This is a genomic window from Halopseudomonas yangmingensis, from assembly GCF_900114825.1.
Classification (GTDB): domain Bacteria; phylum Pseudomonadota; class Gammaproteobacteria; order Pseudomonadales; family Pseudomonadaceae; genus Halopseudomonas; species Halopseudomonas yangmingensis.
Window position 1 is genome coordinate 114349 of the sequence record NZ_FOUI01000005.1, and the last position, 57671, is coordinate 172019.

Sequence of the window (57671 nt, forward strand, 5' to 3'; positions counted from 1 at the left end):
GCGTGCTGGACAATCCGGATCCGCGTCAGCCCTGAGGAATACAGCATGAAGATCGGCGTCATCGGTGGTGGTCAACTCGGACGCATGCTGGCCCTGGCCGGCACCCCGCTGGGGCAGCAGTTCGCCTTCCTCGATCCGGCCCCGGATGCCTGCGCCCAAGCCCTGGGTGAACACATCCGCGCCGACTACGACGACCACGAGCACCTGCGCCGACTGGCCGACGAGGTGGATGTGGTGACCTTCGAGTTCGAGAGCGTACCCGCCGAGACCGTGGCCTTCCTGTCGCAGTTCGTGCCGGTCTATCCAAACGCCGAGGCGCTGCGGATTGCCCGGGACCGCTGGTTCGAGAAGTCGCTGTTCCGCGAACTGGGCATCCCCACCCCGGCGTTTGCCGACATCCAGTCGCAGGACAGCCTGGACACAGCGGTCAAGCACATCGGCCTGCCGGCGGTACTGAAAACCCGCACCCTGGGCTATGACGGCAAGGGCCAGAAGGTCCTGCGGCAACCCGAGGATGTGCGCGGCGCCTTTGCCGAGCTGGGCAGCGTACCCTGCATCCTCGAGGGCTTTGTGCCATTCACTGGTGAAGTCTCGCTGATTGCCGTGCGCGCCCGCGATGGCCAGACCCGTTTCTATCCGCTGGTACACAATACCCATATCAACGGCATCCTAAGCCTGTCGGTGGCCAGCAGCGCGCATCCTCTGCAGGCACTGGCCGAGGACTATGTCGGCCGGGTGCTGGACAAGCTGGAGTATGTCGGCGTGCTGGCCTTCGAGTTCTTCGAGGTGGATGGCGGCCTGAAGGCCAACGAGATCGCGCCGCGGGTTCACAACTCCGGGCACTGGACCATCGAAGGCGCCGAGTGCAGCCAGTTCGAGAACCACCTGCGGGCCATTGCCGGCCTGCCGCTGGGCTCCACCGCCCGGGTCGGTGAAAGCGCCATGCTCAACCTGATCGGCAGCGTGCCGCCGGTCGAGCAGGTCACTGCCATCGCCGACTGCCACCTGCATCACTATGGCAAGGCCTTCAAGGCAGGTCGCAAGGTCGGCCATGCGACCCTGCGCTGCCACGATGCCAGCACATTGCGATCACGCATTGCCGAACTGCAGAGCCTGATCAATACTGCCTGAAGTTGATTGCCGGCGTCACAGGATGTGCTGAAGGCCGTTAGGGTTTATCGGAGCATCCATTGATGTCACTTGTCGATCTGTTCAGCCTAAGCGACAGCGAACAGGCCCTGCTGTTGCAGGGTCAGCACAGCCACGGGCTGATGCTGCTGTCGGTGGTTATCGCTGTGCTGGCCTCCGGCTTCGCTTTCCAGCTGGCCAGCCTGGTACGGGTTGCCGGCACCGCGTGGATGCGCCGGTCTGCCCTGCTGTCGGGCTCGCTGACTCTGGGTGGCGGCATCTGGGCCATGCATTTTATCGGCATGCTGGCCTTCGAGCTGCCCGTGCCGGTGTACTACGATCCGCTGATTACCTCGTTGTCCATGCTCCCGGCGGTACTTGCCTCGTGGATCGTCCTGCGCCTGCTGTCACAACAGCAGATCAGCCTGCGCGAAATCGTCATCGGCGGTGTGCTGATGGGCGTCGGTATTGGCGCGATGCACTACAGCGGCATGCTGGCCCTGCGCAGCAGTGCCCAGTTGAAGTTCGACCCCCTATGGTTCCTGCTGTCGCTGCTGGTGGCGCTGGGCATGTCGATGCTGGCACTGTGGCTGCGCTTTGGCCTGAAGCAGCGCTTTGGCCTGAGCCATCTGCTGACAGTCACCCTTGGCGGTATCGGCATGGGGCTGGCGATTGCCTCGATGCACTACACCGGCATGGCCGCTGTCCGCTTTATTGGCAGTGACAGCCTGCCGGTGCCGGCCAGTGTGCCCGACCGCACCGTACTGGCACTGGCGATCGCCATGCTGATGCTGGCCCTTGGATTGGTGGTCGGGGTGATCAACGGCATACTGCGCTACCGTTACCTGCTGGGCAAGATGCAGGCCAGCGAGAACCGCCTGCGGGCCATGGTGGATACCGCCGTCGACGGCATCATCACCATCAACGCCCAAGGCCTGATCGAGTCATTCAACCACTCAGCCGAGCGACTGTTCGGCTGGAGCGCCAGCGAGGTGATCGGCCGCAATATCCGGATGCTGATGCCGGAGCCCTACAGCTCAGGGCATGACCAGTACCTGCAAAACTACCTGAGCACCGGACAGGCACGCATCATCGGCACCGGCCGCGAAGTCACCGCCCTGCGCCGGGATGGCAGCCATGTGCCGATCCGCCTGGCGATCGGCCAGATGCGTATTGATCATCGCCCGCTGTTTGTCGGCTTTGTCACCGATATCAGCGAACGCAAGGCGATCGAGCAGTCGCTGCGTGACAGTGAGCGCCAGTACAGCTCGCTGATCGCCAATATCCCCGGCGTGTCCTTCCGCTGCCTGCCGCAGCGGGACTGGCAGATGCTGTTTATCAGTGACGCGGTGGAGCAACTGACCGGCTGGCCAGCCGCAGGCTTCATGGACGGCAAGAGCTTCGCCGAGGTGATCTATCCGGGGGACGCCGAGGCGGTCTATGGCGAGGTCATGGCACGGCTGGCGAAACGCGAGCAGTACCATATCGAATACCGCATCATCCGCCGCGACGGCAGTCTGCGCTGGGTCTCGGAAAGCGCCAGCGCGATCTACGACGCCTCCGGCAAACCGGAATGGATTGACGGAGTAATACTGGACATCACCGAGCGCCGCGAGATTCTGCAGCAACTGCAGCAGGCCAAGGAACGTGCCGAACAGGCGGCCGCCGCCAAGGGCGCCTTCCTCGCCAATATGAGCCATGAAATCCGCACGCCGATGAATGCCATCATCGGCTTCAGCGAGCTGCTGCTGGATACACCACTGCAACCCACACAATACCGGCACCTGCACACCGTGCACCGCTCGGCCCGCTCACTGCTGGGCCTGCTCAACGACATTCTGGATACCGCCAAGCTGGAGCGCGGTGCCCTGGAGCTGGAGCAGCAACTGTTAGATCTGCACGGCCTGTGCACTGAACTGCTGGAGATCCTGCGGCTGCAGGCCGAGAACAAGGGGTTGCGTATCCACCTTGACTACCAGGCGGCGGAACAGGGGCTGCTCGGCGATCCGCTGCGCCTGCGACAGATTCTGACCAACCTGCTGGGTAATGCGGTGAAGTTCACCGAGCAGGGTGAGGTGCGCCTGCGGGTCAGCGAGGCCGACGGGCAGTTGCGCTTCGATGTCGAGGATACCGGTATCGGCATTCCCGCCGAACGCCTGGAGCGCATCTTTGAGCCCTTTGCCCAGGCCGATGCCTCGATGAGCCGGCGCTTTGGCGGCACCGGGCTGGGTACCACCATTGCCCGCCAGCTCAGTGAACTGATGGGCGGCAGCCTGAAAGTGCGCAGCCAGCCAGGGGTTGGCAGTTGCTTCAGTCTGTGTCTGCCGCAGACCACCCAGGCCTGGCAGGCGCCACTGGGCAGCGCCACCAGCCTCAGCCTTCCCAGCCTGCGGGTGCTGTGTGCCGACGATGTCGAGGAAAACCTCGAACTGCTGCAACTGACCCTGCAGCGTGCCGGACATCAGGTCAGTCTGGCACGCAACGGTCAGCAGGCCTGCGCACTGTTTGCCCGCCAGCCCTTCGAGCTGGTGCTGATGGACGTGCAAATGCCGGATATGGACGGGCTCGACGCCACCCGGGAAATTCGCCGGATCGAAGCCGCGCAGGGGCGCAGCCGCACGCCGGTGATTGCCCTGACCGCCAGCGTGCTTGACCACGACCGCCAGGCCGCACGCGACGCCGGTATGGACAGCTTCGCCAGCAAGCCGCTGGACTGGCCGCAGCTGCAGGAAGAAATCGGTCGATTACTGGGTGTCAGCCAGACCACCCTCGTCAGCCCTGCGCGTGGGATCGACAGCGACTCCACTGCAGTCATCGACTGGGCGGCCGGCGAGCGCCGTTGGGGCGACCGTCAGCGGCTGTTGGCCGCCTTGCAGGGTTTTGTCCGACAAGCGCAACAACAATTGACGGCATACCTCAGTCAGCCGCCGCAGAACCAGCCCGACAACCTTGCCGCCCTGCTGCACCGCCTGCGCGGCAGCGCGCTGAATCTGGATGTGCCACGCCTGATCCGTTGCCTGACCAAGCTGGAACAGCAACTGCAGGTGGCCCCCGATATGCCGGTGTCACTGCAGCCGCTACAGGCCGCCCTGGAGGAACTGCAACAGCAGTTGCCGGCCGACCTGCAGGATTCCCGGCCCACCGCCAGTGCCGCCACTCCGGCACACTGGCAGCAACTGCAACAGGCGCTGCAGCGCGGCGAGCTGGATCAGGCTTTGCAAGCGCAGCTATTGGCAACACTTGAAGCACCACAGCGCCAGCAACTGGCCAGCGCACTGGATGACTTCGATTTCGAGCGGGCACTGGCCCTGATCAATGACTGGCGCAAAACCAGCGGAGAGACCCCCGATGCAGCACGCTGATAGCCGACCGACCCTGTTGCTGGTCGATGATGAGCCGACCAACCTGCACGTGCTGCGGCAGATACTGCAGGAGGACTACCGCCTGCTGTTCGCCCGTGACGGCCAGCGTGCCCTGCAGCTGGCCAGCGAGGAGCAGCCGCAACTGATCCTGCTGGATGTGATGATGCCCGGCCTGACCGGACTGCAGGTTTGCCAGCAGCTCAAGCAGAATCCGCAGACCCGCCCGATTCCGGTGATCTTCGTCAGCGCACTGGGCGATGTCGAGGATGAGAGCCGTGGTTTCGAGGCCGGTTGTGTCGACTACATCAGCAAGCCGGTCAGCCCGACGATAGTGCGTGCGCGGGTGCGTACCCACCTGTCACTGGTACATGTCGAAGAGCTGCGCGAGACCCGCCTGCAGATTGTCCAGCGTCTGGGTCTGGCCGCCGAGTACAAGGACAACGAAACCGGTCTACATGTGATCCGCATGAGCCATTACTCACGGATTCTGGCGCTGGCTGCCGGGCTGTCCGACGCCGCCGCCGAGGAACTGCTGAACGCCGCGCCCATGCATGACATTGGCAAGATCGGCATTCCCGATGCGGTACTGCGCAAGCCCGGTAAACTCGACGAGGCGGAGTGGGCAGTGATGAGCCAGCATGCGGAAATCGGGGCGCGGATCATCGGCGAACACCCCAGCGGACTGCTGCGAATGGCTCGCAGTATCGCCCTCTGTCACCACGAGAAATGGGATGGCAGCGGCTACCCGCACGGCCTGTCAGGTGAGGACATTCCCCTTGAGGCACGGATTGTGGCCATTGCCGACGTCTTCGACGCGCTGACCAGCGAACGTCCGTATAAGGCCGCCTGGTCGGTGGACGACGCCATCGCGCTGATTCAGCGTGAGGCCGGCAAACACTTTGATCCGGCGCTGGTCGCGCTGTTTCTTTCCGAGTTGCCGGCGATTCTCGAGATCAAGGCACGTTGGGCCGAGGAAACGGCCGTACAAACAACGGGCGGTCAGATTGCAGAGTAGTCTTGTCATTGAACTCAAACCCCAAAAGCAAACAGTTTCCGGACATGTCCGCAGATCAGCCAGTGCTTGCCCACCCCGGTCCTTCACCGGAAAATACCCGATGCCAACCACCCCAGAGAACTGTCATGCTCAAGCTGCTGCCACTACTGATGCTGTCGAGTACCCTGGCATTGGCCGAGCCCCGCACCCTCGACTGGCTGGATCTGCTGCCCGATGACGATCTGCAGGCGCTGCTCGATATGCCTGAGATCGAGCATGACTGGGCCGAGGAAGCCCCCGGTACTTTCGAGCAGAGCCTGCGCCAGAGCGACGCCAACCTGCCAGCGGTGATGTACTCGACCCGGGTGATTGCCGAACTGGATGGCCAGCAGGTACGTATTGCCGGCTTTCCGGTACCCTTGCAACAGGATGGCAATGGCCGTTACACCAGTTTCTTTCTGGTGCCCTACGCCGGCGCCTGCATCCATGTACCGCCACCACCGCCGAACCAGATTGTACTGGTCGATTATCCACAGGGTCTGGCAATCGACAGTCTTTACGATGCCTTCTGGGTCAGTGGCCAGTTGCACACCGAGCAAAGCAGCAACGAGCTGGCGGATGCCAGCTATCGTCTGACAGCACAGCGGGTATGGCTCTACGACGGGGACTGACCTGCAGGCTCTCCCCCGCTTGGGTGCTGGCATGACGGCAAGGCTGCAGTATGCTGGCCACTGGATATGATTTTTCAAGGAGTCGTAATGGATATTGTTCTGGGTATGGCCGGATTGTTGGTCGTAGTACTGTTTTCCCTGCGCCGCTGGCTGTTGCGGCGTGAAATTCCCCAGCAGCAGGCCATGGACTTCAACGGCGAGTTGTACCGGGTAGGCAATGCGGCGATTGCCAGACGTCACTGTACGCAGGCACACACCAGCGTGATCGTGATGCCCGGCTTTATGGAAAACTTTCTGTATTTCACCGAGTTCTATTCTGACCCGGATATCGAACTGATACTGCTGACCAGCAGCGACTATCATCTGCCAGTCAACCACCCACGCTTCAGCAAGGCCGACTGGGCAAAACCGGCTGACTACCCTGCAGGCACCATCGCCAGCGATGCACATATGCTCAATCTGGCCCTTCAACACCTGTGCAGTTGCGAGCATATACGGGTGCACGGCCACTCCCGTGGCGGGGCCGTCGTGCTTGAGGCCGCGCGTCAGCGGCCTGACCTGTTCGAGTCCGTCGAAGTGTTACTGGAGGCTCCGGTACTGCCCCAGGCCAAGCCGCGCATGCAGCTTTCAGCTCTGCTGCTGTGGGCTTTGCCGCTCCTGCTGCCACTATGGCAACAGCAACCGATCAACGCGCGTAACCGTCCCCTGTGGGGGTCGCTGGATAACCCGCGAAAGCGTGAACTGATCATGGGCACCCCTTTCAACCCGCGTAATGCAGCGATCATGCTGACCAACCTGCGTGATATGCATAACTGGACACACAATACCGGCACAGATGTTTTCCAGCATGTACGGCGCGGTGCGATTCTGGTGCCGGATGCCGACATGATTCTGGATACGCACAGCATGCGCAGCAGTGCCCAGCAGGCCGAAAATCTGCAACTGATCGACGTTCCCGGTGGTAGCCATTTCGTCATTCCCGATTACCCGGACAGCATTCCACCGGTAAGCCAATGAACTTCCAGTTTGCTGCCATAGGCACAGTGCATTCGTGCTTCCACGAGAAATTTGCCATCCCCCGGCAACCGCAACTGGCACCGGCGGCACGTGGCCATATCGAACTGTATCCCCCCTACAACCAGCCACTGGCGTTGCAGGGCCTGGAACAAAGCAGTCATGTCTGGGTACTCTTTGTCTTCCACCGCGCCGGCAGCGGCCCTGAGCACCTGCGGGTGCGGCCGCCACGCCTGGGTGGCAACCAGCGTATCGGCGTCTTTGCCAGCCGCTCGACTCACCGCCCCAATCCGATTGGCCAATCGGTAGTGCAGCTGGACGGTATCAGCCCCGAGGGTCATCTGCTGATTTCCGGGCTGGACCTGCTCGACGGCACCCCGGTGTTGGATATCAAACCCTATATCCCCTATGCCGACAGCCTGCCACACGCCCATAACGCATTGGCCGAGGCGGCTCCCACGCCAGTACCGGTGGACTGGACAGCCTCTGCCTTGCAACAAGCCAAAGCCGAAGCCCGGCGCCTGCAACAACCGCTGGTGGAACTGATCGAACAGTGTCTGGCGCAGGATCCAAAGCCGGCCTACCAGCAACCTGAGCCCGAACGTGAATACGGCGTGCGCTTCTGGGACATCAATGTGCGCTGGCACTACCCCGATCCCGAACGGATTTGCGTGCTGTCTGTGTTGCCGAACTGATCGCCATCCCAGCCCGTTTGCCAGCGAGCGCATAGCTACCATCGACAAAGCCACGACCGCTATACTCGAGCGACGTCCAAACAGGCCACTCTTGCCATGCTAGAGCCTCAGCATCACCGTCAGTACCGGGATTGCCAGCTGGCAGCCCAATGACAGCCTGGAATCGCTGTTCCGCCGTGCGGATCAGGCCCTGTACCAGGCCAAATCGGCAGGCCGCAACCGGCTGGAGTTGTGGAGTGTCCAGATGGAGAACGACAACGCATGAATTTTTCCCTGGGCCATGTAGTGCTGTTGATGCTCGCCGCCCTGCTGCTGTACTGGATCTGGCGCGGACTTGGGCTGCGTGACCGTGCTCTGGCGCAGGTCCGCCAGCACTGCAACAAGGCTGACGTGCAGCTGCTGGATGAGAGCATTGCCTTGAGTCGCTTGCGTATTGCCCGTGATGGCGCGGGACGTATCAACCTGGTGCGGCGCTATATTTTCGAATTTACCGTTACCGGCGAGCGCCGTTACACCGGCTTTATCGAACTGCATGGCAATCGTCTGCTGCGCATCGAGCTGGCACCCCACCCGTTTCCCGGTGGCCCGCCCGAGGATGACAGCCACAAGGTGGTGCGCCTGCATTGATCAGACTGCCGACCCATTCGTTCCACGTGGAACCCGACGATGCCTCCCGCTGAGCCTCTGCATGATATTCCTGCCTGGCTGATCGCAGGCCCCCTCGGCGCTGGCAAAACCAGCCTGCTGCGAGCCCTGCTGGCCCAGCGACCGGCCGGTGAACAATGGGCCATCCTGATCAACGAGTTTGGTCAGCTGGGCGTGGATGCCGCCCTGCTTGGGCCGCAGGCCGAAGGCGTGCAGCTTGCCGAGATTCCCGGCGGCTGCATCTGCTGTGTTAATGGCCTGCCACTGCAGGTGGGACTGACACGGCTGCTGCGCCGCGCACGTCCGCAGCGGCTGTTTATCGAGCTGTCCGGCCTCGGCCATCCGCAACCACTGCTGAAACAACTGACGCAGCCGCCGTGGGACAAGGTACTCAGGCTGCAGCCACTGCTGATGGTGGTTGATGGGCCGGCTCTGCTGTCCGGCCAACCACTGCCGGAGTCCCAGCAGGATGTACTGCCACAGGCCGGGCTGCTGCTGATCAACAAGGCAGAAACACTCGATCCAGCGCAGCGCCGGCAGCTGCAACAGCGCTTGCCTGCACTGCCAGCGCTGTTCTGCAGCCATTCACAGATAGCCCTGGGGCAACTGCCTGACAGCCCTGCGCAAACCACCTCGCGCAGCCCGACAGCCCTGCCGCTGATACTTCCGGCTGTGCAGACGCAACCAGCAAGCGACTGGCAACAGCTGTCATCTGCCGAGAGTCTGGCCTGGCGCATCGCCGCCGGGCATTGCTTTAGCCAGGCACGCCTGAACGACTGGCTGGGCAGCAGTGGCTGGTTGCGCGCCAAGGCGGTGGTGCATACCGATCAGGGTTGGCAGAGCCTGAATGCATTACCGGGCAGCGGCCTGCCCTGGCAACCGCTGGCAGCACGTGAAGACAGCCGTATTGAGCTGCTCGGGGGTGACCTGCGCGAGCATGCCGAGCAGCTCGATGCCGGCTTGCGGAAGGCCCTGATCAGCCAGTAAGGTAGGCTCTTTTTCGGAGCCTGCCATGCGTCTGCCCCTCTGCATCCTGCTGCTGTGCCTGTTACCGCGCCTGTTGCTGGCCGAGGCCTGCCTGATCGAGTCGACAGATGACGGGGTAGCCATTCGCATGTGCCAGCAGAACCTGAGTATTCCGCCTCAGCTGTTCCGTGACAGCTTCTGCCAACCGCAGATTCACCAGCGTGAATTCAGGGTCGACATGCTAGAGAGTTGCCCTGACGGCGCCTATGGAATTTGTCAGCAGGCCAGCAGTGAAGGTGTTGCCTACCATCAGTCGATTCACTACTACAGTGATCCGGATGACGCACCCTACCTGAAAGTCTGGTGTGAACAGCACAGCCAGGGCAGCTGGCTGGAACCTGAAGCACAGCAGCCTCAATAGGCTGGCGGCGCCTGCTGCAGAAGTGGGTCCAGCGCCAGACGGTCGCCAACCCCGATACCCAACCGACTTATGCTGCCGGCCGGCAACTCCAGCACGAAGCGCAGCGGCTGCTGCGCCTGATAGACCGGACAAGGCATCTTCAGGCAAGGCGGAACCTCGATAAACAGCTGGCGCACCACGCCCTCGGCATCCACATACAGCAGATCCAGACTGATCAGCATATTACGCATCCAGATCGCCGGCCGAGTGCCCTCGGGGAAGTCAAACAGCATGCCGCTATCGGCTGCCAGTGTTTCGCGTCCCATCAAACCCTGGCGGCGACTGTCGGGGTCATTCACCAGTTCGAGATCAAACAGCTGACCGCCAAGCATCAGTTGCATGCGCTCCGGCTGAGCTGCGTGAACACATGACACAAATGCCAGCGTGCACCACAGGGCAACCCCGCTGATCAACCCCCGCACAGATTTCAAGCCTGCTTTTCCGGCCGTTTCCAGCCGGCAATATTGCGCTGGCGGGCACGTCCGACAGCCAGTGCACCAGCCTCGACAGTCTGGGTAATGACCGAGCCGGCAGCGGTTGTCGCTCCCTCACCCACTATCACCGGGGCCACCAGCGCGGTGTTCGAACCGATAAAGGCACCGGCACCAATCTCGGTACGAAACTTGTTCACACCATCATAGTTGCAGGTGATGGTGCCGGCGCCAATATTGGCGCCGGCACCCACATCGGCGTCGCCCACATAGGACAGGTGATTGATCTTGGCTCCGGCACCCACATCGGCTTTCTTGGTTTCGACGAAATTGCCGATCCGGGCTTTCTCCTGCAACCGGGTTCCCGGCCGCAGACGGGCATAGGGGCCGACATCACACTCGGCGCCTATCTGCGCCCCTTCGACATGACTGAACGCATGAATACGTGCGCCCGCACCAATGCTGCAGTTCTTCAACACACAGTTGGGGCCAATACTGGCCCCATCGGCAATGCTTACCTGACCTTCGATGACTACATTGACGTCAATCAGGATATCCCGGCCGACCGTCAGTTCTCCGCGCACATCAAAACGTGACGGATCCAGCAGCGTTACTCCTTGCAGCATGACAGCGTCGGCCATCCGCTGCTGATAGACCCGTTCCAGTACCGCCAACTGCTGGCGGTTGTTGGCACCCATTACCTCTTCCTCGTCACCGGGTTGGGCAACCACCACACTGGTCCCGGAGTTCACTGCCATTGCCACAACATCAGTGAGGTAATACTCACCCTGGGCATTGTCATTCGACAGTGCATTTAACCAATCGCCGGCATACCGGCCAGGAATCGCCATGATGCCGGTATTGCCCTCATGGATTCGTAACTGCTCTGGGGAGGCATCCTTTTGCTCAACAATCGCCCGCACAGCCCCACCCGCATCACGCACAATCCGCCCATAACCAGTCGGATCCCGCATATCCACGGTCAACAGGCCCAGCTTGTCATTCCCTGCTTGTGCACTGAGCCGCTGCAGGGATTCAACACGCAGCAACGGCACATCACCGTAGAGCACCAGTAACTGGTCCGCTGCCTGGATATGCGGCAGCGCCTGGGCCACAGCATGTCCGGTACCAAGCTGTTCACTTTGCAGTACCCAGTTCACATCCGCGGCATCCAGTTGTTCGCGCACCTGCCCGGCACCATGCCCAATGACCACATGTATCTTCTGCGGTGCCAAGGCCCGCGCCGCATCCATTACATGCCCAAGCATCGGCTTGCCAGCCACCGGATGCAGCACTTTGGGCAGCGCGGAACGCATGCGGGTACCTTGTCCGGCGGCAAGAATGACAACATGAAGATTCATCGGAGGTCCTTTCGCAGATAGAGGAAGCTGGGGAGGAATGATAGCAAAGCTGCAAGCGTAATCAGGATGATGTTTGTGCGGTCGGGGTCAAATGGATTGTCTGAATAAACAGAAAGATATCCGGGAACCCGGTCAGCTTACAGCTCGAGGCTTATAGCTTGCCGCTAAAGAAAAAGGCAGCCAAGGCTGCCTTTTTCGCGACTTACCGGTTATTGAGCGCCGGTCCGCCGTATTTCTTGCGAAGTTCCTGCACGGTGCGAAGCTGGGCGGCGGCTTCGGCGAGACGGGCAGAGGCCGAACCGTAGTCGAACTCGGCGCCTTTCTCGTTGAGGGCCTTTTCCGCAGCCTTCTTGGCTTCGATGGCAGCCGCCTCGTCGATGTCACCGGCACGGATAGCCGTGTCGGCAAGCACCTTGACCATGTTCGGCTGAACTTCCAGGTAGCCACCGGAGATGTAATACACCTCTTCAGTACCATCCTGGCGGATCACCCGAACCGGGCCCGGCTTGAGGTCGGTCAGCAGCGGCGTGTGACCGGGCAGAACGCCCAGATCACCCATGTTGCCATGGGCCACGACCATCTCGACCAGACCGGAGAACAGCTCTTCTTCCGCGCTGACGATATCGCAGTGCACTGTCATAGCCATAATCTTGCCTCGGTTTTGCGCCCGCCTGCGCGGGCGCTACCCATTACATTTTCTTCGCTTTCTCGATTGCTTCGTCGATGGTGCCGACCATGTAGAACGCCTGCTCTGGCAGGTGATCATATTCGCCGTCGAGAATGCCCTTGAAGGCACTGATGGTTTCTTTCAGCGGTACGTACTTGCCCGGTGCACCGGTGAAGACCTCGGCCACGAAGAACGGCTGGGACAGGAAGCGCTGCATCTTACGTGCGCGAGCCACCAGTTGCTTGTCTTCTTCGGACAGTTCGTCCATGCCCAAAATGGCAATGATGTCCTTCAGCTCCTTGTAGCGCTGCAGAACATACTGGACACCACGGGCAGTATCGTAGTGCTCCTGACCGATAACCAGCGGATCCAGCTGACGGCTGCTGGAATCCAGCGGATCTACTGCCGGGTAGATACCCAGCGAAGCGATGTCACGGGACAGTACCACGGTCGCATCCAGGTGGGCGAAGGTAGTGGCTGGCGACGGGTCGGTCAGGTCGTCCGCAGGTACGTATACGGCCTGGATCGAGGTGATGGAGCCGGTCTTGGTGGAGGTGATACGCTCCTGCAGAACGCCCATCTCTTCAGCCAGGGTCGGCTGGTAACCTACTGCCGACGGCATACGGCCGAGCAGTGCAGATACTTCGGTACCGGCCAGGGTGTAACGGTAGATGTTGTCGATGAACAACAGTACGTCACGGCCTTCGTCACGGAACTTCTCGGCCATGGTCAGACCGGTCAGGGCCACACGCAGACGGTTGCCCGGCGGCTCGTTCATCTGACCGTAAACCAGGGCTACCTTGTCCAGTACGTTGGAGTCCTTCATCTCGTGATAGAAGTCGTTACCTTCACGAGTCCGCTCACCCACACCGGCAAATACGGAATAACCGCTGTGCTCGATGGCGATGTTACGGATCAGCTCCATCATGTTAACGGTCTTGCCTACACCGGCACCACCGAACAGACCCACCTTGCCGCCCTTGGCAAACGGGCACATCAGATCAATTACCTTGATGCCGGTTTCCAGCAGCTCGTTGGAGCCTGATTGTTCAGCATAGGACGGCGCTTTGCGATGGATTTCCCAACGCTCTTCCTCACCGATGGGGCCAGCCTCATCGATCGGATTGCCAAGAACATCCATGATACGACCCAGAGTCTTGATGCCCACCGGTACCGAAACTGCCTTGCCGGTATTGGTGACTTCCAGGCCACGCTTGAGACCCTCGGTGGTACCCATTGCAATGGTACGCACCACGCCATCACCCAGCTGCTGCTGGACTTCCAGGGTCAGACCCTCGTTGGCGGATACCAGCAGGGCGTCATACACCTTCGGCACGTCTTCGCGGGCAAATTCCACGTCGATAACAGCGCCGATGATTTGAACGATACGTCCGCTACTCATTAGTTGGTTCCTCTCGAAATTTGAAACCTTGACCGTTAAACCGCGGCGGCGCCGCCGACGATTTCCGAAATTTCCTGGGTGATCGCAGCCTGACGTGCCTTGTTGTAGATAAGCTGCAGATTGTTGATCAGCTCACCGGCATTGTCAGTCGCGTTCTTCATTGCGATCATCCGCGCTGCCTGTTCACAGGCATTGTTCTCGACCACCGACTGGTACACCTGCGACTCGATATAGCGAGTCAGCAGACCATCCAGCAACAGCCGCGCGTCCGGCTCGTAGACATAATCCCAACGCTGCTGTTTCTCTCCGAGATTCTCGGAAGCAACCAGCGGGATCAGCTGTTCGACCTTCGGCTGCTGCACCATGGTATTGACGAAACCATTGGACACCAGATACAGGCGATCGATACGGCCTTCATGATAGGCATCCAGCATCACCTTGATGCTGCCGATCAGATTGTTCACCGACGGGTCTTCACCCAGATGACTGATCGCTGCCACTACATTGCCGCCAAAACTGCGGAAGAAGCTGGCACCCTTGGTTCCAATCACGCAGAGGTCGTTTTCCACGTTCTGGTTGCGCCATTCCTTCATGCTCTGTACCAGCGCCTTGAACAGGTTGGTGTTCAAGCCGCCACAGAGGCCACGGTCGGTACTGACCACGATATAACCAACCCGCTTGACCGGACGCTCCAGCATGAACGGATGACGGTATTCGGGGTTGGCATTGGCCAGATGGCCGATCACCTGCCGGATACGCTCGGCGTAGGGACGGCTTGCAGACATGCGCTGTTGTGCCTTGCGCATCTTGCTGACCGCCACCTTTTCCATGGCGCTGGTGATCTTTTGCGTACTTTTAATACTCGCAATCTTGGTGCGAATCTCTTTTGCGCCTGCCATGTCACACCTTTCAGGTTAGCCCTTGGCCGGGAGGCACGAAGCGGGGCATGCACGCATGCCCCGCACTCGGCTTACCAGCTTTGGGTTGCCTTGAAGTTTTCGATGCCAGACTTGATACCGGCCTCGATCTCGTCGTTGTAGTCGCCGCTCTGGTTGATCTGCTTCAGCAGATCCGCCTTTTCGCGCTTGAACCAGGCCAGCAACGCCTTCTCGAAGGCACCTACCTTGTTCAGTTCGACATCGGTCAGGAAGCCCTTTTCCGCGGCATAGATGCTGATGGCCATTTCGGCGATCGACATCGGCGCATACTGGTCCTGCTTCATCAGCTCGGTGACGCGCTGACCATGCTCCAGCTGCTTGCGGGTAGCTTCGTCCAGGTCCGAGGCGAACTGGGCAAAAGCCGCCAGTTCACGGTACTGGGCCAGCGCGGTACGGATACCGCCGGACAGCTTCTTGATGATCTTGGTCTGGGCCGCACCACCGACACGGGATACCGAGATACCGGCGTTGACCGCCGGACGGATACCCGCATTGAACAGGTTGGACTCAAGGAAGATCTGACCGTCAGTGATCGAAATCACGTTGGTCGGTACGAAGGCGGAAACGTCACCGGCCTGGGTTTCGATGATCGGCAGCGCGGTCAGCGAGCCGGTCTTGCCCTTCACTTCACCGTTGGTGAACTTCTCGACGTAGTCCTCGGATACACGCGAAGCGCGCTCGAGCAGACGGCTGTGGAGATAGAACACGTCACCGGGATAGGCTTCACGGCCCGGCGGGCGGCGCAGCAGCAGGGAGATCTGACGGTAGGCCACAGCCTGCTTGGACAGATCGTCATAAATGATCAGCGCGTCTTCGCCACGGTCACGGAAGTATTCACCCATGGTGCAGCCGGCATAGGGAGCCAGGAACTGCAGGGCCGCCGGATCGGAAGCCGATGCCGCTACCACTACGGTGTGCGCCAGGGCATCGTGCTCTTCGAGCTTGCGTACCACGTTGGCGATGGTCGACTGCTTCTGACCAATGGCGACGTAGATACACTTGATGCCTGAGCCCTTCTGGTTGATGATCGCGTCAACCGCCATGGCGGTCTTGCCGGTCTGACGGTCACCGATGATCAGCTCGCGCTGGCCACGGCCAATCGGGATCATAGCGTCAACCGACTTGTAGCCGGTTTGTACCGGCTGGTCGACCGACTTACGCCAGATCACGCCCGGAGCTACCTTTTCAACAGCGTCGGTAGCAGTGGCGTTAATCACACCCTTGCCGTCGATCGGGTTACCCAGGGCGTCAACGACGCGACCCAGCAGCTCCGGACCTACCGGCACTTCCAGAATACGACCGGTACACTGGGCAGTCATGCCCTCGGCCAGGCCCAGGTAGTCACCCAGTACCACTGCACCGACGGAGTCCTGCTCCAGGTTCAGTGCCATACCGTAAACGCCACCGGGGAATTCGATCATTTCGCCGTACATCACATCGGCCAGGCCGTGGATGCGAACGATACCGTCAGATACGCTGACGATGGTGCCGACATTGCGAGCCATGGAGCTGGCATCGAGGTTCTCGATGCGCTGCTTGATGATTTCGCTAATTTCGGAAGGATTCAGTTGCTGCATGCCATGTCCCTCAAATCAGGATTTCAACGTTTCGGCCAGCTTGGCAAGTTTGCCGCGTACCGAACCGTCGATGACCAGGTCACCCGCGCGCACCACCACACCGCCAATCAGCGCCGGGTTGATGCGTACTTGGGGCGTTACTGTGCGATCCAGCCGCTTGCTCAGCGCGGTCGACAGTGTTTTCAGTTGATCGTCATTGAGCTCGAAAGCGGACTCCACCTCGACTGCAATGCTGCGATCGTGCTCCGCCTTGAATTGCTCGTAGAGCTCGGCGATTACCGGGATCAATGGCAGACGATCGTTTTCGGCCAGGGTCCGGACAAAGTTGCCGAACGCCTCGTCAATACGACCTTCGCACACCATGAGCAGGTCATTAGCCTTCTGCTCACGGGTCAGAGCCGGGTTGCTTACCCTCTGGGCAAAAACTTCATTGTTCGCCGCCGCTGCTGCCAGTCCCAGCATGCCGGACCAGGCATCCAGGGCAGAGCTCGCAGATGCATGTTCGAATGCAGCTTTTGCGTAAGGCCGAGCCAGCGTGTTGTTGGTAGCCATCGCTCGCCTCGCTTAGAGTTGTGAGGCCAGTTTTTCGACCAGCTCAGAATGGACCTTGGAATCAACCTCGGACTGCAGGATCTGCTCGGCACCCTTGATTGCCAGAACGGCAACCTCGGCACGCAGTTGTTCCTTGGCACGATTCACTTCTTGCTCGATTTCAGCCTTGGCGGCAACTACCAGGCGTTCACCTTCGGCGCGGGCCTGCTGCTTGGCTTCTTCGATGATCTGGTTGGCGTTCTTGTTCGCCTTGTCCAGGATCTGGGCCGCCTGATCCCTGGTTTCACGCAGAGTGTTGGTAGCTTTTTCCTGGGCCAGGCTCAGGTCACGCTGAGCACGACCGGCCGCATCGAGACCTTCGGCGATTTTTTTCTGGCGTTCGGCCATGGCTGCGGTAATCGGCGGCCATACGAACTTCATGCAGAACCAGACAAAAATAGCGAAGGCAATCGTTTGACCAAACAGCGTCAGATTAATGTTCACTGCGATTTACCTCATGCTATTTCGTTGTTGCGGTGATGACGAAAATGCTGGCAGGGCGCCCATGGGTGCCCTGCCAGCGAGGAAATCGTCGAATCAACCAGCCAGGCCAGGGGCAACAACGAAGATCAGGTACATCGCGATACCAACACCGATCATCGGAACGGCGTCAAGCAGACCGGCCATGATGAAGGTCTTGGTTTGCAGCTGCGGAGCCAGTTCCGGCTGACGGGCAGTGGATTCCAGCAGCTTGCCACCCAGCAGGGCGAAGCCGATACCGGTGCTCAGAGCGCCCAGACCAATGATGATGGCGGCAGCGATGATTACGAGTTCCATAAATACTCCTGAAGTTTACAAGGTTGAGTTGCAGTTAAGGTTTGGTTGACAGAACCGTTGGTGTCTCATCAATGGTCTTCATGCGCAGCACTGAGATACACGATCGTCAGTACCATGAAGATGAAGGCCTGGAGCGGAATCACCAGAATATGGAAGATCGCCCATGGCACATACAGGCCCCACTGGATGTAGAACGGCAGCAGCGCGATCAGAATGAACACGACTTCGCCGGCATACATGTTGCCGAACAAACGCAGCGCAAGGCTGAGCGGCTTGGTCAGCAGGCCGAGAATTTCCAGGAACAGGTTGAACGGCACCAGCGACCAGTGGTTGAACGGGGTGAAGGACAGTTCCTTGAGGAAACCACCGGTACCCTTGACCTTGAAGCTGTAGAAAATGATCAGCACGAACACGCCCAGCGAGATGCCGAAGGTGCCGTTGGGGTCTGCGGTGGGAACAATCTTGAAGTATTCAAGGCCGAGGGCATGCGCCAGACCGGGGATGTAATCAACCGGCAGCCACTTCAGCGAATTCATCAGCAGAATCCAGACGAAGATGGTCAGCGCCAAGGGTCCGATAATCGGACTACGGCCATGGAAGGTGTCCTTGACCATGCCCTGGACAAAGTCCACGGTCATTTCCACCACATTCTGCAGTTTGCCGGGAACACCGGCGGTTGCACGCTTGGCTACCATACGGAACAGGGTGATAAAAATGATACCCATGAACAACGACCAGCCGAGGGTGTCCACGTGCACAGCCCAGAAGCCCATCTGGGCGACGTCTTCAGGGGTTTGTGCAAGGATCCAGCCCTTTTCAGGATGGGCGCCATAAACCAGGTTCTGCAAGTGATGCTGAATGTATTCAGCCGATGTGTTTGCCATGTTTGCCTCAAACGCTAATGCTTTGGAAAGCCTTTGACGATTAGTGGTGTACAGGCTGAAACAGCCACGGCAGCGAGGAATCCGGCAAATACAGCGCCAGCCTCAAGCGGCCTTACACCCACCCACAACAGCACAAAGAGCACTGCCGTCATAACCAGTTTTCCAGCTTCGCCTGCAAATATTTCGCTGACGACAGCTCGAGCCGACCGCGCACCGCTGTAGCGAAAGGCGCGGTAGATAAAATAGGCGTTGGGGACAATGGCAATCAGTCCACCCAACAGGCCGGAATATCCGGCAATTCGACCCTGGTAAAACCACAGGATCAGTGCAACGACCAACACAACCAGAGCCTGCCAGCGCAACACAGCAAACGCCGGCAACCGGTGAAAGGGGACCCTGTTGGGCATTCTCGCATTCATCGGTTTCTTCCTGCAGACACTTCCGCGTGGGTCGCTCTGCGCAACAATCTGGTGCATTTCACCCGACAAAATTGCGCGTGGAGTATATGGGGAATAACCCCCGGGTTCAACCGCAAAGGCAGAATTCCCGACGGTTCTCCCCCTTCATGGGTAATCCCCGCGACCAATATCGCTGTGATTTCCCTGCAACATTCACTTGATGTGCATCAACACGCCATCCAGCTCGTCCAGCGAGCTGTAACTGATGACCAGTTTTCCCTTGCCCTTGTTGCCATGGCGTATCTGAACCTCTGCTCCAAGGCGCTCGGACAAATCCTGTTGCAAACGCTGGATATCCGGATGACTGCGTTTTTCACTGGGTGCCGGTCGCGGATTCAGCCACTGGCGTACCAGCGCCTCGGTCTGCCGTACCGTCATTGCCCGCGCAACCACCTGACGCGCAGCCTCGGCTTGCTGCTCCAGTGGCAATCCAAGCAAGGCACGGGCATGCCCCATCTCCAGGTCACCCCGTTCCAGCAACAGCTTTACTTCGTCCGGTAGCGCCATCAGGCGCAGCAGATTGGTCACACTGACGCGTGATTTGCCAACTGCATCGGCCACCTGCTGCTGGGTCAGCTCGAATTCCTGTTGCAGTCGTTGCAGGGCCATGGCTTCTTCGATTGGATTGAGATCCTCGCGCTGGATATTCTCGATCAGCGCCATGGCAATCGCTGCTTCGTCTGGCACTTCACGTACCACCGCCGGAATCCGGTCCAGCCCGGCCTGCTGGGTGGCGCGCCAACGCCGTTCGCCAGCAATAATCTCGTAGCGGCCTTCGCCGATCGGGCGCACCACTATCGGCTGCATGACACCCTGGGCACGGATCGAACCGGCCAGTTCTTCAAGTGCCTGCGGGTCCATGTCGCGACGCGGCTGGTATTTGCCACGCTGGATCAGGTCCACCGGCAATTCGCGCAATTGTCCGTCCTCGCCGGTCGGATCTGTACTGCGTGCCGCCGACTGGCCAAGCAGTGCATCGAGTCCCCGTCCCAAGCCGCGTTTCTTTGCCGCCATGCCTCAATCCTTGTTATCAGTTAGCTGTGGCCGCCTGTCTGGCAGCCAACCTGTTGCGTCGAACCAGTTCGCCAGCCAATGCCAGATAGGCTTCGGCACCGCGCGACTGTCTGTCGTAGAGCAACGCTGGCAATCCGTGGCTGGGTGCTTCTGCCAGCCGTACGTTGCGTGGAATTACCGTCTTGTACAGCTTGTCAGCGAAGTGCTCGGCCAGTTGTGCCGACACATCCTGGGTCAGGCTGTTGCGCGGGTCGTACATGGTCCGCAACAGGCCTTCGATCTGCAGCGAAGGATTCAGCGTCTGGCCAATACGCTGAATGGTTTTCACCAGGGCCGACAATCCTTCAAGCGCGTAATACTCGCACTGCATGGGAATGATCACACTGTCGGCGGCCACCAGACCGTTGACAGTCAGCATGTTCAACGAGGGCGGACAGTCGATGATGATGTAGTCATAACGTTCGCGCACGTCCGCCAGGGCATCACGCAACCGCTGCTCTCGCCGGGTCATATCCAGCAACTCAACTTCTGCAGCAGTCAGATCCGAATTTGCCGGCAGCAGGTCAAATCCGGCTTTGCCGGTCTTGCGCAGCGCCTGTTGCAAAGTGCATTGCCCGGTCAGCAATTCATACACCGAATACTCAAGATCGGCCTTGTCTACGCCACTGCCCATGGTGGCGTTGCCCTGCGGGTCCAGATCAATCAGCAGCACCTTGCGCCGGGTTGTCGCCAGCGAGGCAGCCAGATTGATGCTGGTGGTGGTCTTGCCTACTCCGCCTTTCTGGTTGGCGATTGCCAGTACCTTGGCCACGCTGCTCTCCTGTGTTTAGGGTCTGTTGCCTTCGACCTGCGCCAGTATCAACACATGACGGCTACCGGTACAACCGGGTACCTGCAACTGATGGCTTTCCAGCAGTCTGAAATCTACCGGCAATGCTTCCAGCTCATCGTCGGGATAACGGCCTTTCATTGCCAGCCAGCGTGTGCGTGCGTTGCCCAGATGGCGGGTAAGCTGAACAAAATCCGTTAACGAACTGAAAGCCCTGGAGACAATGCCGTCCCAGGGTTGCTCGCCACGAAAGGCTTCAACCCGCGCATTCACCACAGCGAGGTTGTCCAGTCCCAGCTCCAGACGCACCTGGGTCAGAAAACGGGTTTTCTTTCCGTTGCTATCGAGCAGGGTAAAGTGACTATCAGGAAACATGATGGCCAGGATGATGCCCGGCATGCCGCCGCCGCTGCCAACATCCAGCCAGTTTCCAGCGTGTACAAACGGCAAAATACTCAGGCTGTCGAGCAGGTGCCGACTGAGCATTTCTTGCGGGTCACGGACAGCGGTCAGGTTATAGGCCTTGTTCCACTTGTTCAGCAAGACCAGGTAGTCAAGCAGCTGTTTCTGTTGCACAGGCTCCAGCCTGATACCCAATGCGCTGGCACCACTAACCAGTTGGGCTTCAAAATCCTGCATGGTCAGGCCTCCTGCGCCAGTTGACTGCCACCCAGCGCATTGCGCTTTTTCAGGTGTACCAGCAACAGGCTGACCGCTGCCGGGGTAACTCCTGGAATCCGCGAGGCCTGGCCGAGGGTTTGCGGGCGGGCACTTTCCAGCTTGATGCGGATTTCGTTCGACAGCCCGCTGAGGCTCTGATAATCGAGGTCATCGGGTAATCGGGTGGCCTCGTGCAGCCGCAGGCGATCAATCTCTTCCTGCTGGCGTTCGATATAGCCGGCGTAGCGAGCCTGGATTTCCACCTGTTCAGCCACCGCCGCATCGATTGGCTGGCTGTCTGTGGTTTCACAGAGTCCCGGGTAATCCACCTCAGGCCGGCGCAGCAGATCCAGCAGGTTGTATTCGCGGGTCAGTGCAGTGCCATAGCGCGCGGCAAATGCCTCTGCTGCAGCTGTACCGGGTTGCACCCAGCTGCTGCGCAGGCGTTGGGTTTCCAGTTCGATGGCTTCGCGCTTGGCACAGAAGGCGGCCCAGCGCGCATCATCGATCAAACCGAGGGCACGGCCCTGTTCAGTCAGGCGCAGATCGGCATTGTCCTCACGCAGTACCAGCCGGTATTCCGCGCGCGAGGTAAACATGCGGTAGGGTTCACGGGTACCGTGGCTGATCAGGTCATCCACCAGCACGCCGATATAAGCCTCGTCACGCCGCGGGCACCAGGCGTCCTGCTCACGGGCCCGGCGTGCGGCATTCAGGCCGGCCAGCAAACCCTGCGCAGCCGCCTCCTCGTAGCCTGTCGTACCATTGATCTGTCCGGCAAAGAACAGGCCGTCAATCACTTTGGTTTCCAGTGAATACTTGAGGTCCTGGGGATTGAAGAAATCGTATTCAATGGCGTAGCCGGGGCGCAGGATGTGCGCGTTTTCCATGCCCTGAATGGAACGCACCACCTGCAGCTGCACATCGAAGGGCAAAGAGGTGGAGATGCCGTTCGGGTACAGTTCATGGGTGGTCAAGCCTTCCGGCTCGATAAATACCTGATGGCTGTCCTTGTCGGCAAAGCGGTGGATCTTGTCCTCAATCGACGGGCAGTAGCGCGGCCCGATACCCTCGATCACGCCTGTGTACATGGGTGAGCGATCCAGGTTGTTGCGGATGATCTCGTGGGTGCGTTCGTTGGTATGGGTGATCCAGCAATTGACCTGCTCGGGATGTTCATCCACCGAGCCCATGAAGGACATCACCGGTAAGGGCGTATCGCCAGGCTGTGCGGTCATCCGGGAAAAATCCACGCTCTTGCCATCGATACGCGGCGGTGTACCGGTTTTCAGTCGGTCAACCCGCAATGGCAGTTCACGCAGGCGCTGCGCCAGGGCAATCGCCGGCGGATCACCGGCCCGACCGCCAGAGTAATTGTCCAGACCAATATGGATGCGTCCGCCAAGGAAAGTGCCGGCGGTCAGTACCACGTTGTCCGCGACAAAACGCAGGCCCATCTGGGTAACCACGCCACGTACCTGCTCCTGTTCAACGATCAGGTCATCGCAGGCCTGTTGGAAGATCCACAGGTTCGGTTGGTTTTCCAGCATCTGGCGGATAGCAGCCTTGTACAGCACGCGGTCTGCCTGGGCGCGGGTGGCGCGGACTGCCGGCCCCTTGCGGCTGTTCAGCACGCGGAACTGGATACCGGCACGGTCGGTGGCATGCGCCATGGCGCCGCCCAAGGCATCGACTTCTTTGACCAGATGGCTTTTGCCGATGCCGCCAATCGCCGGGTTGCAGCTCATTTGTCCGAGGGTTTCGACGTTGTGGCTGAGCAGCAGGGTTTTCACCCCCATACGCGCAGCAGCCAGCGCTGCTTCGGTACCGGCATGGCCGCCACCTACCACGATCACGTCAAAACGACTCGGATAATCCACTTCACACCTCGGTGTCCGCTTCGGACGAAATTCGGAAAAAGCCGTTGATTATAGGCCCCAAGCAGGGAAATTGCAGCCGTAAACTGATCATAAAGTGAACAGTCTGCATCGCACGGGGTGGCGGACTATACACAGAATTTATTCAAAGAGGTTTTAAAACCTTTTTTATAGATCTTGTATATGGTCAGTCTGTTTTCTGTGGAAAACCATGGAAAATCCAATAATTTCAGACAATTGGAAGAAGCATAAGGTTGTTGGGAAAGGGTGTGCCAACGGTGGGTAGCAGGCCTCTATTCCTGTGCATAACTGGTGGCTTTGTCCACAGGGAGGAAATCCCCGGTTTCCTGCACAGCCTTGCGGACAGGCTTGTACGGTGGTTGTCCACAGGGCTCAGGCTGCACAAACAGGTTTATTTGCCGATGCAGAAACTCGAGAAAATGCGCCCCAGCAGGTCGTCAGCACTGAATTCACCGGTGATTTCTCCCAGGCACTGCTGAGCCATGCGCAGGTCTTCGGCGAGCAGTTCACCGGCGCCCAGCTCGGTAAGCTGCTGTTCGCCATGCTGCAGCAGACCTGCGCAACGCTGTAGTGCATCGAGGTGACGACGACGTGCACTGAACAGGCTTTCGGCGCTTTGCTGGTAACCCATGCAGTGCTTCAGGTGTTCGCGCAGCAATTCGATACCCTCGCCGCTGCGGGCACTCAGGTGCAGACTGACGCTGCCGTCATTGGCTGTCTGCAGGCTGATTTCATCACCACTGAGGTCAGCCTTGTTGAAGATCAGGGTTATTTTTGCCGGGTCCGGGTGCTGCTCGATGAATTCCGGCCACAGGCTGTCCGGGTTGCGCGCCTCCGGCTGGCTGGCATCCAGCACCAGCAGGATGCGATCGGCTTCGGCTATCGCATCCATCGCCCGGCGCACACCGATCTGTTCCACCAGGTCCTCGGTATGCCGCAGGCCGGCGGTATCGATGATATGCAGCGGCATGCCGTCGATCTGGATATGTTCGCGCAGGATATCGCGGGTAGTACCGGCAATGTCGGTGACTATCGCGCTGTCCTTGCCGGCCAGGGCATTCAGCAGGCTGGATTTACCGGCATTCGGCCGTCCGGCGATCACCACATTCATGCCATCGCGTAACAGGGCGCCCTGTCCGGCCTCGCGCTGTACCTGGGCCAGTTGTGTACGGATTCCCTGCAATTGACCAAGCACATGACCATCAGCAAGGAAGTCGATTTCCTCCTCGGGAAAGTCAATCGCTGCCTCGACATGGATACGCAGACTGATCAGTGCCTCGGTAAGGGTCTGGATCCGTCGCGAGAAGGCACCCTGCAGCGATTGCACGGCGTTGCGCGCCGCCTGTTCCGAGCTGGCTTCGATCAGGTCGGCAATCGCCTCGGCCTGGGCCAGATCAAGCTTGTCATTCAGAAAGGCCCGTTCGCTGAACTCGCCAGGACGTGCCAGACGCACACCACAGCCCAGACAGGCACGCAGCAACATGTCCATTACCACAGGGCCGCCATGCCCGTGCAGTTCCAGTACATCTTCACCGGTAAAGGAATGCGGGCCGGGGAAATACAGCAAGAGTCCCTGGTCGATGACTTGCGGGCCGTCCCAGAAAGGGCCGTAATGGGCATGCCGGGGTTTCGGTTCAAGGCGCCCAAGCTGTCTGGCAACGTCCAGTGCGGCCGGCCCGGAGACCCTGACGATGCCGACACCACCCTGGCCGCGGGCGGTGGCAATCGCGGCAATGCTGTCGCTGTGGTATCGGCTCATGGGGATTCTCCAGATGGCAAAACGCCCCGTGATCGGGGCGTTTGCGTCAGTTCAGTGTGGCTCAGTCCTTTTTCGCGGCTGCGCCTTCGATCTGTCGGGTAATGTACCACTGTTGCCCGATCGACAGAACGTTGTTGACCACCCAGTACAGCACCAGGCCGGAGGGGAACCACAAGAAGAACACGGTGAAGATCAGCGGCAGCATCTTCATTACCCGTGCCTGCATCGGGTCTGGCGGGGTCGGGTTGAGCATCTGTTGCACGAACATGCTGGCACCCATCAGGATTGGCAGCACGAAGTAGGGATCCTTCAGCGACAGGTCGGTGATCCAGAACATCCATTCAGCCTGGCGCATCTCGACGCTTTCCATCAGCACCCAGTACAGCGCAATGAATACCGGCATCTGTACCAGAATCGGCAGACAGCCACCCAGCGGATTGATTTTTTCTTTCTTGTACAGCTCCATCATCGCCTGTGACATTTTCTGCCGATCTTCACCGTGCTGCTCACGCAAGGCCTGCAGCTTGGGTCCGACCCGGCGCATGTTGGCCATTGACCGGTAGCTGGTGGCTGACAGCGGGAAGAACACCAGCTTGATCAGAACGGTCAGCAGGATGATTGACCAGCCCCAGTTGCCGACAAAGCTGTGGATGATGCTGAGCACCCAGAACAGCGGCTGGGCAATCCACCAGAGGAAGCCGTAATCGACGGTCAGCTCCAGACCCTGGGAGATTTCCTTCAGACGGCTCTGGATCTTTGGACCACCGTAGAAGTCAGCACGCAGAACGGCTTGTTCACCGGCAGCGACTCTGGCTTCCGGGCTGACAAAGCTGAGAATGTAGTTGCCCTGCCTGTCTTGTCGACTTGAATACTTGTGGGTCTGCTCAGCCGAAGGTATCCAGGCGCTGACAAAGTAGTGTTGCAACCAGGCCAACCAGCCACCCTCGACACTGGTCGACAGGTTGGCTTTCTGCATGTCTTTGACGGTCAGTTTGGTATAGGAACCATCCTCACTCCAGTAGGCACCACCCAGGTAAGTGGCCATACCGGTAGCACCGGTGCTGGAGGGATCGCGGCTGTCATCGCGCTTGATCTGGCCAAACAGCGCACCATTCCAGGTACGATCACTCTGGTTGTCGATGATGTACTCGACGCCCACCAGAAAGTCGCCACGGGTAAAGGTGAAACGCTTTACGTAGTTGATTTGCTCGGCACTGTAATGCAGATCAACCACCAGTTGCTGCTCGCCATCTGCCAGACGGTATTCACTGCTGCTGCTGGTGAACAAGGGGCGTCCCGAAGCCCGTGCATCCAGACCATCGCTACCAATCAGCCCGCTCATTGCAACGTAGGTACGCTCGGCATTTTCGCTAAGCAGCTGGAATGGCAGATCAGGACGATCCTTGCGCTGCGGATACCCCGGAAGACTCAGGGAGACGATATCACCACCAAGCGGGTTGATTCGGACCAGCAGACTATCGGTTTCAACGCTGATCAGCCCGTTGCTCGCCGTTTCCACAGCGTCGCTGGCTACTACCTGACGGTCAGTACCGGGAACAGCCTGCGGCAGATCATCAGCCAGGTCACCAGTGCTCATATCCGGTATGTCGGCAGTCTGCATAACCTGCTGGCTGCTGACCTGATCGGGTTCGGTCAGTGGTGTCTGGCCATAATCCTGATTCCACTGGTAGATCATCATGTAGCCGATGACGAACAGGGCAATCAGCAGAAGGTAACGTTGGATATTCATGGTTTATCAGCCATCCGGGAGGAGGTTTTGTCGGTGTTTTCAGCGAGAGGAACCGGATCGTAGCCACCGGGATTCCACGGGTGACAGCGGCCCAGTCGGCGCACACTGAGCCATCCACCCCTGAGCAGGCCATGTTGTTCAATGGCCTCCTGGGCATAACAGGAGCAGCTGGGATAGAAACGGCAATGACTGGCCATCATTGGACTGATGGCGTAGCGGTAAACCTTGATCAGTCCGAGCGCGATACTACGCATGGGATCATGGGTGTCCGGTTGTGCGAGAGGAATGCTTGTCAGCCGCCTTGATCAGGCGGCGCCACAATTGCCCGTAAAGGGTATGTAACGCCGCCGAATCAAGTTCGCCGAGACCTTTTCTGGCCAGAACAACAATGTCGATGTTGCCCAGTTCGGCACGCGTGTGCCGGAAGGACTCACGTGCCACACGCTTGATTCGATTGCGATCAACCGCGTGGCGAACACTTTTCCTGGCTATCACCAGTCCCAGCCGTGCATGCTCCAGATCATTGTGTCTGGCCAGCAACAGTATGCCGGGACCTGATGCCTTGCAGGTGGCTCCGTCAAATACCCGCTTGAAGTGGGCAGGCGTCAGCAGCCGGTACTGACGGCCGAAGCCGAGATCCACCCGCAGATCCGGATCAGGCAGACAGACGCTGGCGGCCTTTCGCGCGGCGACGGGCCAGGACCTGACGACCGTTCTTGGTGGCCATGCGGGCACGGAAACCGTGGTTGCGCTTGCGCTTCAGTACGCTGGGTTGGAAAGTTCTTTTCATCTTCAGATACCTGAGAGTTTCACGTTAAGAGCCAATGAGCCCTTTCAAGGGACCGGCAATTCTAGAGAAAAGCCAGGCTGCGGTCAATTTGATTTACATGCCGCCAGACACTTTCCTGATTGAATCAATACACATGAAGAAAGTATTGAAAGATAGAATTTGTAATGATGATTAGGCAGCGCTTTTCTGTGCATGGAATCGGCAATCCAGCGGTATACATGCCTCTTGGCGTTCGGCAAGTCTGTTGGCTTGCTGTGTGCAGGCTGTTTACGGATAGGTGCGCTTCCTGTGGATAATGTTGCTACATATCCACAACCTGTTTTATCCACCGGTCGCACGGCAGGTTGCCCACAAGCCTCATGGTTGCTTCTCCACAGCCTTTATGGCTGGGCGTTTGGATGAATTTTCCGAATGAGTGGCAGTGATTCTCGCTGGATGTATCGGGTCTTGCGGGTACCCGTGAATGTGGATAAGTAAGGTATTTACCGGTAGAATGGCTGCCTTGTTCCCGGGGTTGTCGCGCATGGGGCGCGGTGCTGTAACCGACAACGGAATTCATCAGGCGAGGTTGAGTGTGTCCATCGAACTCTGGCAGCAATGTGTTGATTTTCTGCGTGATGAGCTTCCGTCCCAGCAATTCAATACATGGATTCGTCCGTTGCAAGCCGAGGCCGACAGCCAGGAGCTGCGTCTGTATGCCCCCAATCGTTTTGTGCTTGACTGGGTCAACGACAAATACCTGAATCGGATCCAGGAACTGCTGGAGGATCTGTCGCAGGGACAGGCCCCTCTGCTCACGCTGTTGATCGGCAGTCGGCGTACTACGGTTCCGGCAGCCGTTGCTGCCGCTTCGCGCAGTAGTGTCGCTCCTGCAGCGCCTGAAAGCCGTCCCCAGGCCAGCCCCAGGGCACAAATAACGGCGCAGAGCTTTCAGCCCCAGATACCGGCAGCAGATGACCGTTCAGTTGATGTAACGCAGCCCGCCGGCAGTCAGGAGGCACAAGACGCTGCCAGTGGAACGCCACATATCAAGCACACCAGTTACCTGAATAAAAGCTTCACCTTCGACACCTTTGTTGAGGGTAAGTCAAACCAGCTGGCACGGGCAGCCGCCTGGCAAGTCGCAGACAACCCCAAACATGGCTATAACCCGCTTTTCCTGTATGGCGGTGTAGGTCTGGGTAAAACGCACCTCATGCATGCCGTGGGGAACCACCTGCTGAAAAAGAATCCTTCAGCGAGGATCGTGTATTTGCACTCAGAGCGTTTCGTGGCTGATATGGTCAAGGCGTTGCAGATGAACGCCATTAACGATTTCAAGCGTTACTACCGCACGGTAGACGCCCTGTTGATCGACGACATCCAGTTCTTTGCCAAGAAGGAAAGATCTCAGGAAGAATTTTTTCACACCTTCAATGCCCTGCTTGAGGGCGGCCAACAGGTGATTCTTACCAGTGACCGTTACCCCAAGGAAATCGACGGACTGGAGGAGCGACTGAAATCCCGTTTTGGCTGGGGCCTGACAGTCGCGGTGGAACCGCCTGAGCTGGAAACCCGGGTGGCGATTCTGATGAAGAAGGCCGAGCAGTCCCGCATCGATCTGCCGCCGGACGCCGCCTTCTTTATTGCCCAGCGTATCCGCTCCAACGTGCGCGAACTGGAGGGTGCACTCAAGCGAGTCATCGCCAGTGCACACTTCATGGGCCGTGACATTACCATCGAGCTGATCCGTGAATCGCTGAAAGACCTGCTGGCATTGCAGGACAAGCTGGTCAGCATTGATAACATCCAGCGCACGGTCGCCGAGTATTACAAGATCAAGATTGCCGATTTGTTATCACAACGGCGTTCGCGTTCGGTGGCCAGGCCTCGACAGGTGGCCATGGCACTGTCCAAGGAACTTACCAACCATAGCCTGCCCGAGATAGGTAATGCCTTTGGCGGACGAGATCACACCACGGTACTGCATGCCACCCGCAAGATTGCCGAATTGCGTGAATCGGATGCGGATATCAGAGAAGACTACAAGAACCTGCTGCGGACCCTCACTACCTGATCGGGGTGAGCGGTCCGGCCAGCGGCCATACTGCACGAGGTCGAAGGAAGACTATGCAATTCACCATTGAGCGCGAAGCTTTGTTGAAACCCCTGCAACTGGTCGCCGGGGTGGTTGAACGTCGTCAGACACTACCGGTGCTATCCAACGTATTGTTGGTAGTTGACGGCGATCGTTTGTCCCTGACCGGTACCGATCTTGAGGTTGAGCTGATTGGCAGGATAGGCCTGGAAGATGCTGCCGAAGATGGCGAGATTACCCTTCCAGCGCGCAAGCTGATGGATATCTGTAAATCACTGCCGGAATCTGCCGTGTTGACCGTGCGTATCGAAGACGGCAAGGCACTGGTTCGCTCGGGCCGCAGCCGTTTCACCCTGAGCACACTGCCAGCGACTGATTTCCCGAGCATTGATGAAAGTGCTCCTGCCATGCGCTTCAATGTCAGCCAGGTGAAACTGCGTCGTCTTATAGACAAGGTGTCCTTTGCCATGGCGCAACAGGACGTCCGTTATTACCTGAACGGCATGCTGCTTGAGATGAATCAGGGTAGTCTGCGCGGTGTTGCTACAGACGGTCACCGCCTGGCAATGTCTACCATGCAGGCGGATATCGATCACCAGGAGCGCTACCAGGTAATTGTCCCGCGTAAAGGTATTCTCGAACTGTCCCGTCTTCTTGGCGAGGTGGACGAATTGGTAACCATCACCCTGGGTAGCAATCACCTGAGAGTTACTACCAGTGATTTCACCTTCACCTCAAAACTGGTTGAAGGAAAGTTTCCGGATTATGAACGTGTGCTGCCGCGCGGTGGTGACAAGATAGTGCTTGCTGATCGTCTTGATCTGCGTAATGCACTGAGCCGGGCAGCAATCCTTTCTAATGAAAAGTACCGTGGCATCCGCTTGATGCTTTCCGACAATCTTGTGCGTCTGCAAGCCAACAACCCTGAGCAGGAAGAAGCTGAGGAAGAACTGGCTGTTGATTATCAGGGTAGTGCGCTCGAGATTGGGTTCAATGTCAGCTACCTGCTGGACGTGATGAACGTGCTTGACAGGGAAAATATCAAGATGACGCTGGCTGATGCCAATAGCAGTGCCCTGGTGCAGGATGCAGAGTCCGACGACAGCGTATATGTTGTGATGCCCATGCGCCTCTGATCATGCCGATTCAGCGTCTCAGCGTTACCGGTGTGAGGAATCTGTTGCCGGTAACGCTGACCCCCTCTCCACGTATCAACATCCTTAGTGGCGTCAACGGCAGCGGTAAGACCAGCCTGCTCGAAGCCATCCATCTGCTAGGCCTTGCCCGTTCATTTCGCAGTACCAGACTGCAACCGGTAATCCAGCACGGATTGCAATCCTGTACGGTGTTTGCAGAAAAGCGACTCGCGTCAGGCGCGGTTACCTCCATGGGCATCACGCGAACCTGTGAAGCCGATTTCCAGATACGCATTGATGGCCAAACTGCACGCAGCACAGCCCAGCTGGCGGAGACACTTCCTGTGCAGGTGATCAACCCTGACAGTTTTCGTTTGCTGGAAGGCGCTCCAAAACTGCGCAGGCAATATCTGGATTGGGGTGTGTTCCACGTGGAACATGAATTTATCGGCATCTGGCAGAGGCTGCAAAAGAGCCTGAAGCAACGCAACTCGCTGCTGCGCCATGGTAGAATCACACGTTCACTGCTTGAGCCTTGGGAGCGCGAGATTGTTGATGCAGGTGAGCGGATGGACGCCATGCGCCAGGCCTATATCACACGACTCAAGCCGGTGTTCCAGCAGATTCTCGCGGACTTGGTTGAGTTGGATGATCTTACACTCAGCTACAGCCGTGGTTGGGATAAGGAGCGAAGCCTTTCAGAGGTACTTGAAGGGCAGCTTCAGCGTGACATCCAGTTGGGACATACCCAGTCGGGTCCGCAACGTGCGGACTTGAGACTCAGGGTTCGCGGAATGAATGCGGCAGAAATGCTTTCCAGAGGGCAGCAGAAACTGGTGGTCTGTGCCATGAAAATTGCACAAGGCTTTCTGTTGCGCGAGGCAGGTCGCCGTGAAGACTGTGTCTATCTGGTGGATGATTTGCCCTCTGAGCTTGACTGGCAACATCGTGCAGCCCTGTGTCGGTTGCTCGAGTCGCTTGATTGCCAGGTTTTCATTACCTGTGTTGCTGCCGACCAAATGCACGGGCTTTGGCAGGATTCAACACCCAGGTCCATGTTCCACGTGGAACATGGACAGATTGTGCAGACCGAATGATGTCTGGAGTGACTAATGACCGATAACAATGCGTACGACTCATCAAGCATCAAGGTGCTCAAGGGACTGGATGCAGTTCGCAAGCGACCGGGCATGTACATCGGTGATACCGATGATGGAACCGGGCTGCACCATATGGTGTTCGAGGTGGTTGATAACTCGATTGACGAGGCGCTGGCCGGGCATTGCAGCGATATTGAAATCACCATCCACACCGATGAGTCGATTACCGTACGCGACAACGGTCGGGGCATTCCGGTTGATATCCATGAAGAAGGCGTATCAGCGGCCGAAGTGATCATGACGGTACTTCATGCCGGCGGAAAGTTTGATGACAACAGCTACAAGGTTTCCGGCGGTCTACACGGTGTGGGTGTGTCAGTAGTTAACGCCCTTTCGGAGTTGTTGATCCTGACTGTTCGTCGTCAGGGAAAAGTATGGGAGCAGGAATACCGGCATGGTGTACCGCAGGCACCATTGGCCGCGGTGGGCGAAACCGATAGCACGGGCACCCAGATTCACTTCAAGCCTTCTGCTGAAACCTTCAGTAGCATCAGTTTCAGTTGGGATGTTCTGGCCAAACGACTGCGTGAACTGTCTTTCCTCAACTCCGGAGTTGGTATTGTTCTGCGCGACGAGCGAAGCGGCAAGAGTGAGACCTTCAAATACGAGGGTGGCCTCAAGGCATTTGTCGAATACCTGAACCAGCACAAAACCACGGTAAATAGCGTATTCCATTTCAATACGCAGCGTGATGATGGGGTTGGTGTCGAAGTGGCCCTGCAATGGAATGACAGCTTCAACGAAAACATCCAGTGCTTTACCAATAATATTCCTCAACGTGATGGCGGCACCCATCTGGCCGGATTCCGCAGCGCCCTCACCCGCTCCCTGAATGCCTATATCGAACAGGAAGGGTTGTTGAAAAAGCTCAAAGTCAGCACCTCTGGTGATGATGCCCGTGAGGGTCTGACGGCGATTATTTCAGTCAAGGTGCCGGACCCCAAGTTCTCCTCACAGACCAAGGACAAGCTGGTGTCCTCGGAAGTGAAGACCGCTGTAGAACAGGAAATGAACAAGTGCTTCAGTGATTACCTGCTGGAGAAGCCCAACGAGGCCAAGTCGGTGGTCGGCAAGATGATCGACGCCGCACGTGCCCGTGAGGCAGCACGCAAGGCCCGTGAAATGACCCGTCGCAAGGGTGCGCTGGATATTGCCGGCTTGCCCGGCAAACTGGCCGACTGTCAGGAGAAGGATCCTGCCCTTTCCGAACTGTACATTGTGGAGGGTGACTCGGCGGGTGGCTCGGCCAAACAGGGCCGCAACCGCCGTACCCAGGCGATCCTGCCGTTGAAGGGCAAGATTCTCAACGTCGAGAAGGCGCGCTTTGACAAGATGCTGTCCTCCCAGGAGGTTGGCACGCTGATTACCGCACTGGGCTGCGGTATCGGTCGCGAAGAGTTCAATATCGACAAGCTGCGCTACCACAACATCATCATCATGACCGATGCTGACGTGGATGGCTCGCACATCCGTACCTTGTTGCTGACCTTCTTTTTCCGGCAGATGCCATTGCTGATTGAACGTGGCTATATCTACATAGCCCAGCCACCACTCTACAAGATCAAAAAGGGCAAACAGGAGCAGTACCTCAAGGATGACGAGGCGCTGGAGGAATACCTGACCCAGTCGGCTCTTGAAGACTCCTGGTTGTATGTCAGCGAACATGCGCCGGGTATCAGCGGTGAAGGGCTGGAAAAGCTGGTGCAGGAATTCCGCAGCGTAATGAAGACCCTCAAGCGCCTGTCGCGGCTGTATCCACAGGAGCTGATGGAGCATTTCATTTACCTGCCGCGCCTGAGTCTGGACAATCTGGCAGACAAGGCCTTTATGGAAGAATGGATGCAGGGTTTTTCGGAGCGTGTAATGCTCAACGAAAAATCCGGACAGGAGTACCGCGTCAGCGTGCGAGAGGATCGTGAACGCCACCTTTGGCTTCCGGAGGTCGAGTCGATCACTCACGGTCTTTCCAGCTATGTAACCTTCAATCGCGATCTGTTTGCCAGCAATGATTACCGCACCATGGCAGAGCTTGGCGAGAAGTTGCAGAACCTGCTGGAGCCGGGTGCCTGGGTGCAACGTGGCGAGAAAAAGAAGCCGGTAAGCAGCTTCAAGGAAGTGCTTGAGTGGATGATGAATGAAACAGCCCGCCGGCACAGCATTCAGCGCTACAAGGGATTGGGTGAGATGAATCCCGAGCAGTTGTGGGAGACAACCATGGATCCGGAGAGCCGGCGTATGCTGCGCGTTACCATCGAGGATGCGATTGGCGCTGACCAGATATTCAATACGCTGATGGGTGACCACGTGGAGCCGCGTCGCGAGTTTATCGAAAGCAACGCACTGGCAGTCTCGAACCTGGATGTTTAACCGACAATAGCGACAAAAAGCCCCGCATTTACATCAGGTAATGCGGGGTTTTTTATATCTGGCAAACGAAAATGGCAGCATAAAGTACTGGCAGAATGCCAAATTAGCCTACGCAGCCAAAGGCTTCGTACTAGAATTAATGGATAAAAGAATTCAGTGACAGGGAAAGAATGAGTAAAACCGCGCGCAGGATCAATTGGCCATTGGTGATGGTGGTTGTGGTCGTGTTGTTGTGTCTGGCTGCTGAATGGCTGGACCGGCAGCGCTATGCCAGCCAGCAACAGCAGCAATTGCGCCACCTGATCAACGAATCCGGCACGGCTCTGCAACAGCGGATGCGTAGCATTGAACTGTTGGCTGAACCGGTCGCAGTAGCGATACAGCAGAATCCGCACAGGCCGGAAACACTCTTGCGCGATTTGGTAGCCGAAGCAGTGGCACAGGAACCGCTGCTGTTGAATATGACTCTGTCCGAACAACTGACGGTTACGCTGATAGAACCTATGCGTGACCAGGAGGCTGTGCTTGGCATGCAATACAACCTGCGTCCTGAATGGATGCCGGGCGTGCGACTTGCGCTTGAGGCAGAGGGGTCGGTATGGACCGGGCCGCGTACGTTGGTGCAGACGGGCAAACCGGGCGTTGTCAGTCGAAGGGCAGTGTATGCCGATGAGGAAAGACAGCAGTTGCTGGGGCTGGTGTCCTCGGCAGTGGATTTGCAGATGCTGCTGGCAAGTGCGGGGTTCGAAACACTACCGGATGGCATTGAGGTTGCGTTCCGGGGGCGCGACGCGACGGGCGAGCTGGGCGAGGTGTTTTATGGGACACCGCTGGTTTTCCAGCGCAGTGATGTGTTGCAGAACATCACGCTGTCTGAAGGTAGTTGGCAACTGGCAGCTCGATTGAAATACGGTGAGTTTTATCCACCCGCACGAAGTCTTTTATGGCGCTTGAGTGGTTTGCTGATAGCACTGGCGGTTCTTTTGCTGTGGATGGGACGCGAGCGCCGCACCCGGGGCGGCCAGCTGCCACTGCAGCGCCAGTTGATGATCATGCTGCTGCTGTTGTTTATGCCGATGTTGCTGCTGGAGGGCTGGATGAACTGGCGCATGGCCCAGCGAAGTACCAATGAGTTGCAGGCGCAACTGGTGAATGAAGTCAGTGCCCGGGTAATGGACAGGATTGCGGCCTTTTTCGACGTATCCCGGCGCGTGGTGTCTTTCAATGTTGACCAGTTCCGTCATGGTGCGCTCAGCGTTGAGGATTCGGCTGCATTGAGTCAAAGCTTTACCTTGCAGATACGCCAGCAACCTCTGCTGACGTTCCTGTCAATCGGTACCCATGAGGGTAACTATATGGCGGCCAGCCGCCCACCACTGGGAGTTGATCGCGGTTTGCGCCAACTGCAGTCGGACAGCGCCGGTGGGCGGCGGATGCATATGTACCGGGTGGATGATGCCAACCGCCGCAGCAGCCTGATCGGTATCGGTAATTCGCATTTTGATGCACGCACACGGCCCTGGTTTCTGGCAGGACAGCTATCAGTCGGACCCCATTGGTACGCCCCTTATCGCTATGCCATTGACGACCCGGATGGCGTCTACAGTGCAATGGGTATGGGGATGGCTGCCCCGTTGCGGGACACAGAAGGCAGGTTCGTCGGGGTCATTACAGCGGATATGGCGCTGATCGAGTTGAGCCGCTTGCTCAAGGACGTGATAGGCAGTAGCGGAGGTATGGCTGTCCTGGCCGAACAGAACGGCTTGCTGCTGGCCAGTTCACAGCCTGACCGGCTCTACGAGCTGGCTGATAGCGGTTTCAAGCGCATTCGTGGTCAGGATAGTGATAATCCCTTGCTGGCTGCCATGCTGCGTGCGGTTGAGCAGGCGGGAGGTGGTGCCGGACGTAAGGCACTCCAGGTGGATGGCGATAAGCACTTGCTTGCCTGGCATACCCATGCACTGCCTGATGGCCCTCCTTTGCTGGTAGCAGTAAGTTTGCCGCGTAATCGACTCGACGGTAATCCGGCGCTGGTGCAGGCGGCTGACATGCTGCTGATGATGCTGGGGTTGCTGATGGTTAGCCTGCTGGTGGCCAGCGTAACCAGTCGTCGAATTGCTGAACCTTTGGCAATGATCAGTCAGTGGGCGAGTGAGCTGGGCAAAGGTAACTGGCAGCGTCCGAGTGTGCCCCAAAGCCGGGTGCTGGAAGTGCGGAAAATGAGTGATGCCTTGCAGCAAATAACGGTAACGCTGGAGAGTCATACCGAATCCCTGCAACAGCAGGTTGCCAGTCGAACAGAAGAGCTGTGTCGTGCCAACCGTGAACTGGCACGACAATCAGGTACCGACGGCCTGACGGGGCTGGCCAACCGGCGGCTGTTTGATTCTACCCTGAAGGATGAATGGGCGCGGGCACAGCGTGAGCAGAGGCCATTGGGGCTGCTGATGCTGGATATTGACTATTTCAAACTGTACAACGATAGCTACGGCCACCTTTCCGGCGATGAATGCTTGCGACAGGTCGCTGAAATCATGGCACAGCACGCGCGACGCCCCGGCGATCTGGCGGCCCGCTATGGGGGTGAGGAGTTTGCGTTGATAGTTCCGGGACTCAGGGAGCAGGAGTTACACAGTCTGGCAGACCAGGTACGTCAAAGTGTGCAGATGGCAAACATTGAGCATGCCGCTACCGAGCGGGGCATGCTCACGGTAAGTATTGGTTGCTCCAGCATAATACCTTCCCGTGATGCCGGGCCACTGGAGTTGATCCGGCATGCGGATGAGGCGCTATATGCAGCCAAGCATGCCGGCAGGAACTGTGTCCGTTGTGCGGGTGAGCGGGAGGACTAGTCGGCGTCGCGCATGACCTTGAGCTCGGACTCGGGATGACCGAATCCATGCTCAAGCTTGATGCGCAGCATCAGGTCAGTGCGAGAATCTGCGTGCTTGAGCACTTCTTCAAGGCTGACCAGACCGTCTTGGTAGAGACGATACAGGTGCTGGTCGAATGTCTGCAGACCCTGTTCCAGGCTGCGACCCATGGCTGTACGGATTTCGTCCAGTTCTCCCCGGTTGATAAGGTCAACAATATAGGGTGTGCGCAGCAGCATCTCCACAGCAGCTACCCGTTTGCGGTCGACACCAGGAACCAGCCGTTGCCCGATAATAGCGGCAATATTCATGGAAATGTCGCTGAGTACCTGCTGGCGGTTGTCTTCAGGAAACAGGTTGGCCATGCGTTCTATCGCCTGCACGCTGTTGGTGGCATGCAAGGTAGCCAGTACCAGATGCCCGGTTTCGCTGTAGTGCAGTGCATGCTGCATGGTTTCGCGGTCGCGGATTTCACCGATCATGATCACATCCGGTGATTCGCGCAGCACATTGCGTAACGCCTCGGCAAAACTGTGGGTATCCAGCCCTACCTCGCGCTGATCGATGATTGCCTTCTTGTGATTGTGCAGGAATTCGATGGGGTCTTCGATGCAGACGATATGCCCGGCGCGATGCTGATTACGGTAATCCAGCATGGCTGCAAGGGTTGTCGATTTGCCGGAGCCGGCAGCACCGACCACCAGGATCAGGCCGCGATCCAGCATTACCAGTTTTTCCAGCAACTTCGGCAGGCCAAGGCTTTCGACATTGGGGATGCTGTGGGTGATATGGCGAATAACCATGGCCACTTCACCGCGCTGAAAATACACATTGACGCGAAAGCGTCCGACATCAGGAATGCCGACGGCGAGATTGAGCTCCATATTGCGCTCGAATTCGGCGATCTGTTTCTGGCTCATTAACTGGTAAGCCAGCTGCTTGGCCATACCGGTCGGCAATTCGTCGGTTAACGGGGTAAATTCGCCTTCCCGTTTCAGTGTTATGGGTGCTCCTACGCTGAAGAACAGGTCGGAGCCAGAGTGTTCAACCAATTGGTGAAGATAGGCGAAAACATCCATTGGCAGACTCGCAGTAACAGTTTATGAGGGACGTGACTGTCAGCGCTGTACCGCCGTGGCCTGTTCAGTCAGGGACGGTGAGCTCGGTGTGCAATCGACACTCATAACAGTATGCCAGAGCAGAAGTCATTCGGCATTGATCTGCTGCAACGCCTGATTGACCCAGGCTTCGGCGGCGCGGTTCAGCTCGCCGATGGCCCGTGAGTCACTGCCGGTGGGCAGCAGCGGTGGACCTATCATTACGGTGATGACTCCCGGGCGTTTGCCCCAGCTGCTGCGCGGCCAGCACTCACCGGCATTGTGCGCCACCGGAATCACCGGTACCTGATTGGCTACCGCCAGTGCCGCGCCGCCTCGGCTGAAGCGTACCGCCTGTCCGGGCGGCATGCGGGTGCCCTCGGGAAACACCAGCACCCAGATGCCCTCGCGCAGACGCTGGCCACCCTTGCGGGTCAGTTGGTTGAGGGAGTCGCGGATATTGCTGCGGTCAATGGCTATCGGCTTCATCAGTGCCAGCACCCAGCCAAAGAATGGAATGCGCAGCAGTTCACGCTTGAGCAGCTGGGTTTGTGGCACGAACAGGCGCTGCAGGAAGAAGGTTTCCCAGGTGCTCTGGTGATTGGCCAGCACCACGCCGGGCTGGTCAGGAATGTTCTCCAGGCCGATTACCCGGTAACGGATACCCAGGATCCAGCGGGCCATGCCGATGGCAAGACGGGTCCAGCCGTTGATGATCAGGCGAAAGCGCCAGCGATAGGGCAGCAGTGGCGCCAGCACCAATGCCGGTAGTGTCCAGAGTGCTGCGATGACGGCCAGTAACAGGTAGAACAGGGCTATACGCAGGGGCATCAGCAGATTCATCAATGTGCTTCCAGCAGATGGTCGGCAACCGCCGCCAGATTGTCGAATACCCGGGTACCGGCAGGCAGTTCGCCAGCCACGGTTTTTTCACCCTTGCCGGTGCGCACCAGCCAGGGTGTGCATCCGACAGCAGTGCCGGCCTGAAGGTCGCGCAGGCTGTCACCGACGGTGGGTATGCCGTCAAGACTGTGCAGACCAAGTTCGCTGGCAATCTGCCGATACAGCCCCGGCAACGGCTTGCGGCAATCGCAGCCATCCTCCGGGCCGTGCGGGCAGTGGCGGATAAGCGCAATCTGTCCGCCCTGCTCTGCTACCAGACGCTGCAACTGATCATGCATGGTCTGCAGGGTGGCTTCGCTGAAATAGCCGCGTGCCAGCCCTGACTGGTTGGTGGCCACCGCGATGGTCCAGCCGGCCTTGCTCAGACGCGCAATCGCCTCGATCGAACCGGGGATCGGAATCCACTCGTCGAGCGATTTCACAAAGGCGTCGGAGTCTTCATTGATAACCCCGTCGCGGTCGAGAATGATCAGTTTCAAAGCCGCGTTCTCAACCCAGCAGCGAGATGTCCGCCACGCCGAGGAACAGCGCGCGCAGACGCGCCAGCAGGGCGTAACGGTTGTCGCGCACCGCCGGGTCCTCGGCGTTCACCAGAACCTGCTCGAAGAAGGCATCCACCGGCGCGCGCAGGCTGGCCAGCTGCTCCAGGCTGCGCTGGTAGTCACGGCTGGCAGCCAGCGGCGCATTGGCCTGCTCGGCGGCGCTGATCGCGCTGGCCAGCGCCTGCTCGGCGCTTTCCTGCAGCAAGGAGGCATTCACCGAGCTGCCAACGCTGCCTTCGGCCTTGGCCAGAATGTTCGACACGCGCTTGTTGGCAGCGGCCAACGCCTCGGCCTCCGGCAAGCGGCGGAATAGCTGCACGGCCTGCACGCGCTGGTCAAAGTCCAGCGGCGATACCGGGTTCAGAGCGCGTACCGACTGGTACACCGCCACGTCGATACCTTCGTCCTCGTAGCGCGCACGCAGGCGGTCGAAGATAAAGTCCTGCAGCTGGCTGCTCAGGCCCTCCTGCTTGACGCGCTCGCCGTAGAGGCCGATGGCGCTTTGCAGAATGGCCGGCATATCCAGTTCCAGGCGCTTCTCGATCAGAATGCGCAGCACGCCAAGGGCGGCGCGGCGCAGCGCATAGGGGTCCTTGCTGCCGGTCGGCAGCATGCCGATACCGAAGATACCGACCAGCGTATCCAGCTTGTCGGCCAGCGCCACGGCCGCACCGGTCAGGGTCGAGGGCAGCTCGGCGCCAGCGCCACGCGGCATGTACTGCTCGTTGAGTGCCAGCGCCACATCCTCCGCCTCGCCGTCATGTCGGGCGTAGTAGTAACCGGCAATGCCCTGCAGCTCGGGGAACTCACCAACCATTTCGGTGGCCAGATCGCACTTGCTCAGCAGACCGGCACGCGCGGCGCGCTGGGCATCACCACCAATGCTGGCGGCGATGTTGGCGGCCAATTGCGACACGCGCTCGGCCTTGTCCAGCAAGGTGCCCAGCTGGGCCTGAAACACTACCTTGGCCAGACGCTGGTTGCGGGTTTCCAGCGGCTGCTTCTTGTCCTGGTTGAAGAAGAACTCGGCGTCGGTCAGGCGCGGGCGTACCACTTTTTCGTTGCCGGCGATTACCTGAGCCGGGTCGCGACTCTCGATATTGGCCACGGTAATGAAGCGCGGCAGCAGCTTGCCGTTGGCGTCCAGCAGGCAAAAATACTTCTGGTTGTCCTGCATGGTGGAAATCAGCGCTTCCTGGGGTACCTCGAGGAAGCGTTCCTCGAAGGAGCAGACCAGTGGCACCGGCCATTCGACCAGAGCGCAGACCTCATCCAGCAGGCCCTCGGGGATGATTGCCGTGCCCTGCTGTTCGGCGGCCAGTTGCTCGACGCGCTGGCGGATCAGCTGGCGGCGCTCGGCAAAGTCGGCGATCACATAGGCGCTGCGCAGGTCCTCGGCATAGCTGGCCGGATTGCTGATCCGTACCTCATGGTTGGCATGGAAGCGGTGGCCGCGGGACACCCGGTCGGCGCGCTGGGCCAGGATTTCGCAGTCGATCACCTGATCGCCAAGCAGCATCACCAGCCACTGGGTGGGCCGTACAAATTCGGTCTTGCGTGCTGCCCAGCGCATGCGCTTGGGAATCGGCAGGGCGGCCAGCGCGGCATCGACAATGCCCGGCAGCAGACTGGCGGCTGGCTGACCCGGTTCACTGCGCTGGAAACGCAGCTTCGGGCCGCTGCAGTCGATCTCGCTGAGCTCGACGCCACACTTGCGGGCAAAGCCCAGCGCCGCCTGGGTCGGTTTGCCCTCGGCATCGAAGGCCGCCTGCAGCGGTGGGCCATCCAGCTGGCTGCTACGGTCTGGCTGCTGGGTGGCCAATTGCCCGACGACAATCGCCAGCCGGCGCGGTGCGGCATATACACGGGCACTGGCGTAGGCCAGACCGGCGTCACGCAGGCCCTGTTCAACGCCGGACAGAAACGCCTCGGAGAGTTTTTTCAGGGCCTTGGGTGGCAGTTCCTCGGTACCCAGTTCCACCAGAAAATCGGCAACCTGCATTATTCGGTCTCCTTCAGCTTGGCCAGTACTTCGTCACGCAGTTCCGCGCTGGCCATCGGGAAACCGAGGCGGGCACGCGCCAGCAGGTAGCTCTGGGCAATGTTGCGGGCCAGGCTGCGCACGCGCAGGATGTAGCGCTGGCGCTCGGTCACCGAGATGGCGCGGCGCGCATCCAGCAGGTTGAAGCTGTGCGAGGCCTTGATCACCATTTCATAGGCCGGCAGCGGCAACTGCAGCTCCATCAGGCGGTTGGCTTCGCTTTCGTAGTGATCGAACAGTTCGAACAGCTTGTCGACATGGGCGTGCTCGAAGTTGTAGGTCGACTGCTCGACCTCGTTCTGGTGGAACACGTCGCCGTAGCTGACCTTGCCGAACGGGCCGTCGGAGTAGACCAGGTCATATACCGAGTCGACGCCCTGCAGGTACATCGCCAGGCGCTCCAGACCGTAGGTGATCTCGCCGGTGACCGGGTAGCACTCGACCCCGCCGACCTGCTGGAAGTAGGTGAACTGGGTGACTTCCATACCGTTCAGCCAGACTTCCCAGCCCAGACCCCAGGCGCCCAGGGTCGGTGATTCCCAGTTGTCCTCGACGAAGCGGATGTCATGCACGCTGGTGTCGATGCCGATACGCCGCAGGGACTCCAGGTACAGGTCCTGAATGTTGTCCGGGTTCGGCTTGAGCACCACCTGGAACTGGTAGTAATGCTGCAGGCGGTTGGGGTTCTCGCCATAGCGGCCATCCGCCGGGCGCCGCGAGGGCTGCACATAGGCGGCATTCCAGGTTTCCGGGCCAACCGCGCGCAGGAAGGTCGCGGTATGGAAGGTGCCGGCACCCATTTCCATGTCGTAGGGCTGCAGGATCACGCAGCCCTGTTCGGCCCAGTAGCTCTGCAGTGCCAGAATCAGGCCCTGAAAGGTCTGCGCGGCGGGATTGTTCTCGATCACGTGGTTCACCCGGTCAGGCTGAAAAGAAAAGCCGGAGTATACAGGAAAGCCATGGCGCTCTGCGCCCTGAAGGGGCGATGCATTGACGCTGCAGCAGGTGCCGACGATGATCGTCAATCAGCCCCTGTTTGGAGTCCCGCCGATGCCGATTGAGTCGCCAGCAACCCGCTGTGCCTGGTGCAGCAGTGACCCGCTGTACCAGCATTACCATGACACCGAGTGGGGCGTGCCGGAATATGACCCGCAGGCGCTGTTTGAAAAGCTCCTGCTGGATGGATTTCAGGCCGGACTGTCATGGCTGACCATCCTGAAAAAGCGTGAGCACTACCGGCGTGTCTATCGCGGCTTTGATCCAGTGTTTATGGCGGCGCAGACGGATGCCGATTTGCAGGTGCTGCTGACTGATCCCGGCATAGTGCGCAACCGCCTGAAAGTGGCGGCGGCGCGGCAGAATGCCCGGGCCTGGTTGCAACTGGCAGGGCGCGAGGACCCGGCAGCCTGGCTCTGGCAGTTTGTCGGTGGCCAGCCGAAGATCAACTGCTTTGCCAGTCTGGCCGAGGTGCCGGCGCAGACCGCCGAGGCACAGGCGATGAGTCGGGCCCTGAAACAAGCCGGTTTCAGCTTTGTCGGGCCAACCATCTGTTATGCCTTTATGCAGGCCACCGGCATGGTCATGGATCACACGCTGGATTGCTTCCAGCATGCGCCACTGGCTGACGCAATGGCCGAAGATCGGGCACAATGTCGGCATTCTGAGTGACAGGAGACAGTTGTGCAGCGACTCAAGGGCGCGATTATTGTCGGTTTTTTGCGGCTGTTTGCCCTGCTGCCCTTTGCTATGGCGCAGCGCATTGGTGCGGCGCTGGGCTGGCTGATGTGGCGATTGCCGAACCGTGCGCGCACGGTGACACGGATCAACCTGCAGCATTGCTTCCCGCAGATGCCCGAGGCCGAGCGCGAAGCGCTGGTGGGTGCTTCGCTGATCGATACCGGACGCAGCTTTGCCGAGAGCGCCTGTGCCTGGATGTGGTCGCCGCAACGGACCCTGGCGCTGGTGCGCGAAGTGGACGGTGGCGAGATACTCGATCAGGCGCTGGCCAGTGGCAAGGCGGTGGTGGCGATCACCAGTCACCTGGGCAACTGGGAGGTGCTGAATCACTGGTACTGTGCACGCTGCAATCCGGTGATCTTTTTCCGCCCGCCAAAGCAGCCGGCGGTGGACCAGCTGCTGCGCCGCCAGCGCGCGCAGTCGGGCAACCGGGTGGCGCCGTCTGATCGTGAGGGCATTGGCATGGTCATGCGCGAGGTGCGCAACGGCGGCGCGGTAGGCATTCCCGCTGATCCCGAGCCAGCACTGAAAAGTGGTGTGTTCGTGCCCTTCTTTGCCACCCAGGCACTGACCAGCAAATTCGTTCCGGGATTGCTGCGGGGTGACCGCGCGCTGGCGGTGTTTCTGCACTGCATCCGCCTGCCACGGGGGCAAGGCTTCAAGGTGCTGGTGGAAGCCGCGCCGCAAGCGCTTTACAGTAGTGACGAGCAGCAGGCGGTGGGCTGCATGAGCCAGGTGATCGAGGATCACGTACGGCGCTGGCCCAGCCAGTACATGTGGAGCATGAAGCGCTTCAAGAAGCGCCCGCCGGGTGAGCCGCGCTGGTACTGAGACGGCTGTCACAACAACAATAAGATCGGGGGATCAGCATGGCCAATCAACGACAGTATCCACGTACACCGATGCGCTGCCGGATCAAGATCAGTCATCCGGATATCGGTGAGGTGTTCGGCTTTACCCGCGACCTGTCGGATGGCGGGGTGTTTGTGGAAAACCCGGATCTCGGCGGGCTGGCTTCCGGCACCGAGGTGCAGGGCCAGGTGCAGGACATGCCGATCGAGGCGCCGGTACTGCGCATGCGCGTCCAGCGCGCGATTCCCGGCCAGGGTGCCGGCCTGCAGTTTCTCGACGAGGACGAGTAGTTCCGCCGGCCTCAGTTTCTCCAGAACATCGGCGTCAGTATCACCAGCAGGGTGAACACTTCCAGGCGTCCGAGCAGCATGGCGAAGCTCAGCAGCCACTTCACGCCGTCCTGCAGATCACCGTAGTGAGCAGCCACCTGGCCCAGGCCGGGGCCGAGGTTGTTGATGCAGGCGGCCAGTGCCGAGAAGGCCGTGACGAAATCCAGGCCGGTGCCGAGCAGCAGCAGGAACAGCACGGCGAAGGCGAAGATATAGACCGCGCAGAAGCCCCACACCGCTTCCACCACCCGATCCGGCACCGGCCGGTTGCCCAGCTTGACCGGAAAGATGCCCTGCGGATGCAGCAGGCGCTTGGTTTCCCGCGCGCCCTGCTTGTACAGCAGCACCACCCGGATCACTTTCATGCCGCCACCGGTGGAGCCGGCCGAGGCACCGATAAAGCTCAGGTAGATCAGCAGGAACGGCAGCAGGGTTGGCCAGGCCGAGAAATCGGTGATACCAAAGCCGGTGGTGGTGGCGATTGACACAGTCTGGAAGGCGGCGTAGCGAATGCTGGTCCAGACATCGTGGTACTGGTAATGGATCAGCACCACGCAGCAGACAATAAAGGCGGCAGCGAGAATCAGGATGTAGGCCCGGCACTCCGGATCCTGCCAGTAGTTGCGGATGCTGCGCTGGCGCCAGGCGAGAAAATGCAGGGCGAAGTTGATCCCGGAAATGATCATGAACAGGATGCAGATCGATTCGATCAGCGCGCTGTCGTAATAGCCGATACTGGCATCGTGGGTGGAGAAGCCGCCAATCGCCACCGTCGAGAAGCTGTGGCCGATCGCATCGAAGGGTTCCATGCCGGCCAGCCAGTAGGCCAGCGCACAGGCAGCGGTGAGGCTGGCATAGATGTACCAGAGCACCTTGGCGGTTTCGGCGATGCGCGGGGTCAGCTTGTTTTCCTTCAGCGGGCCGGGCATCTCCGCGCGGTACAGCTGCATGCCGCCGACGCCGAGCATCGGCAGGATCGCCACCGCCAGTACGATGATCCCCATGCCGCCAAACCACTGCAGCTGCTGGCGGTAGAACAGCAGGGCGCGCGGCAGGGTATCCAGCCCGGTAATCACCGTGGCGCCGGTAGTGGTGAGGCCGGAGAAGGATTCAAATACCGAATCGGCCACGCTCAGGTTGGGCATGTCCAGCAGATACAGGGGGATCGCGCCGAACAGCCCGAGAACCAGCCAGAACAGAACGGTAATCAGGTAGCCGTCGCGGGTGCGCAGCTCGCGGCGCTGCCCTCGCACCGGCAGCCACATAAGAAAGCCCACCAGCAGGGTAATCAGAAACGCGATCAGGAAGGCTTCGCGCGCCTGTTCCGCGTAATACAGGCCAACACCGGCGGCCGGCAGCATGGTGGTGGAGAACAGCATCAGCAGGATGCCGATGATGCGCTGTATCTGTGGATACTGCATGGGTTGCTTGTCGCCGCCTCAGAAGAAGGTAAGACCGACCGAGAACAGCCGCTCGACATCGCGGATGTGCTTCTTGTCGATCACGAACAGGATGACATGGTCCTCGGCGCGGATCACCGTGCTGTCGTGGGCAATCAGCACTTCCTCGTCACGCACGATGGCGCCAATGGTGGTGCCTGGCGGCAGTTTGATCTCGCGGATCGAGCGATCCACCACCTTGGAGGAGCGCTGGTCGCCATGTGCAATGGCCTCGATGGCCTCGGCGGCACCCCGGCGCAATGAGTAGACGTTGACGATATCGCCGCGTCGCACATGGGTCAGCAGGGTACCGATGGTGGCCTGCGAGGGCGAGATGGCAATATCGATCTCGCCGCCCTGCACCAGATCGACATAGGCCGGATTGTTGATCAGCGCCATCACCTTGCGTGCGCCCAGCCGCTTGGCCAGCATCGATGACATGATGTTGGCCTCGTCGTCATTGGTTACTGCACAGAAAATGTCGACATCCTCGATGTTCTCCTCGATCAGCAGTTCCTTGTCCGAGGCGCTGCCATGCAGCACCACAGTGCGGTCGAGGTTTTCTGCCAGATGGTCGGCGCGCGCCCGGTTCATCTCGATCAGCTTGACCTGATAGCGGCTTTCGATGGCCTCGGCCAGACGCTCACCGATATTGCCACCGCCGGCAATAACGATGCGCTTGTTGTTCTGTTCGAGCTTGCGCAGTTCACTCATCACCGCACGGATATCCTGGGTGGCGGCGATAAAGAACACCTCGTCGTCGACCTCGATGATGGTGTCACCCTGCGGCAGGATCGGCCGGTTCTTGCGGAAGATCGCAGCGACCCGGGTATCCACGCCGGGCATGTGCTGGCGTAAAAAGCGCAGCTCCTGACCGACCAGTGGACCGCCGTAATAGGCACGAACCGCCACCAGCTGCACCTTGCCATCGGCAAAATCCAGTACCTGCAGGGCACCGGGGTGTTCAATCAGGCGCTTGATGTAGTTGGTAACCACCTGCTCGGGGCTGATCAGTACGTCGATCGGTACCGCATCGTTGTGGAACAGCCCGCCGCGTGACAGGTAGGCGGATTCGCGAACCCGGGCGATCTTGGTCGGAGTGCGAAACAGCGTATAGGCGACCTGGCAGGCGATCATGTTGGTTTCGTCGCTGCTGGTCACCGCGATCAGCATGTCGGCATCGTCGGCGCCTGCCTGGCGCAGTACCGTCGGGAAGGAACCCTTGCCATGCACGGTGCGGATATCCAGACGGTCACCCAGCTCGCGCAGGCGTCGGCTATCGGTGTCCACCACGGTGATGTCGTTGGCCTCGCTGGCCAGTTGTGCGGCAACGCTGCTGCCCACCTGCCCGGCCCCGAGAATGATGATTTTCATGCACTGGTCTCCAATGGGCTCAGTCTAGCTGTTGTCGGCAGCGCTGCTGCTGATTTTGGTCAAGCTGGCGAGATAGAAACCGTCGTGACCCTGCTCCTGCGGCAGCAACTGCCGGCCCAACGGGCCGGGAATGCCGGCTGGTGTCTGGGTTTCCTGCAAACGTGCGTCGGCATGCCGCGCCAGGAAGGCGGCTATCTGCAGGCTGTTTTCCTCCGGCAGCACCGAGCAGGTGGCATACACCAGCACGCCGCCCGCCTCCAGGGTCTGCCACAGTGCATCCAGCAGCTCGGCCTGCAGTGCCACAAGCGCCGGAATGTCCTCGGCGCGGCGGGTCAGCTTGATCTCCGGGTGCCGGCGAATCACCCCGGTGGCGCTGCAGGGGGCGTCCAGCAGGATACGCTGGAACGGCTGGCCGTCCCACCAGGCGTCGAGCTGGCGGCCATCGGCGGCCAGCAGGGTGGCCGCCAGCCCCAGGCGTTGCAGGTTTTCTTCTACCCGCTGCAGGCGCGACGGCTGCAGATCCAGTGCCAGCAGTTCGCCCAGCTGCGGCTGCAGCTCCAGCAGGTGGCAGGTTTTGCCGCCGGGCGCACAGCAGGCATCCAGCACCCGCTGGCCGGGTTGCACGTCGAGCAGCGGTGCGGCCAGTTGTGCGGCCTCATCCTGCACGCTGACCAGACCCTCGGCAAAGCCGGGCAGCTGTTGCACGTCACAGGGGCTGTCAAGGGTGATGCCGACCGGGCTGAAGCGGCAGGCACGGGCAGCAATCCCGGCATCGGCCAGTTGCTGCAGGTAGCAGTCACGGTCGGTTTTCAGCGCGTTGCAGCGCAGGGTCAGTGGCGGGTGCTGGTTGTTGGCGACACAGATCGCTTCCCAGTCTGTCGGCCAGTCGGCCTTCAGTTGCTTTTGCAACCAGCGCGGATGTGACAGCCGAATCACCGGGTCATGCTCCAGCGCCGGCAGCCGCTCGGCGGCCTCGCGCTGGGCGCGCCGCAGCACGGCATTCAGCAGGCCGCCGGCCCAGGGTTTCTTCAGCGCCTTGGCGGCACCTACGGTTTCACTGATAGCGGCATGCGACGGGATGCGGGTGTACAGCAACTGGTACAGGCCAACCAGCAGCAGTGCCTGCACCTCGCGTTCGGCGGCCTTCAGCGGTTTTTCCAGCAGCGCATTGGCCAGCCCCTCAAGGCGCTGGAACCAGCGGGCGGTACCGAAGGCCAGATCGCGGGTCAGTGGCTGGTCGCGCGGCTCCACCTTTGCCAGCTGGGTCGGCAGACTGGTGCCCAGTGAGGCCTTGCCGGCCATTACTGCGGCCAGCGCGCGGGCTGCTGCCAGACGCGGGTTCATGCGCCGTTGTCCAGGCGCATGCCGGTGGCGAACTGATCGCGGCGGGCGTTGTACAGATCGCTGAAGGCCAGCGGCTTGCCACCCGGCAGCTGCAGGCGGGTCAGGCGCAAGGCGCGGTCACCACAGGCGACCAGCAGGCCGTCGCGGCTGCAGTTGAGTATTTGCCCCGGTTGCCCCTGCCCTTCGGCACACTCGGCGGCCCAGATTTTCAATGCCTGACCCTGCCACTGCGCATGCGCCAGCGGCCAGGGATTGAAGGCGCGGATGCGCCGTTCCAGTTCGCTGGCCGGGCGCTGCCATTCGATCGCAGCATCGGCCTTGCTCAGCTTGTGCGCGTAGCAGGCCAGCGCATCATCCTGCACTTCACCGGCAAGACTGCCGGCGGCCAGTCCGCGGATCGCCTCGAGCACTGCCGGCGGGCCGATCTGCGCCAGCCGGTCGTGCAGTGAGCCTCCGGTGTCCGTGGTGCTGATCGGGGTACGGGTTTTCAGCAACATCGGGCCGGTATCCAGGCCGGCTTCCATCTGCATCACGGTGACCCCGGTTTCCGGGTCACCGGCCTCAATGGCGCGCTGGATGGGTGCCGCGCCACGCCAGCGTGGCAGCAACGAGGCATGACTGTTGATACAGCCGAGTCGCGGAATATCCAGTACCGCCTGCGGCAGGATCAGCCCGTAGGCAACCACCACCAGCAGGTCGGGTTGCAATGCGGTCAATTCGGCCTGGGCCTCGGCGTCACGCAGGGAGACTGGCTGGCGTACCGGCAAGTCGTGTTGCAGGGCCAGCTGCTTGACCGCACTCATCGCCAGTTTCTGCCCGCGTCCGGCCGGGCGGTCGGGCTGGGTGTATACCGCCAGCGGTCGCAGGCCGGCTCCCAGCAGCGCCTGCAGGTGGGCGGCGGCGAACTCGGGGGTGCCGGCAAAAACAAGGCGCAGGTCTTCGACGTTCATCGGTATTCCCGTGGCGTAACAAAAAGGCTTGCCGCAGCAAGCCTTGGAAGTGGGAGGCGCATCTCAGGCATTGGCCTGCTGGCGATGGATCTTGTCCAGTTTCTTGCGGATGCGATCGCGCTTCAGATTGGACAGGTAATCAACGAACAGTTTGCCGTTGAGGTGATCGCACTCATGCTGGATACACACCGCCAGCAACCCCTCCAGATCGCGCTCGAAGGGCTGGCCGTCGCGCCCCAGCGCGCGCACCCGCACCCGTTCAGGACGGGTGACCGTTTCGTAGAAGCCGGGAACCGACAGGCAACCCTCCTGCATCTGCTCGAGGTCATCGGTGAGCGGCTGCAGTTCCGGGTTGATGAATACCAGCGGTTCACTCTTGTCTTCTGAAATGTCGATCACAATCACGCGTTCGTGTACATTCACCTGGGTTGCCGCCAGGCCGATGCCCGGCGCGTCGTACATGGTCTCGAACATGTCGTCGACCAGCCTGCGAATGCGCTCGTCCACTTCGGCCACCGGTTTGGCGATGGTGCGCAGGCGTGGATCGGGAAATTCGAGAATATTCAGAATGGCCATGTCGGTTTGCACTGCACCTGTGGATCAAATCCAAGTTGTGCTGCTAAGATGATGAGCAGCCTGGAATTACAAAGCGGGTCTGCTGTCGTGGCGCATGCCGTCAGACCTGAGACGCTGGCCTCTATAATAAAGGGATTCATGTCATGAGGAAAACACTAGTCGGCTTGCTGATGCTCTCCATGAGCATTTTTGCCCAAGCCCAGGACGCGGTATTCAAGGACAACCATCCGGAGCGTTACGAGGTGGTCAGGGGTGACACCCTCTGGGACATCGCCGGCAGGTTCCTCAGTCTGCCATGGAAGTGGCCGGAAATCTGGCATGCCAATCCGCAGATCGCCAACCCCCACCTGATCTATCCCGGCGACATCATCTCGCTGGTCTATATCGATGGGCAGCCACGCTTGACCGTCAACCGTGGCCAGGGTGGCACCATCCGCCTGTCGCCAACCGTACGCAGCACGCCGGTTGCCGAAGCCATCCCGACCATTCCGCTGGAAGCCATCAATGCTTTTCTGCGCGCAGGCCGTATCTTTGAATCCCCTGCCGAGCTGGAAGGTGCGCCCTACATCATTGGTGGTCAGGCCGAGAGCGTGATTGCCGGTGCCGGCAACCGTGTCTATGCCCGTGGCGAAGTGACTGACGATCAGAAAGTGTTTGCGGTATACCGCCGTGGCAAGAGCTACAGCGATCCGGTCACCGGGGAGTTCCTTGGTCTGCATGCCGATGAGATTGGTCAGTCCACCGTGGTGGCCCATGAGCGCGATATCGCTACGCTGGTGATCAACCGCTCCAATGAGGAAGTCCGGGTGGGTGACCGCCTGCTGGAAACCGAAGAGCGTGCAGTCAATTCGACCTTCTTCCCCAGTGATCCTGATCGCGAGATTGATGGCCTGATTCTCGATGTGCCGCGTGGCGTGAAGCAGATCGGCCAGTTCGATGTGGTGATCATCAACAAAGGTAGCCGCGACGGTCTGGTAGAGGGCAGCGTGCTGGCCATCTTCAAGGCTGGCGAGGTGGTGCGTGACCGCATTAGTAACGAGAGTGTGCGCCTGCCCGACGAGCGTGCCGGCCTGCTGATGGTGTTCCGTCCCTACGAACGCATGAGCTACGGCATCGTACTGAATGCCACCCGTCAGATGGCGGCCATGGATCGCGTACGCAATCCCTGAGCCTGTCCCTTTGCAAGGACCGACCGGCAGCCATGTGGCTGCCGGTTTCATTTCGCCGCCGCTGGCGGCCGATCAGGATGATCGATGCCTTTCTCTGCCACTTCGCAACGCCTTGAGCGACTGACCCTGAGCCTGCTGGATCCCGCGCAGCGGCGCCAGTTGGGTGCCCCTGCCGGCCTGTTCGCCACCAGCCTGCCATCGCTCTCAGACCTGCACCGCCAGGATCCGCCGCTGCAACAGCGTCTGCAGCAGACCCTCGATTGGCTGCGGGCAGATGATTGCCACCTGCTGCTGCCTGAGGACCCCGATTACCCATCTGCGCTGGCGGCGATTGCCGATCCACCGGCCCAGCTGTATGTGCAGGGCAATTTGCAATTGCTGCAGGACCCGCAACTGGCCATGGTTGGTACCCGGCATCCGACTCCACGGGGTGCGGCTACAGCTCGCGAGTTTGCCCGGGCTTTCAGTCAGGCCGGCTTGTGCATTACCAGCGGCATGGCGCTGGGGGTGGATGCGGCCTGCCATCAGGGCGCGCTGGATGTATCGGCGCCAACTGTGGCGGTGTGGGGCACCGGGTTGCTCAACTGCTACCCGCGCCGGCACCAGAAACTGGCCCGGCAGATTGTCGAGTGCGGCGGTGCGCTGGTCAGCGAGGTGCCCTTGCAGACGGCGGCGCATCCGGGGGTGTTTCCCCGCCGAAATCGGATTATCAGTGGTCTGAGTCTGGGTTGCCTGGTGGTCGAGGCGAGTCTCGACAGCGGTTCGTTGATCACTGCGCGGCTGGCGTTGGAGCAGAACCGTGAGGTCTTTGCCATGCCCGGGTCGATCCACAATCCGATGGCGCGTGGTTGCCACCAGTTGCTGCGTGAGGGGGCGCAACTGGTGGAGTGCGTGGCGGATGTGTTGCAGTGTCTGCGGCTGCCGTTGCAGCAGGCATTGCAGCAGGACAGCGCCCCTGCCCCGGCCGATCCGCTGCTGGCCTGGCTGGACTGCGCGCCGGTCAGCGCTGACTGGCTGAGTACCCGGAGTGGCCTGCCGATCGAGCAGGTGCTGCAGCGCTTGCTGCAACTCGAGCTGGACGGGCTGGTGCAGTCGCTGGCGGGTGGTTACTGCCGGCGCTGAGTGAATAGCATCGTTCAATCTTTGCGGGTAGCTCGATGGCCAAGGAGCGGTTCTGGACCGTGCCCAGCCAGGGATGGCTGGGCGCGAGCCTACAGGGACGTACTTGCGGCGTGTCCAGCACCGCCCCTTGGCCATCGAGCTTGCTCAGCTTTGGGTGTTTAGCCTCTCAGTGTTGCAACCGGTAACCACGACAGCGACAGTCGCTGACGGACTGGCTAAGATGGGCGCCGGTCCGGTCAAGTGCATGCGAGGAATCAGCAATGTTGCCCAGTTGGCGCGTGGTGCAAATCAAGCGGGTGGTGGCGGCTGGCGGGGTGATTGCCTACCCTACCGAAGCGGTCTGGGGGGTGGGTTGCAACCCCTGGGATGGTGCCGCAGTCGAGGCGCTGCTGGCGCTCAAGCAGCGTCCGGTGCACAAGGGTGTGATCCTGGTGGCGGCGTCCATCGAACAGTTCGATTTTCTCCTGCATGACCTGCCGGACGCCTGGCTGGCGCGCCTGCGGCTGACGTGGCCGGGGCCGAATACCTGGCTGGTACCGCACCAGGGCCGTTTGCCGGCATGGATTAGCGGTGAACACGATACGGTTGCCCTGCGGGTTACCGACCATCCACTGGTAGCCCAGCTGTGCCGGGCCTGCGGGCCGCTGGTCTCGACCTCGGCGAATCCGGCCGGACGACCGCCGGCACGCAACCGCTTGCGTATCGAGCAGTATTTCCATGGGCAGCTGGAGGCGATAGTGCCGGGCCGGTTGGGTGGGCGGCGCAATCCCAGTATCATTCGTGATCTGCGTACCGACCAGATCATCCGACCATCCTGAGAGGCTCCGTGAAAGCAGACCTGCCCAGCGCCACCGACGTGGCCGCCGTGAAAGACTACCTGATGGCCCTGCAGGAGCGCATTTGCACTGCGCTACAGGCCGCCGATGGCGGTGCCATCTTCAGTGCCGATGAATGGCAGCGTCCGGGCGGCGGCGGTGGCCGTTCGAGGATCATCGAGAACGGTGCGGTGCTGGAGAAGGGTGGCGTGGGTTTTTCCCATGTGTTTGGCGACAGCCTGCCGCCGTCTGCCAGTGCCCACCGTCCGGAGCTGGCCGGGCGCGGCTTTCAGGCGATGGGTGTGTCGCTGGTGATGCACCCGGATAATCCCTTTGTGCCGACCTCGCACGCCAATGTGCGCTTTTTCATAGCTGAAAAGGAAGACGCCGAGCCGGTCTGGTGGTTTGGTGGCGGTTTTGACCTGACTCCCTACTACGCCAGCCATGAGGACTGCGTGCACTGGCATCGGGTCGCCCGTGACGCCTGTGCGCCCTTTGGCGATGAGGTGTATCCACGCTTCAAGCGCTGGTGTGACGAGTATTTCTTTCTCAAGCACCGCAACGAGGCGCGCGGCATTGGCGGACTGTTCTTTGACGACCTGAACCAGTGGGGCTTTGCCCGCAGCTTCGAGTTCCTGCGCGCGGTTGGCGATGCCTATCTGCAGGCCTACCTGCCGATTATCGAACGGCGCCGGCACACGTCCTTTGACGAGCAACACAAGCGCTTCCAGGAATACCGCCGCGGCCGCTATGTGGAGTTCAATCTGGTCTGGGATCGCGGCACCCTGTTCGGTCTGCAGAGTGGCGGGCGTACCGAGTCGATCCTTATGTCGCTGCCGCCGACGGTACGCTGGGGCTATGACTGGCAGCCGCAGCCGGGCAGCGAGGAAGCGCGTCTGCTGGAAGAGTTCCTGCCGCCGCGCGACTGGCTGGCGGAGGCCAACTGATGGATCGCTATGCAGTCATCGGCAATCCGGTCGGCCACAGCAAGTCGCCCTTGATTCACCGGCTGTTTGCCGAACAGACCGGGCAGCAGATCAGCTACGAGGCACTGCTGGCGCCGCTGGATGATTTTGCCGGGACCCTGCACGGCTTTCTGCGCGACGGTCAGGGTGCCAATGTGACTGTGCCGTTCAAGGAGCAGGCCTGGGCGCTGGTTGACCAGCGCAGTGCTGAGGCCGAGGCCGCCGGTGCGGTGAATACCGTGATGCGGCTGGCGGATGGCCGCCTGTTCGGTGACAACACCGATGGCCGCGGGCTGCTGCAGGATCTGCAGGTGAACCAGCGGATCGCCCTGCGCGGCCTGCGCGTGCTGCTGCTGGGTGCCGGTGGCGCCGCACGCGGGGCGATTCGGCCATTGTTGCAGGCACAGCCGGCGCAGCTCTGCGTGGTCAACCGCACGGTGGCCAGGGCAGAACAGCTGGCCGCACAGTTTGTCGGGCAGGGGCCGATCAGTGCCGCCGGCTTTGACTGGATCGAGGAGCCGGTGGACCTGATCATCAATGCCACCTCCGCCAGCCTGGGCGGTGAGGTCCCGGGGATCTCGGCAAAGCTGATCGAGCCAGGCCACACCCTGTGTTACGACATGATGTACGGCCACGAGGCGACCGCCTTCAACCGCTGGGCGGCGGATCAGGGTGCGGCGCGCTGCATCGACGGGCTGGGCATGCTGATCGAGCAGGCCGCTGAGGCTTTTGCACTGTGGCGCGGGATAAGACCACAAACAGCGTCTATATTGCGTAAATTACGCACCAGCAGTGCGTAATGGCCAAGTGCTGGCTGACAGGTACTCTGATTGGCTGCATACTTTGACGGGTATCTTTCCAGTTCTTTCAACCGGTGATTATCGCATCCATGCCAGAACCGATTTCGACAGTCAAAGCCTCTGCAAGACGTCACAATCGTCACTGGCTGATTTTCTGGGTGGTGTTGCTGGGTGGTCTGCTGGTGGCTACCAGCATTGTCTATACGGTGTTCCGCCTGACCCAGAACAGTCAGCAGGCGCAGTTTGAAACCCGCGTTGCCTCGCATGCCAACAGCCTCAACCGCTATCTTGATCAGGCCTTTGGCGCCACCCGGCAACTGGCAGCGATAGTCCGTGAATCAGGCGGTGTGGTCGAGGACTTTGATGGCCTGGCCCAGGATATCGCCAATGAATATGGCAGCTTTGACCTGATTTCCCTGTCGCCTGGCGGCGTGCTGCAGTACGTTTGGCCGCGCCAGGTGTTTGCCGGGGTAATAGGCACTGATCACTTCAATAATCCGGTCCAGCGTGACGATGCCTACCTGGCACTGCACAACAAAAGCCTGACCGTTACCGGTCCCTTCTACCTGGAACGGGGTGATCGCGGCGCTTCGGCCCGGTTGCCCATATTTCTCAGCGACGAGCACGGGTACGAACGTTTTTGGGGATTTGCCAGCGTCATGCTCAGGCTCGATCTGCTGGCGGCACAACCGGAGTTGCGTGCCTTGCTGGAGGCTGGACATCAGTACCGCCTGTTGCGGCGCAATCCGCATAATGGCGGCCTGGATCTGATCGTAGAGTCAACGTCGCGTCCCTTTATTGCCACTTACCAGCGCACGCTGCAATTGCCCAACAATGAATGGCTGTTGCAGGTTGAGCGTCCGTCGCGTTTGGAGGGCCTGCCCGGGCTGCTGTTGATGGCCCTGCTGGCGCTGTTGTTCTGTGTGCTGGCAGCCAGCCTGGTCAGGGTGCTGCTGGTGGTGCGCGATAACCGTCGGGACCTGGAGCATCAGGTGATCGAGCGTACCCGGCAGATCAATGAGGCGCGCAATGACCTGATGAGTGTTATCAGCGCCATCCCCGACCTGTTGTTTGAGATGGACGAAGAGGGGCGATATCTGCAGTTCTTCTCCTTGCATGAAGATCGTCTGGAATTGCCCTTTGAGCAGCTGCAGGGGCGTTGTGTCAGCGAGGTCATGCCAGCCGATCAGGCCGCTCTGGTGCTGTCTGCATTGCGCGAAGCAGCACATGGAGGCCTGTCAATGGGACGGCAGTTCTCTATCGGTGAGCGCCGCTTCGAATTGTCGGTGGCGCGCAAGCCATCCCTTAACGATGGCCCGGCGCGACTGGTTGTTCTGTCCAGGGATATCACCGAGCGCATGCGTGCGGAATTGCAGGTACGCCAGTCGTTACAGCGTTATCGCAGCTTTATCGAGGCCAGCAATACCGGAGCCTGGGAGTTCGATATCGAGCGTAACCGACTGGATTGCAGCCCGGAATATTTTTATATGCTGGGCATGGACCCGCGAAATCTGTCCCTGCGTGCTCCAGCCGGCAGCCTTGATGTATGGACCGAGCTGATGCATCCCGATGACCGCGATATGGCCAAAGAATGCTTCCAGAGCTATGTGCGCGAACGCCCAGAGAGCCTTTACGAGATCAAGTTTCGCCTGCGGCATGTCGAGCGGGGATGGATCTGGATTCTGTCTCGCGGGCGATTGTTGTGTGACGCAGATGGTGGGACGACCGGTCGTATTGTCGGTACCCATATCGATATTGATGACTATGTTCGGGCTGATGAGCAGTTGCGTCTGACTGCACGCATCTTCGAGCAGAGCAATGAAGGCTACATGGTCACAAATGCTGACCAGCGTATCCTGATGGTTAACCCCGGATTCGAGCGGATTACCGGTTATAGCGCCGAGGAGGCTATTGGTCAGACACCGCGTATGCTTTCATCGGGGCGGCACGATGCAACCTTCTATCGGGACATGTGGGAAGCCCTGCAGCGTGACGGCCGCTGGCAGGGTGAAGTATGGAACCGCCGCAAGGATGGCAGTATCTATCCCGAGTGGCTGGTCATCAGCCAGGTGCTGGATACAGCCGGCATGCTGACCAATTATGTTGCCGTGATTACCGATATCAGTCAGCGCAAGCAGGCACAGGAGCAGATACACCGACTGGCCAATTATGATGCGCTGACCGGCCTGCCCAATCGGGTGCTGTTTGATGACCGGGCAACTCTGGCCCTGAGCATGGCGCAGCGGGGCGACCATTCGCTGGCCCTGCTGTTCCTCGACCTG

General features: G+C 59.8%; 55 protein-coding genes (2 of these 55 only partly in view). 25 read left to right on the top strand and 30 right to left on the bottom strand.

Annotation, left to right across the window (positions count from 1 at the left end; all coding sequences use genetic code 11):
- From purE to BMZ23_RS06950, 11 genes are all read left to right on the top strand, one after another.
- Positions 1-35, top strand: partial view of a 5-(carboxyamino)imidazole ribonucleotide mutase gene (gene purE / locus BMZ23_RS06900; protein ID WP_093474546.1) — the 3' portion only. 457 nt of this gene lie to the left of the window's left edge; only the last 35 of its 492 coding nucleotides appear in the window; its start codon lies beyond the left edge, outside the window; its stop codon occupies positions 33-35.
- Positions 36-45: 10 nt separating this feature from the next.
- Complete coding sequence (locus BMZ23_RS06905; protein WP_093474549.1) at positions 46-1131, top strand: 5-(carboxyamino)imidazole ribonucleotide synthase; 1086 nt, start codon at positions 46-48, stop codon at positions 1129-1131.
- 62 nt (positions 1132-1193) lie between these two features.
- Positions 1194-4490, top strand: a complete 3297-nt coding sequence (locus tag BMZ23_RS06910) for a PAS domain S-box protein (RefSeq protein ID WP_093474552.1) — start codon at positions 1194-1196, stop codon at positions 4488-4490.
- The gene (locus BMZ23_RS06915) at positions 4477-5505 is read left to right on the top strand and encodes a response regulator (RefSeq protein ID WP_093474556.1); all 1029 of its coding nucleotides are present in this window, start codon (positions 4477-4479) and stop codon (positions 5503-5505) included. The genes BMZ23_RS06910 and BMZ23_RS06915 overlap by 14 nt, the downstream gene beginning before the upstream one ends.
- Positions 5506-5630: 125 nt before the next feature.
- The gene (locus tag BMZ23_RS06920) at positions 5631-6155 is read left to right on the top strand and encodes a DUF3299 domain-containing protein (RefSeq protein ID WP_093474559.1); all 525 of its coding nucleotides are present in this window, start codon (positions 5631-5633) and stop codon (positions 6153-6155) included.
- Between the two features lie 87 nt (positions 6156-6242).
- Positions 6243-7172 carry an alpha/beta fold hydrolase gene (locus BMZ23_RS06925; RefSeq protein WP_093474562.1) on the top strand — a complete coding sequence of 310 codons (930 nt, stop codon included), beginning with the start codon at positions 6243-6245 and terminating at the stop codon, positions 7170-7172.
- The gene (gene tsaA / locus BMZ23_RS06930) at positions 7169-7864 is read left to right on the top strand and encodes a tRNA (N6-threonylcarbamoyladenosine(37)-N6)-methyltransferase TrmO (RefSeq protein ID WP_093474565.1); all 696 of its coding nucleotides are present in this window, start codon (positions 7169-7171) and stop codon (positions 7862-7864) included. The genes BMZ23_RS06925 and tsaA overlap by 4 nt, the downstream gene beginning before the upstream one ends.
- Before the next feature lie 112 nt (positions 7865-7976).
- Complete coding sequence (locus tag BMZ23_RS06935; protein WP_093474737.1) at positions 7977-8129, top strand: diguanylate cyclase domain-containing protein; 153 nt, start codon at positions 7977-7979, stop codon at positions 8127-8129.
- Positions 8126-8491, top strand: coding sequence for a DUF3301 domain-containing protein (locus BMZ23_RS06940; RefSeq protein ID WP_093474568.1), 366 nt, complete (start codon positions 8126-8128; stop codon positions 8489-8491). The genes BMZ23_RS06935 and BMZ23_RS06940 overlap by 4 nt, the downstream gene beginning before the upstream one ends.
- A 39-nt stretch (positions 8492-8530) precedes the next feature.
- Positions 8531-9496, top strand: a complete 966-nt coding sequence (locus tag BMZ23_RS06945) for a CobW family GTP-binding protein (RefSeq protein WP_093474571.1) — start codon at positions 8531-8533, stop codon at positions 9494-9496.
- A gap of 25 nt (positions 9497-9521) precedes the next feature.
- The gene (locus tag BMZ23_RS06950; RefSeq protein WP_093474573.1) at positions 9522-9896 is read left to right on the top strand and encodes a hypothetical protein; all 375 of its coding nucleotides are present in this window, start codon (positions 9522-9524) and stop codon (positions 9894-9896) included.
- Here BMZ23_RS06950 and BMZ23_RS06955 read toward each other — a convergent pair.
- The 20 genes from BMZ23_RS06955 to rpmH form a co-directional block, all read right to left on the bottom strand.
- Entirely contained in the window at positions 9890-10276 is a 387-nt protein-coding gene (locus tag BMZ23_RS06955; protein WP_093474576.1) for a DUF192 domain-containing protein, read from the bottom strand. The two genes, BMZ23_RS06950 and BMZ23_RS06955, sit on opposite strands and share 7 nt — an antisense overlap.
- A gap of 86 nt (positions 10277-10362) precedes the next feature.
- Positions 10363-11727 carry a bifunctional UDP-N-acetylglucosamine diphosphorylase/glucosamine-1-phosphate N-acetyltransferase GlmU gene (glmU, locus tag BMZ23_RS06960; protein ID WP_093474579.1) on the bottom strand — a complete coding sequence of 455 codons (1365 nt, stop codon included), beginning with the start codon at positions 11725-11727 and terminating at the stop codon, positions 10363-10365.
- Positions 11728-11929: 202 nt separating this feature from the next.
- On the bottom strand, positions 11930-12373 hold the full coding sequence (locus BMZ23_RS06965; protein ID WP_093474582.1) for a F0F1 ATP synthase subunit epsilon: 444 nt from the start codon (positions 12371-12373) through the stop codon (positions 11930-11932).
- Positions 12374-12416: 43 nt separating this feature from the next.
- Positions 12417-13796, bottom strand: coding sequence for a F0F1 ATP synthase subunit beta (gene atpD, locus BMZ23_RS06970; RefSeq protein ID WP_093474585.1), 1380 nt, complete (start codon positions 13794-13796; stop codon positions 12417-12419).
- 35 nt (positions 13797-13831) lie between these two features.
- Positions 13832-14695: a F0F1 ATP synthase subunit gamma gene (gene atpG, locus BMZ23_RS06975; RefSeq protein ID WP_093474588.1), complete on the bottom strand. Its 864-nt coding sequence runs from the start codon at positions 14693-14695 to the stop codon at positions 13832-13834.
- A gap of 71 nt (positions 14696-14766) precedes the next feature.
- Entirely contained in the window at positions 14767-16311 is a 1545-nt protein-coding gene (atpA, locus tag BMZ23_RS06980) for a F0F1 ATP synthase subunit alpha (protein WP_093474591.1), read from the bottom strand.
- 15 nt (positions 16312-16326) lie between these two features.
- Positions 16327-16863, bottom strand: coding sequence for a F0F1 ATP synthase subunit delta (locus tag BMZ23_RS06985; protein WP_093474594.1), 537 nt, complete (start codon positions 16861-16863; stop codon positions 16327-16329).
- A 12-nt stretch (positions 16864-16875) separates the two neighbouring features.
- Complete coding sequence (locus BMZ23_RS06990; protein WP_093474597.1) at positions 16876-17346, bottom strand: F0F1 ATP synthase subunit B; 471 nt, start codon at positions 17344-17346, stop codon at positions 16876-16878.
- Between the two features lie 93 nt (positions 17347-17439).
- Entirely contained in the window at positions 17440-17679 is a 240-nt protein-coding gene (atpE, locus tag BMZ23_RS06995) for a F0F1 ATP synthase subunit C (protein ID WP_093474600.1), read from the bottom strand.
- A gap of 68 nt (positions 17680-17747) precedes the next feature.
- Complete coding sequence (atpB, locus tag BMZ23_RS07000) at positions 17748-18563, bottom strand: F0F1 ATP synthase subunit A (RefSeq protein WP_093474603.1); 816 nt, start codon at positions 18561-18563, stop codon at positions 17748-17750.
- 14 nt (positions 18564-18577) lie between these two features.
- Positions 18578-18982 carry a F0F1 ATP synthase subunit I gene (locus BMZ23_RS07005; RefSeq protein WP_093474606.1) on the bottom strand — a complete coding sequence of 135 codons (405 nt, stop codon included), beginning with the start codon at positions 18980-18982 and terminating at the stop codon, positions 18578-18580.
- 192 nt (positions 18983-19174) lie between these two features.
- Positions 19175-20035, bottom strand: a complete 861-nt coding sequence (locus tag BMZ23_RS07010; protein ID WP_093474609.1) for a ParB/RepB/Spo0J family partition protein — start codon at positions 20033-20035, stop codon at positions 19175-19177.
- A gap of 16 nt (positions 20036-20051) precedes the next feature.
- Positions 20052-20846, bottom strand: coding sequence for a ParA family protein (locus tag BMZ23_RS07015; RefSeq protein ID WP_093474612.1), 795 nt, complete (start codon positions 20844-20846; stop codon positions 20052-20054).
- 15 nt (positions 20847-20861) lie between these two features.
- Complete coding sequence (gene rsmG / locus BMZ23_RS07020) at positions 20862-21503, bottom strand: 16S rRNA (guanine(527)-N(7))-methyltransferase RsmG (protein WP_093474615.1); 642 nt, start codon at positions 21501-21503, stop codon at positions 20862-20864.
- Between the two features lie 2 nt (positions 21504-21505).
- The gene (gene mnmG / locus BMZ23_RS07025; RefSeq protein ID WP_093474618.1) at positions 21506-23404 is read right to left on the bottom strand and encodes a tRNA uridine-5-carboxymethylaminomethyl(34) synthesis enzyme MnmG; all 1899 of its coding nucleotides are present in this window, start codon (positions 23402-23404) and stop codon (positions 21506-21508) included.
- A gap of 409 nt (positions 23405-23813) precedes the next feature.
- Positions 23814-25181, bottom strand: coding sequence for a tRNA uridine-5-carboxymethylaminomethyl(34) synthesis GTPase MnmE (mnmE, locus tag BMZ23_RS07030; protein ID WP_093474621.1), 1368 nt, complete (start codon positions 25179-25181; stop codon positions 23814-23816).
- Positions 25182-25242: 61 nt separating this feature from the next.
- Positions 25243-26931, bottom strand: coding sequence for a membrane protein insertase YidC (gene yidC, locus BMZ23_RS07035; RefSeq protein ID WP_093474625.1), 1689 nt, complete (start codon positions 26929-26931; stop codon positions 25243-25245).
- Positions 26928-27185 (bottom strand): membrane protein insertion efficiency factor YidD, encoded by a 258-nt coding sequence (yidD, locus tag BMZ23_RS07040; RefSeq protein ID WP_093474628.1) that lies wholly within the window; start codon positions 27183-27185, stop codon positions 26928-26930. The genes yidC and yidD overlap by 4 nt, the downstream gene beginning before the upstream one ends.
- A gap of 4 nt (positions 27186-27189) precedes the next feature.
- Positions 27190-27573, bottom strand: a complete 384-nt coding sequence (gene rnpA / locus BMZ23_RS07045; protein ID WP_093474631.1) for a ribonuclease P protein component — start codon at positions 27571-27573, stop codon at positions 27190-27192.
- A gap of 13 nt (positions 27574-27586) precedes the next feature.
- On the bottom strand, positions 27587-27721 hold the full coding sequence (gene rpmH / locus BMZ23_RS07050) for a 50S ribosomal protein L34 (RefSeq protein ID WP_093474634.1): 135 nt from the start codon (positions 27719-27721) through the stop codon (positions 27587-27589).
- Between the two features lie 574 nt (positions 27722-28295).
- On the opposite strand from rpmH, the gene dnaA reads away from it, so the two are divergent.
- The 5 genes from dnaA to BMZ23_RS07075 all read left to right on the top strand — a co-directional run bounded on the left by dnaA (position 28296) and on the right by BMZ23_RS07075 (position 37313).
- On the top strand, positions 28296-29777 hold the full coding sequence (dnaA, locus tag BMZ23_RS07055) for a chromosomal replication initiator protein DnaA (protein WP_093474636.1): 1482 nt from the start codon (positions 28296-28298) through the stop codon (positions 29775-29777).
- Between the two features lie 53 nt (positions 29778-29830).
- Entirely contained in the window at positions 29831-30934 is a 1104-nt protein-coding gene (dnaN, locus tag BMZ23_RS07060; RefSeq protein ID WP_093474639.1) for a DNA polymerase III subunit beta, read from the top strand.
- Between the two features lie 2 nt (positions 30935-30936).
- Complete coding sequence (gene recF / locus BMZ23_RS07065; protein ID WP_093474642.1) at positions 30937-32031, top strand: DNA replication/repair protein RecF; 1095 nt, start codon at positions 30937-30939, stop codon at positions 32029-32031.
- A 15-nt stretch (positions 32032-32046) separates the two neighbouring features.
- On the top strand, positions 32047-34461 hold the full coding sequence (gene gyrB, locus BMZ23_RS07070) for a DNA topoisomerase (ATP-hydrolyzing) subunit B (RefSeq protein WP_093474645.1): 2415 nt from the start codon (positions 32047-32049) through the stop codon (positions 34459-34461).
- A 170-nt stretch (positions 34462-34631) separates the two neighbouring features.
- Positions 34632-37313, top strand: a complete 2682-nt coding sequence (locus tag BMZ23_RS07075; RefSeq protein ID WP_093474648.1) for a diguanylate cyclase domain-containing protein — start codon at positions 34632-34634, stop codon at positions 37311-37313.
- On the opposite strand, the gene BMZ23_RS07080 is transcribed toward BMZ23_RS07075, so the two are convergent.
- From BMZ23_RS07080 to glyQ, 5 genes are all read right to left on the bottom strand, one after another.
- Complete coding sequence (locus tag BMZ23_RS07080) at positions 37310-38413, bottom strand: PilT/PilU family type 4a pilus ATPase (RefSeq protein WP_093474651.1); 1104 nt, start codon at positions 38411-38413, stop codon at positions 37310-37312. The genes BMZ23_RS07075 and BMZ23_RS07080 overlap by 4 nt on opposite strands.
- A gap of 126 nt (positions 38414-38539) precedes the next feature.
- The gene (locus tag BMZ23_RS07085) at positions 38540-39274 is read right to left on the bottom strand and encodes a lysophospholipid acyltransferase family protein (protein ID WP_093474654.1); all 735 of its coding nucleotides are present in this window, start codon (positions 39272-39274) and stop codon (positions 38540-38542) included.
- Positions 39274-39813: a D-glycero-beta-D-manno-heptose 1,7-bisphosphate 7-phosphatase gene (gmhB, locus tag BMZ23_RS07090; RefSeq protein WP_093474657.1), complete on the bottom strand. Its 540-nt coding sequence runs from the start codon at positions 39811-39813 to the stop codon at positions 39274-39276. The genes BMZ23_RS07085 and gmhB overlap by 1 nt, the downstream gene beginning before the upstream one ends.
- 10 nt (positions 39814-39823) lie before the next feature.
- The gene (gene glyS, locus BMZ23_RS07095) at positions 39824-41878 is read right to left on the bottom strand and encodes a glycine--tRNA ligase subunit beta (protein ID WP_093474660.1); all 2055 of its coding nucleotides are present in this window, start codon (positions 41876-41878) and stop codon (positions 39824-39826) included.
- Positions 41878-42825 carry a glycine--tRNA ligase subunit alpha gene (gene glyQ / locus BMZ23_RS07100; protein ID WP_093474740.1) on the bottom strand — a complete coding sequence of 316 codons (948 nt, stop codon included), beginning with the start codon at positions 42823-42825 and terminating at the stop codon, positions 41878-41880. Before glyQ ends, glyS begins: the two co-directional genes overlap by 1 nt.
- Positions 42826-42931: 106 nt before the next feature.
- Between glyQ and BMZ23_RS07105 the strand changes: the two genes are divergently transcribed.
- The 3 genes from BMZ23_RS07105 to BMZ23_RS07115 are packed head-to-tail and all read left to right on the top strand — an operon-like array spanning position 42932 to position 44796.
- Positions 42932-43585, top strand: coding sequence for a DNA-3-methyladenine glycosylase I (locus tag BMZ23_RS07105; RefSeq protein ID WP_245748144.1), 654 nt, complete (start codon positions 42932-42934; stop codon positions 43583-43585).
- 12 nt (positions 43586-43597) lie between these two features.
- Positions 43598-44485, top strand: coding sequence for a lysophospholipid acyltransferase (locus tag BMZ23_RS07110; RefSeq protein WP_093474663.1), 888 nt, complete (start codon positions 43598-43600; stop codon positions 44483-44485).
- Positions 44486-44523: 38 nt separating this feature from the next.
- A complete protein-coding gene (locus BMZ23_RS07115; RefSeq protein ID WP_093474666.1) occupies positions 44524-44796 on the top strand; it encodes a PilZ domain-containing protein in 273 nt (90 codons plus the stop codon).
- Positions 44797-44807: 11 nt separating this feature from the next.
- Here the strand turns inward: BMZ23_RS07115 and BMZ23_RS07120 are convergent, their stop codons facing one another.
- From BMZ23_RS07120 to def, 5 genes are all read right to left on the bottom strand, one after another.
- A complete protein-coding gene (locus tag BMZ23_RS07120) occupies positions 44808-46256 on the bottom strand; it encodes a TrkH family potassium uptake protein (RefSeq protein ID WP_093474669.1) in 1449 nt (482 codons plus the stop codon).
- An 18-nt stretch (positions 46257-46274) separates the two neighbouring features.
- Positions 46275-47648: a Trk system potassium transporter TrkA gene (gene trkA, locus BMZ23_RS07125; RefSeq protein WP_093474672.1), complete on the bottom strand. Its 1374-nt coding sequence runs from the start codon at positions 47646-47648 to the stop codon at positions 46275-46277.
- Between the two features lie 24 nt (positions 47649-47672).
- The gene (gene rsmB, locus BMZ23_RS07130; protein WP_093474677.1) at positions 47673-48992 is read right to left on the bottom strand and encodes a 16S rRNA (cytosine(967)-C(5))-methyltransferase RsmB; all 1320 of its coding nucleotides are present in this window, start codon (positions 48990-48992) and stop codon (positions 47673-47675) included.
- A complete protein-coding gene (gene fmt, locus BMZ23_RS07135) occupies positions 48989-49942 on the bottom strand; it encodes a methionyl-tRNA formyltransferase (protein ID WP_093474680.1) in 954 nt (317 codons plus the stop codon). The genes rsmB and fmt overlap by 4 nt, the downstream gene beginning before the upstream one ends.
- A 63-nt stretch (positions 49943-50005) precedes the next feature.
- Positions 50006-50518: a peptide deformylase gene (gene def / locus BMZ23_RS07140; RefSeq protein ID WP_093474683.1), complete on the bottom strand. Its 513-nt coding sequence runs from the start codon at positions 50516-50518 to the stop codon at positions 50006-50008.
- A gap of 143 nt (positions 50519-50661) precedes the next feature.
- Here def and BMZ23_RS07145 point away from each other — a divergent pair, with 143 nt between their 5' ends.
- The 6 genes from BMZ23_RS07145 to BMZ23_RS07170 form a co-directional block, all read left to right on the top strand.
- Complete coding sequence (locus BMZ23_RS07145) at positions 50662-51687, top strand: LysM peptidoglycan-binding domain-containing protein (RefSeq protein ID WP_093474686.1); 1026 nt, start codon at positions 50662-50664, stop codon at positions 51685-51687.
- Positions 51688-51771: 84 nt separating this feature from the next.
- Positions 51772-52809 carry a DNA-processing protein DprA gene (gene dprA, locus BMZ23_RS07150; protein ID WP_093474689.1) on the top strand — a complete coding sequence of 346 codons (1038 nt, stop codon included), beginning with the start codon at positions 51772-51774 and terminating at the stop codon, positions 52807-52809.
- A 260-nt stretch (positions 52810-53069) separates the two neighbouring features.
- Complete coding sequence (tsaC, locus tag BMZ23_RS07155) at positions 53070-53627, top strand: L-threonylcarbamoyladenylate synthase type 1 TsaC (RefSeq protein ID WP_093474692.1); 558 nt, start codon at positions 53070-53072, stop codon at positions 53625-53627.
- Between the two features lie 38 nt (positions 53628-53665).
- Positions 53666-54571, top strand: coding sequence for an oxygen-dependent coproporphyrinogen oxidase (hemF, locus tag BMZ23_RS07160; RefSeq protein WP_425431669.1), 906 nt, complete (start codon positions 53666-53668; stop codon positions 54569-54571).
- Positions 54571-55389 (top strand): shikimate dehydrogenase, encoded by an 819-nt coding sequence (aroE, locus tag BMZ23_RS07165; protein WP_093474695.1) that lies wholly within the window; start codon positions 54571-54573, stop codon positions 55387-55389. Before hemF ends, aroE begins: the two co-directional genes overlap by 1 nt.
- 89 nt (positions 55390-55478) lie before the next feature.
- Positions 55479-57671: the 5' portion of a bifunctional diguanylate cyclase/phosphodiesterase gene (locus BMZ23_RS07170; protein ID WP_093474698.1), read on the top strand. 1176 nt of this gene lie beyond the right edge of the window; the window shows 2193 of its 3369 coding nt (coding positions 1-2193); the start codon lies at positions 55479-55481; its stop codon lies beyond the right edge, outside the window.

What these genes read in the sequence shown, in the direction of transcription:
- BMZ23_RS06905 (WP_093474549.1), top strand. Translation starts at nt 46, where the DNA reads ATGAAGATCGGCGTCATCGGTGGTGGTCAACTCGGACGCATGCTGGCC.
- BMZ23_RS06910 (WP_093474552.1), top strand. Translation starts at nt 1,194, where the DNA reads ATGTCACTTGTCGATCTGTTCAGCCTAAGCGACAGCGAACAGGCCCTG.
- BMZ23_RS06915 (WP_093474556.1), top strand. Translation starts at nt 4,477, where the DNA reads ATGCAGCACGCTGATAGCCGACCGACCCTGTTGCTGGTCGATGATGAG.
- BMZ23_RS06920 (WP_093474559.1), top strand. Translation starts at nt 5,631, where the DNA reads ATGCTCAAGCTGCTGCCACTACTGATGCTGTCGAGTACCCTGGCATTG.
- BMZ23_RS06925 (WP_093474562.1), top strand. Translation starts at nt 6,243, where the DNA reads ATGGATATTGTTCTGGGTATGGCCGGATTGTTGGTCGTAGTACTGTTT.
- tsaA (WP_093474565.1), top strand. Translation starts at nt 7,169, where the DNA reads ATGAACTTCCAGTTTGCTGCCATAGGCACAGTGCATTCGTGCTTCCAC.
- BMZ23_RS06940 (WP_093474568.1), top strand. Translation starts at nt 8,126, where the DNA reads ATGAATTTTTCCCTGGGCCATGTAGTGCTGTTGATGCTCGCCGCCCTG.
- BMZ23_RS06945 (WP_093474571.1), top strand. Translation starts at nt 8,531, where the DNA reads ATGCCTCCCGCTGAGCCTCTGCATGATATTCCTGCCTGGCTGATCGCA.
- BMZ23_RS06950 (WP_093474573.1), top strand. Translation starts at nt 9,522, where the DNA reads ATGCGTCTGCCCCTCTGCATCCTGCTGCTGTGCCTGTTACCGCGCCTG.
- BMZ23_RS06955 (WP_093474576.1), bottom strand. Translation starts at nt 10,276, where the DNA reads ATGCAACTGATGCTTGGCGGTCAGCTGTTTGATCTCGAACTGGTGAAT.
- glmU (WP_093474579.1), bottom strand. Translation starts at nt 11,727, where the DNA reads ATGAATCTTCATGTTGTCATTCTTGCCGCCGGACAAGGTACCCGCATG.
- BMZ23_RS06965 (WP_093474582.1), bottom strand. Translation starts at nt 12,373, where the DNA reads ATGGCTATGACAGTGCACTGCGATATCGTCAGCGCGGAAGAAGAGCTG.
- atpD (WP_093474585.1), bottom strand. Translation starts at nt 13,796, where the DNA reads ATGAGTAGCGGACGTATCGTTCAAATCATCGGCGCTGTTATCGACGTG.
- atpG (WP_093474588.1), bottom strand. Translation starts at nt 14,695, where the DNA reads ATGGCAGGCGCAAAAGAGATTCGCACCAAGATTGCGAGTATTAAAAGT.
- atpA (WP_093474591.1), bottom strand. Translation starts at nt 16,311, where the DNA reads ATGCAGCAACTGAATCCTTCCGAAATTAGCGAAATCATCAAGCAGCGC.
- BMZ23_RS06985 (WP_093474594.1), bottom strand. Translation starts at nt 16,863, where the DNA reads ATGGCTACCAACAACACGCTGGCTCGGCCTTACGCAAAAGCTGCATTC.
- atpE (WP_093474600.1), bottom strand. Translation starts at nt 17,679, where the DNA reads ATGGAACTCGTAATCATCGCTGCCGCCATCATCATTGGTCTGGGCGCT.
- atpB (WP_093474603.1), bottom strand. Translation starts at nt 18,563, where the DNA reads ATGGCAAACACATCGGCTGAATACATTCAGCATCACTTGCAGAACCTG.
- BMZ23_RS07005 (WP_093474606.1), bottom strand. Translation starts at nt 18,982, where the DNA reads ATGAATGCGAGAATGCCCAACAGGGTCCCCTTTCACCGGTTGCCGGCG.
- BMZ23_RS07010 (WP_093474609.1), bottom strand. Translation starts at nt 20,035, where the DNA reads ATGGCGGCAAAGAAACGCGGCTTGGGACGGGGACTCGATGCACTGCTT.
- rsmG (WP_093474615.1), bottom strand. Translation starts at nt 21,503, where the DNA reads ATGCAGGATTTTGAAGCCCAACTGGTTAGTGGTGCCAGCGCATTGGGT.
- mnmE (WP_093474621.1), bottom strand. Translation starts at nt 25,181, where the DNA reads ATGAGCCGATACCACAGCGACAGCATTGCCGCGATTGCCACCGCCCGC.
- yidC (WP_093474625.1), bottom strand. Translation starts at nt 26,931, where the DNA reads ATGAATATCCAACGTTACCTTCTGCTGATTGCCCTGTTCGTCATCGGC.
- yidD (WP_093474628.1), bottom strand. Translation starts at nt 27,185, where the DNA reads ATGCGTAGTATCGCGCTCGGACTGATCAAGGTTTACCGCTACGCCATC.
- rpmH (WP_093474634.1), bottom strand. Translation starts at nt 27,721, where the DNA reads ATGAAAAGAACTTTCCAACCCAGCGTACTGAAGCGCAAGCGCAACCAC.
- dnaN (WP_093474639.1), top strand. Translation starts at nt 29,831, where the DNA reads ATGCAATTCACCATTGAGCGCGAAGCTTTGTTGAAACCCCTGCAACTG.
- recF (WP_093474642.1), top strand. Translation starts at nt 30,937, where the DNA reads ATGCCGATTCAGCGTCTCAGCGTTACCGGTGTGAGGAATCTGTTGCCG.
- gyrB (WP_093474645.1), top strand. Translation starts at nt 32,047, where the DNA reads ATGACCGATAACAATGCGTACGACTCATCAAGCATCAAGGTGCTCAAG.
- BMZ23_RS07075 (WP_093474648.1), top strand. Translation starts at nt 34,632, where the DNA reads ATGAGTAAAACCGCGCGCAGGATCAATTGGCCATTGGTGATGGTGGTT.
- BMZ23_RS07080 (WP_093474651.1), bottom strand. Translation starts at nt 38,413, where the DNA reads ATGGATGTTTTCGCCTATCTTCACCAATTGGTTGAACACTCTGGCTCC.
- BMZ23_RS07085 (WP_093474654.1), bottom strand. Translation starts at nt 39,274, where the DNA reads ATGAATCTGCTGATGCCCCTGCGTATAGCCCTGTTCTACCTGTTACTG.
- glyS (WP_093474660.1), bottom strand. Translation starts at nt 41,878, where the DNA reads ATGCAGGTTGCCGATTTTCTGGTGGAACTGGGTACCGAGGAACTGCCA.
- BMZ23_RS07105 (WP_245748144.1), top strand. Translation starts at nt 42,932, where the DNA reads ATGATCGTCAATCAGCCCCTGTTTGGAGTCCCGCCGATGCCGATTGAG.
- BMZ23_RS07115 (WP_093474666.1), top strand. Translation starts at nt 44,524, where the DNA reads ATGGCCAATCAACGACAGTATCCACGTACACCGATGCGCTGCCGGATC.
- BMZ23_RS07120 (WP_093474669.1), bottom strand. Translation starts at nt 46,256, where the DNA reads ATGCAGTATCCACAGATACAGCGCATCATCGGCATCCTGCTGATGCTG.
- trkA (WP_093474672.1), bottom strand. Translation starts at nt 47,648, where the DNA reads ATGAAAATCATCATTCTCGGGGCCGGGCAGGTGGGCAGCAGCGTTGCC.
- rsmB (WP_093474677.1), bottom strand. Translation starts at nt 48,992, where the DNA reads ATGAACCCGCGTCTGGCAGCAGCCCGCGCGCTGGCCGCAGTAATGGCC.
- fmt (WP_093474680.1), bottom strand. Translation starts at nt 49,942, where the DNA reads ATGAACGTCGAAGACCTGCGCCTTGTTTTTGCCGGCACCCCCGAGTTC.
- def (WP_093474683.1), bottom strand. Translation starts at nt 50,518, where the DNA reads ATGGCCATTCTGAATATTCTCGAATTTCCCGATCCACGCCTGCGCACC.
- BMZ23_RS07145 (WP_093474686.1), top strand. Translation starts at nt 50,662, where the DNA reads ATGAGGAAAACACTAGTCGGCTTGCTGATGCTCTCCATGAGCATTTTT.
- dprA (WP_093474689.1), top strand. Translation starts at nt 51,772, where the DNA reads ATGCCTTTCTCTGCCACTTCGCAACGCCTTGAGCGACTGACCCTGAGC.
- tsaC (WP_093474692.1), top strand. Translation starts at nt 53,070, where the DNA reads ATGTTGCCCAGTTGGCGCGTGGTGCAAATCAAGCGGGTGGTGGCGGCT.
- aroE (WP_093474695.1), top strand. Translation starts at nt 54,571, where the DNA reads ATGGATCGCTATGCAGTCATCGGCAATCCGGTCGGCCACAGCAAGTCG.